The sequence below is a fragment of the Bradyrhizobium sp. MI1.3 genome, assembly GCF_055811695.1.
In genome coordinates this window covers 115,344-158,049 of sequence record NZ_JBVVPQ010000015.1, presented here as the reverse complement: position 1 = coordinate 158,049, position 42,706 = coordinate 115,344, and the positions used below count along the sequence as shown (strand labels likewise).

Below are 42,706 nucleotides of genomic sequence, written 5' to 3'. Positions count from 1 at the left end.
CGAGGGAAACCGAATGAGGCGAGTCTTGTCCGCCGTCGGCGTTCTCACATTCAACATCATTACTGCAACGGGGCGATCGCTGCTTGTATCTCATTCGCGAATGCTTGGTCAGTCTGGGCAGCCATACGAGCGACCTGCGCGAGTCCCGCCACGATCGCGCGCATCTGATCCTTGGTTGTCGCGGGGTCTTTCAGAAGCGAGATCAGGCCAGGCACTGTCGTGGGATCGGAGGCACCGAGATCGCGCACTCGCGAGATTAGCTGAGGACCGCCGCTCGGATATTGCAGCAAAAGACTGGGAGGAGAACCCTTGAAATCTGAAATAACTTGGGATGGTAACTGCCGCTGTGGGGGATAAACAGCTGCATTGGCGGACATGGAAATCGCCGTGGCTAGCGCCGCAGCGGCGACTGTATGAAGCGCAAACTTGACAAAGCTCATAAATATGCCTCCAAAACATTAACCACCCCACCGGGGCGAATAACTGTGCACTGCGGAATTTATCTCAATACAGTTCAGGTGTCCACTTAACCTAAAAACTTCGTAAACGCGGCAACTGCTTCAAAATTAGACACCTTTTGCGATATCCGTGGCGGAGAGATTATGACTTCTTTCGCGTACCGCCCTCGACTGACGGCGATTTGTTGGCCCATCGGATGGAAATCTGCCTATGCGAAATGATTGCGCTAAACCAGCACCAAAAAGCGCGAAGAATGGAATGCTGTAGCCTGCAATCTGCAACGTGAAGTCCAGACAAGAATGTAAGACCGATAGGATGGCTGTCGCACCGGCCGCCAGCGGAATGATAGCGTCGCGCCTCCGCCCAGAAGCGCCGCGCACTAAAACGGCGAATAAAACCGTCCAAGCGAGAGCTATCAGAAGTGTCATCGGGATCCCGACCTCCGATGCGAGTTCGAGGGGCGTCGAATGCGCGGTATCCCAGATGCCTCGTGCCGAGATTTTTGGGCTGCGATAGAGGGGGAATGCCCATTGGAATGTTCCGATACCCGTGCCGAACCACGGATTGTCAGCAATAATCCGAAGCGTGGATTTCCAGGCCTCGATGCGGCCCTCGTCGACCAGGCCCTGGCTGTCGAACCGGCTGGAGACCTGACCACCGAGGAGCTGGAGCAAGCCCAGCGCGACGACGACACCTGATCCGAGGGCGATCCAGATGCCGGTGCGCGGCGGCAAATCTCTTCTTAGAAAAACCGTCGTCGAGATGATCATCGCGAGCAGCGATAGGCCGACGCCGGCGCGAGAGGTCGTCATGAACATGGCCATCAGGCAGATCAGCAGGCTTGCGAGCTGCGGCACGATGTCTATCGGAGGAATCGCCCGCAAATCGAGCGGCAGACGCCGCCACTCGATATGCCGCTCGGGGAGACGGCGACGAATGTTCTCGAGGATCAAGAGCGTCCAGATCACCGCACACGAGCCGAAATACGCTGCCGCCGTGTTGCGGTTGATAAACGTGCCGGTGACGCTGCCGAGATAAAATTGCTTATCCCTCCATAAGATCATGGTGGGCTCGATCAGGAACGACAGCACACCGTACAGGGCGTAGAGCGCACCGGAAATCGCGATCACCCAAAGCAGTCTTCGGGCGCGAGCGCGATCGGCGCCGACGGTGATCCCGAGCAGGATCGCGAGAATATTGGCAAGCGGTGCGCCCAACGCAAAGAATGCCTCGTTCTTCACAATCGAGGCCGAGGGAGCGATCGGCACATCCAAGAGCTCGGAAGCTTTCTTCCAGATTGGATGAAACGGTGCGACCCACGGATGGTCGGAAAGCTGCTCGTGCAGCACGAAGGCATAGCCAGCAACGATGACGCCGATGCCTGCAATCAGCCAGACATGCTGTCGTCGCAAGTCACGCGTCGGAGTGAAAATCAGCGCAATCCCGAGACACAGGCACCAGAACGCAATCGAGAGGTCGTTGGTCGAGCCAAAAGGAAGAGGCGCGGTGGCTACAACGAAACATAGAACGAATGCGGCCGGAAGGCTCCACGACCAGGGTATATGAGGAAGCCGAACGCGCATCATCGTTAAGAGTAGCCTTCGTTCTAAAAGAAACAATCGATCGGATAGATCTTCAAATCCACGTTCAAACGGCTGTTACGGGTCTGCGCCCGAAAGGCATAGAATAGCCCAAGATCGTCACTCCCCGAATCGAGTTTTATTCCAGGTGTTAATTCGTCGGGCGGGACCAGAAGGCCGATGTGACGGTTGATGCCGGAAATCTCAACCCGCCCCTCTCCTTCGCCAAAGCGCCCCCGAAGTTGGGTGACCGTCACTTTCGGCAGGCCGCGCCGCTGATGGCAGACGTCCTCCTCCCACAATTTGGTCTGCTGGACCAGCGGCTTGTCAGTTTTGTCAGGGACAACAGCATCCGGGAAGGATGGATGCAGCATCCCGAAGAAGCGACTCTCTTTGGCGTTCGCCGACAATCGGACGGTGAATGAAACTTCGCCCTTAGCCCCCCGGAGGCGCTGAAAGATCGGCGCATCGGGCTCGGCTGAGACCACCACGTCGATCCGGTGGCGGACTCCGAACTCCGCAGCCGCGCCGGCAGCCTGTTCGAGCAGAACAGGGCCCGCGATGATGAGCGTTAGAGAACGCCAGAATGCTTGCCGTCGAAAGCGCATGAAGCCTCGCAACCGCGCGGGGTGACCGATCACCGGTGAGCCTTGCTCGGTGGTGCCTTGATCCAAACGCGAACAGCACCCGCCTCGATCGCTCAACGCAAATGGCACCGGGACAAAGCCCCGGTGCCATCGTTTTGGTCGATCAAGTTGGCCCCGCCTTACGGCGCCAGCTTGACGTTGTTGCGGAAGATCAGCGCGTCGTTCGAGAGGTTCACGGCATCGCTGCCGGTCGCCATGATCACCCGGAGGAAGGTCAGGAACTTCGTGACCTCGACGTTGCGCGAGTTCGAGACGTAGATGATGTCCTGGTTCTTCATCATGACCTTGGTGGCGAGGAAGAAGCCGCCCGGATCGCGGAAGTTCACGTTGAAGATGACCGGGATCGTCTCGGTTGTGTACTTGCTGACGTCGATGCCAAGCTGGGCGGCAACCTCGCGCGGCTCGCGGCGGTAGAGATAGACGGACGCCGGATCAGCCTGGCCATCCAGGAGACCTCCGGCCTTGCCGACAGCCTCGCCAAGGTTGATGCGCCACGCATCGAAGTTGAACTCGCCGCTCTGTCCGCTGGCACCGAACGCGAGGAACTTCTGCTGTTCGCGATAGACATAGACGCTGTCGTCCGGACGAACATAGATATTGTTCTCCGGGCTCATGACCAGATTCTCGAACGGCACGGTTGCCCGCTTGCCGGCACGCTCCAGCATGACCCAGGTCTCAAAGCCCTGGCCCTTGATGCCGCCAGCGCGCGTAATCGCATCGAGTACCTTATCCTTCGCGCCCGCGGCGCTCGCCGGATAGCGCGCCGGCGAGTTGACCTCACCGAGCACGCTGATCAGCTGGGTCCGCTGCGAGGACATCGCAACCACGACCTGCGGCTCAATGGCGCGGTTGGAGATCTTCTCAACGATCGCGCGCTGAATTTGGACCGCAGTGAGGCCTGCCGCCTTGATCTGACCGGCATACGGCACGGTGATGAAGCCGTCGTTGTCGACAGCCTGGTCCGGTATCGTCACGAAGTTACCGGGGCGGACACCGGCTTCGGCCGGGATGAACAGACCACCCGCGGCAGCTTCGAAGATGGTCACGCTGACGACGTCACCGATCCCGAACACGATGCTGGCCGGCGGCCGTTTGTCCGTGAACGCCCCCGCGAGACCCTTCGGTTCATGGGTGTGCAGAATGTTGACCGTCGCCGGATTAATCGGCACGAGCTCGTATGCCGGCGCGCTTGCCGTCTGAATGTGGTTGTTCACGTCATCCGTTAACGGTCCCGAGCCGGGATTGGTCGAGCAGGCGCCAAGCGCCAAGCCGACACTCAAAAGCGCCAGCTTCAAAACACGAGTCGTCACAAATGCATGCATGAAGGCGCCCGGTGGTTCCCCAATTGACTCAATTGGTACGGTGCGCGGCGAACTGCGACAAGCCTTCGCAGCTCAAATGGCCGTTTGACAGAGCGATCTGACGGGGAGTGTTGCGTTTGCGCAACTTGGAGGAACCGGCATTAACCCTTTGTGACGGTTTGTTATATTCGGTGTGCGCGCTAAGGAGGCAATCGCCTAGGGAACTGGCGCCTCCCCTGCCGGCCAAGCCTCTGCTAGGAGTTCAGCTTGATGCTCAAAAAACGAGGCTTCTGACGTGACGCTCTTCGCAATCGCAGCATTGTCTTTAACCTTAGGCTCGCAAGCCGCATGTACGGCTAAGTCGGCTTTCGAGATCGCTTGCTTAAGGCCGCCCCTGATCCGCGTCGCTGGCCAGGCCTCTGGGTCCGTCTGGAAGTTTAGCCGGACCCAAGGTCCCAAGGAGGGGGAGAGCTTCGCCGCCATTACCAAGACCGCGGAGACAATGCAGTCTGATCCCGATTTTGCCGGCTTGATCGTCCGCTGTGCGCCCCATGGCAAGATCGACGTGCTGGTGGCCCTGATCCGCCCCTTCCCGCCCAGAAGCCACCCCAAGGTCACGATCGCCTCCGCCACAGGAGGCGCCGTGACCGTCGAGGCCAGCATGGCAGCGGCCGGCGCTGCCGTCCTCCTGCCGGACGAAGTTTCCGCCTTCGCCGCTGGTAAGTGGCAGACGACGCCCTCGCTTTCTGTGGTAGTCAAGGAAGGCGACAGTGAAATCAAAGGCGTGGTGGCTTTGAACGGGCTTCGCGAAGCCTATAATTCTCTGGCGGCAAGTTGCGGCCAATAGACAAAATTTAGCCATACGACTTAAGGGTCTTTTTAGGGTGGGGAACCTAAGGTCAGGAGCACGGAGTGTTTCGGATGACCGAGGTTTTGATCTTCAGCTTTCTGGTAGGCGCAGTTCTGGGCCAACGCTTTCGCGTCCTGGTGCTCCTGCCGCTGACCTTCGTCATGCTCCTCGCCGCGATCCCGGTCGGCTGGATGGCCAATCTGAGCTTTCTCGATGGTCTGAAGGGCGTAGCGCTCGCGGCCATCGCGCTCCAGGCCGGTTATCTCTTTGGCTCGGCCGCCCGCTTTGCTCTCGCCGCGGGTCGTGCCGCCCGCGTGTTTGCCCGTCCGCTCAAGACCGCCCGCTGACCTCCTCTGTGGCGCATCAATCCGTCTGATCCCGCAGGCGACGCTTCGTTGATCTGGGGTTGGGCTGGGAGCTGCGTGGGCTGCAGAGCTCTGTTTGAAAACTTGCCTCCGGCTTGTATGGTGGCCTGACCCTTTCAGGATTCCTTCCAGGCGCACGTTTGTCCTTCGCTTATTTTGCCCTCATCGTTTGCGTTGTTTCTGCATCCGCTCTCGACATTGCCGGCGCCAAATTCGGCGTTCAGCTCGGGATGACGGCGACGGCCCTGGGGCTATTTGCAGCGGTCTTCAGCGCACGAAAGGCCGACTACGAGCACTATCTGCGGGCCACCGTCTGGGGCCGCTGGGTCCTGATCGCTATTCCCCTCTGCATCGCAGCCCAGCTGGCGCCGCTGTGGCTGAGTTGGGCGCATCCGATCTGGGCGAGCAGCCACGATGCTCTGGGTGGCCTGTCGCTTGGGCCAGTGACGGCGGATCTCGGCCTCACCCTGAATGCGCTGTTGCAAGCGCTTGCAGCGATCTCGTTGCTCAGCGTGACAATCGTCGTGGTCCGTGACCGCAGCCGTGCCGAACTGGTGCTGTTTGTGCTGAGCGGGGTAACGGCGGTCTCGGCTCTGCCCCTGGATTTGCGCCCGCTCTCGTCCGCCCTTGCAACCGCCGTCCCTTCCGACCTGGCGACAACGATGGCCGGTCTTGGCGTTATGCTTAATCTGGCCGTCATGCAGCTGGCCGCCGAGCGGGCCGAAACGCGCCACTCGCTCGTTCGGTCGGTCGCCATCGGCCTTTGCGGCCTCGTGGGCGCTCTAACCAGCGCAGTTGCGGTTTTTGGCTTGTCCGGGACGAACAGCGCGATCGCCGCGGGCTTTGGCCTCGTGCTGATCTTGCTGATCCTTGTCATTCGAAGGATCGACCTATCGCCGTTGGCCGCTGGCGCACTGTCCTTAGCCGCGCTGGTCGGAGCGATGATTGTCCTGAGCTTCCTGTTCGAAAAGAATGCAGGGCCGATTCTTTTGCGACTCGTCCCGGATGCGGGGGCCGAAACCAGAGCCGCGCTGGAGCGAATGTTGGCCGACACCAGATGGTTTGGTGCGGGCGCAGGCACCTTTTCGGCCGTTGGCAGGATCTACCAAAGCGATGCCGGCGCGGCTTTGACGGCGCCCTCGACGGCTTTTGCCATCTTCGCGGATACCGGATGGATCGGCTTTTCCGCCGCGCTGCTGGCGGGCATGTTGGCTTTGGGACGTTTGTTTTTGGGGGCTTTGCAGCGCGGCCGCGACTCGTTCTTCCCTGCGGCGGCCGCGGCCTGCCTTGTCTTCGCGCTGGTTGAGAGCTTCGCTGGTTCAGGACTGCTGCATCCTGCAGCAATCCTTTGCCTGTCAACAATCGTGGGACTCGGATTGTCCCAAAGCATCACCCAGTCCGCACGCGGCACCGGTCATTAGTCGCTCGTCGTTAGACGTCGCGATCAGCGAGTGACGCCCAGTAGGTCGGGTTCTTGGGCATTTGGATGCGAACCCACCGATAGGACTTTTTCGACCACGGCAGGATGTGCCCGGTGAGGTTATCCAGCACGAGATCGCCGGAGAACGTGCGCACCACGACCACGAGATGATGCTCACCCCAGGTCGTCACGACCTCGCTGAGCAACACCGATCGCGCCGGGAAGCCCTTGGCAATCAGATCGTGGCGTTTTGTCACGGCATAGTCGTTGCAGTCGCCGCTGGTGGGATGCAGCAGCCATTTCTCGCCGCGCAGCCCCTCCAAATTGGGCTCAGGTCGGATCGCGCTGTTGACCCGCCGATTGACCTCCTGAAGCTGGGCCATGCGCTCGGCTGTAAGCTTGAGACGTCCGCCCCTGAACACGATTTGCTGCGGTCGCGGCTTACACTCGCCCTCGTACTTCAGGCAAAAGATCGTGAATGCCATCGGCGCCAGGGTCGGCTGGTCGAACTTGATGTACTGGATGGCGCCGCGCAACGCCGACGGCGCGCCGACAAAGGCGGCCTCGGCCTTGTGTTGAGCCGCCCCAGCCAACAGAGCAGCGGCAATCGCCAGGAACTTTAAAGTGTTGCGCATGTCGCGCTCCCCATTTCTTGTTGGGGAAACGCTACGCGAGACGTCTTGAAATCCGGCTCAAAAGCCGAGCAATCCTTTAATCAAAACCGCCGCGACTCCGTTAGAAACAATTAAGAATACCGACGCGTAACTTGTTCTGCTATGAGCGATCATGCCCTGCATTTTTGACGCCAGACCCGATTCGATTAGCTGATGGGCCTTTCCAAGCGCTTTCGCAAGAACATCAAGCCTCGGCTTCCCGATGGCGTGAGGATCTATGCCATCGGCGATGTGCACGGACGCGCCGACCTGCTTCAGTCGCTCTTAACCGTCATCGACGCCGACCTTGCCCGCTCCGCTCCCGAACGAGCGATTCAGGTGTTTCTTGGCGACTATGTCGACCGAGGCCCGGACTCGCGCGCCGTGATTGATCTCCTGATCGAGCGCTCGAAGTCGCATGAGACAGTGTGCCTCAAAGGCAATCACGAGGTGTTCCTGCTCGAGGTCCTCAAGGACCCGGCACGCCTGGATGAATGGCGTCGCTACGGCGGCCTGCTGACTCTCGTTTCCTACGGCATCAACCCGACGATGAATCCCACGCCGGAGCAGCAGATTGAGCTGATCGAAGGGTTGAGGCAGGCGCTTCCGCCGGAGCATCTTTCGTTTCTTCAGCAGCTCCGCCCGTCCTTCGCGTGTGGCGACTTCTTCTTTGTGCACGCCGGCGTGAAGCCGGGCGTCGCCCTGGAACGTCAAAAGGAGGAGGACCTGCTCTGGATCCGCGAGGAATTCCTCGAGTCCGAAAGACGCTTCGGCAAATATGTCGTCCACGGCCATACCCCGGTCAGCGTCCCGGATATCCGCTCGAACCGGATCAACATCGACACCGGCGCTTACGCGACCGGCAACTTGACCTTGCTCACAATCCAGGGCGATAGTCTGCTCGCAATTTAGGGCTTTTGCAGAGTTGCTGGCCGACTCCCGCGCCTTCCACGCGGACATCGAAATTCATCATGAGCCGCATGATCTTGCTTCGCATCATTGGCGCCTGCATCGCAGTGATGTTGCTGCTTTACGCAGCATTGGGCTTTTACGGCGACCTCACGCGGTCGAACTTTCGGGCGAGCGATTTGTTCTTGGGCGAGTTTCCGCCCGAGAAGGTCAAGGTAGCCGCTTCGGGCGTTCTGGCGCCCCTTTCATTGGACGGCGACTTGCTGGCGAATTATGCGGCGGCCAAAGCCGCGGATTTTCTTCACCATCCTGCAGCCGATGCGACCAGCAGGGCCACCGAGAACAAGGCGGCCCAGGATGCGGTTGTTGCGGCCCTGAAAGTATCGCCCATTCGGCCCGCGCTCTGGCTCACGCTCGGCACGCTGAAGGCGCAGGCGGGCGAGCCGGTGACCCCTGCAGTGAAAATGTCTTACTTGACCGGCGCGGTGCCGATCGCCGTCGCCTTCGCACGGCTCCAAACCGTCACCTCGAGCGCGGCGGCCGCCGACGAAGAGATCAAGCTGCTGGCGCAATCGGACGTTCGCTCGGCGCTTGCCAACCGCTCGCGCTACGAGCAGCTCCTGATCGCTGCCTACCTGCAGGCCACGCCGCAGGGCAAGTCCCTGCTTCTGGAGACCACGCAGGGGACCGATCCGAAGTTCAATCAGATTTTGCGGCGGTACTGAGCCTTCGAGCGCGACTTAGCCCGCTGGTTCGTCGTCAATTTCAACGCGTCGCTTTTGGCGCGATCGGCACAAAATCCTGCTCGCGGCGCGGTTGATCCGGTCGCCCCTGGTAGACGAACATGCCCTTCTTGGTCGAGACGATGTCGCCACGCTGCAGGCTGTCATCGTTGAGGAGACGTTCGGTCGCGACAAGATCCGGATCCTCCGGGACCGGTTTATAGAGCTCGGGATGGTCCCGCCGCTCGCGCGAGAGCTCCTTGGATCTTCGCCGCGCATCTTCGATACGCTGACGCCATTCGTCACGGCTGACTTCCGGCTCGCTTGGCGGAAGATAGTCGTTGACCGAGGGCTCCGGGTCGGTCTGGGCAAAACACGAGGGGGGATTGGCGAGACCGAAGCCGATCGCACCGGCAACGGTCAGGACCGCTCCAGACAGCGGCCCAAGCCGCCTTGCATGAGCTAGTGAGGTGTGGGGTCGCGCGGTTCGCACGCTGTAACTCCAGGGCAGAGCAACAAGAACGAGCAAGAGCCGGAAACGTCTCGTCCACTCCATTCAATGTATACGTTTGCCGATTGCACGAAAGCCAAATCGCGGGCAAGCTTCGTGCTTTAGCGCGCGAGGGTATTGACCAGTGGTCCGCAACATTACTTGCCTGGTTCTGGTGATCTTTTTGGGGACTCACTTTGCAACGGCAGGCCAGATCGAATACCCGCAAGTGATCCATACGCAATACGAAGCCGTTGATCAGAAGGCCGGCGGTCACTTCGTGCTGTGGTCAGAGCGGGAAAAGATCTTCTATGGCCTCGACCAGAAGCTTTTCCCGGGAGCTCGGTTTGTCGACATCACCCAGGTAACCCCAAGCGTGGGGTCGATCACGCTGACCTATGTCGAGGTGCGGACCGTCAGCAGCACGACCTCGGACTATTTGTATCTGGCGGGAAATGTCCGCTTCCGCGTCAGTGGAATGGCGCTCAAAGCCAGCAACTTCCCCACCGGCGGCGGAATGACACCCAACGCACAGTAGCCAGACTAGCGCCTGCTCGACCCACTCCCCCGCGTTCTGCTTCCATAATAGGGGCGTGCGCGCCCCCCGCTCACCAGAGGCGGCTGAATCTGGCTCGGGATATTCTGCGTAGCCGTGCTCGGCGCAGGCTGCGAGGGATTGACGATGATGACATTTCGGTTGGGCGTCGACGGATCATTGACCCCCTGGGCCAAAGCGCTTGGACCCCACGTGCTTGCGGTCACAAAAAGCGCAACTGCGGTCAGGACTAATCGTTTCATGAGATGCCTCCCAAGCGAGAACATCGGAGAGGCGATCACCGTTCCTTCACGCTTGCTTGGGCGTCATTGCCGAGGCACGGCGATCAGCTTGCCGTCTCTCCAGACCCCCTGAGCCGCCATCCCGCTCGGCAGCTTGCCCGGCGCCAGGTTCCGGATGGCTGTGGGTCGGGAGGCGCTCTGGGCCGTTTGGGTTTTCTTCGTAGGGGTGGTCACGATGCTGGTGCTCGTCAAATTGGCCTTGTCCTTGGTCCCTTGTGCAAAAGAAGGTTGCACCAGGAGAGCCACAAACGTGAGTGCTATGAAACCGTCGCGCATGATCAAAATACCGGAAAGAGGAGCTCGTCGAACTGTCACAGCTTTCTGCCCAAAAGCAAGCCCCGGAAGCTGTTCGACAAGGGGCTCTTGCAAGGTTGGCGATCAGAGCGGCTTTCGCAGAGATGGGATTTGACGGGGAAATGACTAGCGAAATAGCCTGTTCCGGGTTACTTGATCGGCTTGATGACCGACCCCAGCGACACCGCCGCCGGCGCGCCAAATACGCACGCGATCAAGGCCGGGTTTGTGCGCCTCCTCTCCGGGCGGATTCGCGACATATCCGGCGACCCCCGGCAGATCCGCGAGATCGTATACGAGCTTGCCCGGATCAAGCTTCTGGAACAACTCACCCATGGCGACGCACGGGAATCACGCGAGCTGCAGCAAGTGCTCGAACGCGCCATTCGGGACGTTGAGCTATCATTTGAACGCAGCGAGCGCGACGCGCTGTCAACAGAGCCGAAGTCGGCGCTAGACGCCGCTTCGCATCAGTCGCCACTCGATCCCCCGGGTCCTCAGCCCGTTCTGCATCTGGCGCCCGTTCCGCCTTCGCCGCCCGTGCCGACGGCGGCGGAAACCAGGCGTGGTTCTGTCGCGCGGCCCAGACCGCTCGACCAATCTCAGCGAAGCCGCATCCTCAACTCCCTCATGCGATTAGCCGCCATCCTGGTCATCATTGCCAGCGCCAGCGCCGCGGTTACTTATTGGCCGCGGCTGAGGACGCAATCCCTCGCATTGTGGCAGTCCACGACGCTGTCCAAGCGCACCTCGGCCCCCGAGCCTCAACCCACCGTGGCTGTGACTCCATCGAGCGGTGAGAGCGTCGAACGGACACCGAAGGAGCCGACGCCGGCTGCGCAACCCTCGATGCCGTTGCCGACAGCGTTTGGCGTCTACGCCCTGAGCGAGGGCCAGCTCCAGGAGCTCAAGCCGGTCGCCGGGAAGATTCCGGACCGTCGTGTCGCGATCTCAGCGGCAATCAACACGCCGAGCGCAACGACCCTGACAAGCGGAGATGTCAGCTTCATTGTGTTCAGGCCCGACGGTGGTGTCGATGCAACCGGGACCGAGGTTCGGGTGGTCGCAAAAGTCTCCCGAGCGATGGGCGTCGATGCATCCGGGAAAGCGGCCATGGTCACTGCCGGCGACACCTGGGTCATCCGCAGCATGTCCTACCCTTACAAAGTAGGTCCGGTCGAGGATCAGCCGCGAATGCTATCGCTGCAGCCGGAGCAGGACGGCTTTACGCTTTCGCCGGGTCGCTACGTCGTGGTCGTCAAAGGTATGGGCTATGACTTCACGGTGGCCGGGACGCCGACTGATCCCAACCAATGCGTCGAACGCATCAATGCAACGAACGGCGCTTTCTACTCCCCCTGCCCGCCGCGACGCTAAAGTGGCGCGACGCGTTTCGTTTATTTCTTGGCCTTGGCGTCTTTAGGCGCATCCGCCGGAGCATCATCGACCTTGCCGTTGTTCGCGACGCATTTGCTCAAATAATCGCGCCGCTCCTTGACAGTCCCGGCGCTGCCCGCAGCGGGATTGCCGATTTGCTTTGGGGGAAAGGCCTTGGCCAAAGCTGCGTCGCATGCGCGCGCTACTTCTACCGTGACGGCCGAAGCCGTGACTGGTGCGCCAATAGCCAAAATTAATGCCAATCCCATCGACCTTTGCAAATTTCTGGAGATCACCTGGCTCGCTCCTTCAATCCGTCCGAGAACAGGACGGGACCATATCAAAAAGGACAGAAGAGCCAAACGGCAAAGCGGCGCCGAAATGTCTGGTGGCAGAAGCTGCTCTGCGAGAGATGATGCTTCTCGGGCCGAGATATCCATCGCGCCCGGACCTGCTGCTTTTCACCAGACGGCAGATGCCGAGCCAAAGCCTCGATCCTAGCTATTGAGCTGCGGCGGCTTCAGGTTCGGAAAGCGCGTGAGCATCGCGGTCCTGATAAACCTCAAGTGAGTGATGGTATTTGCCAATTCCTTGAGCCGCCGCTGGCCGTTGGAGATATCGGCGGCAAAGAGATCTTGATGATGGCTGTCGATCGGCTCCCGTTCGAGATATTCATCGGTGCCGTTTCCGAAGGTGACGGATGCACGCGCAAGTGCGTCATCAACGCGTCGTCCGAGGCCGACCTGCTCCCTCTCCGCATCGCGCAATGCCGCATCGATCGCGACCATGACGGCATCGATTCGAACGCGGTCCGTCTCCGCATCGCGCTCGACGGTACGGGCCTTGAAGCCCTTGTCCTCACGGCGGGAGCTGAGAAAGTTGTGTGCGCGCGCTCTCAGGAACAGCTGAAACATTTGGGCCATCCCACGTTCGAGATTTGGACCGCTAACATCGGTCAGACATAGTTAACAAAGCTTGAACCTTGTGGCCGCTCCGCCTGGCTTTGTACGATCCACGCCCGCCAGGCTCCTTCGTGTTTGGAATAGAGCTCACGCCATCGAGCTTCGTCCGCCGCGGCGGCTCCATCGCTCAGACCGATTTCGGCCGCGATTTCAACCGTCTCTCCCGATGTCACATCCAGCGCTTCGAACTCGGCCGTTTCCGGAAGCGACAGCCCTATCAGCACCCGTTTCCCTTGCGCATCAACGAAATACCTGCGGGGCGCGTTGTGCCTTTCAGTCATTCGAATGAGCCTCGTCCATGATCCAAGGACCTGGAAGATCTTTCAGGTGTCGATCATAGTCGCGAACGAAAACCGTCAAAACAAGGATACAAATTATCGCGCTCAACAACGCAATCAGATACGCCATTTACGCCTACCCTAACGCGGGCCCCGGAAAAATCGGGGCGACTAAACTTTCGCTGTCAATCGATATGTTCTAGGTGACGTCGGCTAGGCTCTCAAGAGTTGCGACAAGTTAACCTAACCGTACATGGTTATTTCGATCATGCTACTGAGATCGTCCGGCAAACAGGCCACGCGCGAGATTCCACCATTACGACGGCGACCGACTTCGTCCCGCCCCTGTTGCCGCGGGAGTATAGGGCGCATAGAGACGATATCTTGCCGATCGCTTTCGCGAGCGCCACGCCCTCGCACCATAGCCGCAAGCAAAACCGCCGGCGAAGATCGAACCCAAGACCACGATTGCCAACATTTGAACGTCCCATTTTTCCGGCGCGTTCCTCCCATTGCATTTCATCTTGTCGTTGTGACGACTTCAAGATCGGCGCCGCTGAAAGTTTTGTCAGGCGACGATGAAGCTTGTGCAAGAGTTGATCGAAGTTTGGTCGTCGCCCCGACGGCCGGGGGCCCGGAAAGACCAAAACGTCTCACTGTTGAAGTTAAATCCGGCCGGATGTTAATCCGGGTTCACGTCGACGGCCCCGGTCCATGCAGCCTTCAGAATCGCCGGTCGATAAGTTCGGCTTCGAACCACTCAAAACGCGGCGACGGCCGCTGCTGATCAGCATTGAAATCTCCGTGATAATACGGAGCCACGAAGTCCGGATTAGACGCGTTAAGGTTGAGCGGTTAGCTTAATCCGCGTTGTTTGTTGCGAAGTCTCACCGATCGCTTATCCCATCGCCTCACCGGGCTTCCCCAAGCTCGGCCCCACCCAAGCAAAGCCGTCGAGCGACATGGGTCCGCTTGGCGGCTTTGTCTTTGTCTCGACGAGAGGATGATTTCGGTTATGGCGCGCAAGCCCTGGTCGTTCAAGGAAGACCGCCGGCTGATGGAGTTGGCCAAGTCTTCGGCTTCATTGGAGGAGGCGGCGAAACAGCTCGGACGATCGCCCGATGCGATCAAGCGCATGGCCTTGCGCCTTGGTCTTTCGTTGAAAACGAAGGCGAGGAAAAAGGCCTAGGCGTGCGGCGGTGTTTCGCCAACGACGTCATGGATGACCGCGGGCGCGCGATCTCCGATTCTGACGAAGAACGAATGCGACGTGTTGCTCATCGGACTGGAGCCAGGACTCAAGCCAAGGTGAGACCACCGTCCGCTCGAAAGCCTCGAATTCAGCTGCATGAAATAAACGCGCTCTAACCCTGTTCGCCAGGGAACCGAACCAGCGCGCTCGCGTTGACTCCAACTTCATCGCGAGGTCTGGCCGTGGCACATCTTGCCATTTGCGTCATCATGGTCTGGTTGGCTATCAATATCGCCTTCGTGGTCTTGCGCTTGCGAGCCACCCGGCCCCAGCATGGTGGCAGCACCCGGCAGACTTCCATCGCGCCCTACAATCCCGCACCCGCTTCCCTCCGCCATCGAATGGGCCGCCAGAACTTGGGAGCGGAAGGTTAAGAGGCATTTTCGATAGGGCCCCGGCCCCGGGGGCAGACGGGTCACTCGCCTGCCCAACCCCCAAAGGCCGGTTCCACATGCCCCGTCCGGGCATTAAACCCTATTTTAGCGCGTCCTGACTAAGATCGGCCGACGTCTGTTCCGCCGGGCCGAATGAGATTGCAGCGACCGACTTTCGCATTTGCGGCGCTTGTGCTCGCGAGCACGGCCGTGTTCGGCGCGGCCGGCCACTTTGCGGCAACTTCGTTCATTCGGTACCAGCAGACCCATCAGCTCGACGAATTGACCGAAGTCGTTCTGCGTCGCGCCGAATTTGCGGTCGATTTTGCCGGCGCGAGCCTGGGCGAACTCGCGCGGCGCGACCTTGCCGATTGCGGGCCCGCGACGCTGCAGGCGATCCGGCTCCACGTCTACCAGCGCTCCGCGATCAAGGACGTGCGCCTCGTCAACCCTGATGGCTCGGTGATCTGTTCGGCCTATTCCGAAACGCTGGAATTCGACAAGGGATGGATCGACCGCCGCGATATGCTTCCCTCGCACGACAAGAGCCTTTCGCTCTTCCGTGTCGAGCAATTCGGCGGCGATGCTCTGGGCGTGCTCAAAGACATCAATGGCAATGCCGCGTTGGTCGCCATTCTTGGCGTCAACGCCAGCCTGTTCGACATCATGCCCGCCGAGTTGCGCGCCCATAGCGAAGTGATCCTCGCCTTGAGCAACGGCGAGAAACTTGGCGAATTCCTGCTCGATCCCGACAAAGCCTTGCAGGCCCCGATCGATCTCAACAAAAATTCCGCTCGATTCCCTCTCCATGCGACCATCCGCCTCGAACGCGGCATCCTCTCGACGTGGAACAGCGAGGCCTACTGGCCGGCGTTGGCCGTAGCGTTTGCAATCGGCGCGCTTTTCGGCGAGCTTTTGGCGCGGAGCCGCCGCATGGAAGGGCCCGTCGCCGATCTCGATCGCGGGCTGGCCGCGAACGAATTCAAGCCGTACTACCAGCCAATCTTCGAGCTCAAGACCGGTCGGATCAAGGGCTGCGAGGTGTTGGCTCGGTGGCTGCTCAAAGACGGATCGGTCGTGCCTCCGATGAACTTCATCCCGCTCGCGGAATCCAGCGGCCGCATCGAGGTCATGACCTGGCAGATCCTGCGATCAGCGCTGTCGGATCTGCAACCGTTGTTGAAAGCGAACAAGGATTTCAAGCTCTCCCTCAACGTCGTGCCAAAGCATCTCTTGAGTGCAGGCTTCATTGAAACGCTTCGCCGCACAGTCATGGCGGCGCACGTCTCCGCGCGCCAGATCGTCATCGAGGTGACCGAGCGCGACGAACTCGACGACCTCGCACGCGCCGCAGCCGTGGTCAGCGAACTCAGGGACTACGGGTTTCGCGTCGCCATCGACGACGTCGGCGTCGGTCACAGCGGGCTATCTCGGCTCAAGGGCCTGGGCGCCAATACAATCAAGATCGACAAATTTTTCGTCGACACGATCACCGTGGACGCATCGACTGCCACGATCGTGGAGATGCTGGTCGCACTTGCGAAGGACCTCCAAATGACGGTGGTCGCGGAAGGCATCGAGACGGAAGAGCAGGTCCAGGCGCTTATTTCATCCGGCGTAGAGGAGGGGCAGGGCTATCTCGTCTCCGCCCCACTGCCCTTCCCGCGATTCAACGAGTTGGTCGAGTCACGCTGCTTGGCGCAGAGCGCTAAATTGCCGACCGACGCGGTGTTGGTGGCCTGACTGGATTGAGCCGTTAACCCGAGACGGCAAAACGCGCCGCACCGGGCGCCCTGCTCAATCAGCCTTAACGATACTCTCATCTTTCAACGCGGCCTGGCTCCGGTCCGGCTATGATCGTCCAATGCGCCGAAACCACCTTATCGCAGCCGCAGGAATCTGCTTCGCGCTCATCGTCTATGCCACGCTTGCGAGACTGGCGGGGAGACCCGTGCTTATCGGTCATCACGAGGCTTATTGGGTCGTCGTGATCGAGCGCTTCAGCGCCTACGGGTTGCTGGGATTTCTTTTGTCCTTCCTGTTGCCCGGTCGGCTCGCTCTCGCATGCGCGCTTGTCGTGGCGGTCGCAATGGGACTCGAAATCCTGCAAGCAATGACGCCCGATCGTGACCCGGGTTTCCTGGACGTGCTGCAAAAAGCAGCAGGCGGGACCGTCGGGGTCCTCCTCGCTCAAACAATCCTGGCCTTCTTACCGAGACCGCCCTCCTGAGCAGATGCCGGGCCTGCACGTCTGCATCGGGAAGTTACCGTCCTTATTTTATCATTTGTCCGCGTAGTTCACCGCCCGGGTTCGCGGCCGTATGAATGTTCGCGTACCATTTCCCGGCCAGCAGATCCGCAGCCTGAGCTTCCGTGAGCGTTGCGCTCCCCTGAATCGGACTTTGCACCGTCTTGAACGGCAGCACGATGCCGGCGTTCTTGCCGGGCTCCACGGGGCCATGGAAATGTGCCCCCATGACTGGCCCGGTCAAGCCGGAAAAGCTGACCGTATAGGTGAGGGTCTTCGCCTCGGTATCGTAGGTCGCCTCGGCCTTGCCTGTTCCAGGCGAGTTGTTCGGAGGCACTTCATTGCTGCCTTTTAAATCGGCCTGCAACTTCACAAGCTCTGCGTTTGCCGTTGCGGTTGTCATGATGATCAGCCCGCCCAGCATCGCCGCTCCCAACAGTGTCGCGTAGCCTCGATCGCTGTCGTTCCTCATGGCATCCTCCTGCAGGCTCTGCGGCCCGCTGCGGTTAACCCGGCCCGCAATGGAAAATCCGGATGGAGATTTATGCCTGATTCGGAACAAGCACCGCGAGAATCTCGGCTCCTCGTGCCCGGAGCGTGATCGATTGCATGCGGGGGCTAAGCCGACCGGCGCCGGCCCTGGAACTGGTTCGGCGACAGGAGTTCTGCCATCTGCCGATGGGTGGCTTGGAGCGCCTCGATGGCGCCGTCCAGATCAAAACCGGCGTCCCGGACAGATGCGAAAAATTTAGCCGTCAGCGCCAGATCGAGCTTAACGCGGGTTGCGCCATCGCGGCTTTTGCGGCGGTCAAGTGACAAATGGATGGCCCGCATTCTGGCCTCGGCAGGCGTGCAGCCACTAAGCCCGGCGAGTTCGTCATAAGTCATCCAGATCTGTGCCATGTTTCAGTCACTCCTTTACTCGGCATCAGCTTATTTTTCGTGCTTAAAGCTTCGGTTGCCGCGATGCGCGCGCCGACCGTTTCGCAATGATAGGGTCAATGCGAGCTAAACGAAGAAGGACAATCGTGGCGAGCCCCCGGTGGGTTGCATACGGCGAAGATCAATCTATGCTCACCCGATCGATCAACTGTCGAACTGAGGCAATCACATTGGGACAGATCACTTCGGAAGCCCTCTCCTCGAGTGATGTCGTGTCCCGTGGTGCCACGCGGCGTGTCCCCGCCTTCGGCAAGCGTTTCGAATGGTTGACGCTTGCGGTGCTCGTGCTGTGTGCCGATTTGGTGCTGGCCGCGGACGCATGGATGATCGTTGATTTCACCTCGAGGTAAGCAGACATGACCGACCGACCGACTGTCCTCGTTACGGGAGGCGCGGGCTATATCGGCTCGCATGCCTGTCGCGCCCTGACCGCCGCCGGTTATCAGCCCGTCGTTTATGACAATCTGTCGACAGGTCATCGCGGGTTCGTCGCCGGCCCGCTGGTAACAGGCGATCTGCTCGACGGCGCCACGCTGGCGCGCGCCTTCGCCGAGCACAAAATCACGGCGGTCATGCATTTCGCGGCGGCGAGCCTCGTCGGCGAGTCCATGACCGACCCGCAAAAGTACTACATCAACAATGTGCAGGGCACGCTGTCGCTATTGCAGGCGATGCGCAATGCGGGCTGCCATCGTATCGTGTTCTCCTCGACCGGCGCCGTCTACGGCAATGCCGATTCCAAGGAACTGCCGGAAGACTTCCCCTGCGCGCCGATCAACCCCTATGGCGCATCGAAATGGATGATCGAGCGCATGCTCGCCGATTACCGCGCCGCTTACGGCTTCGGCGCGTTCTGCCTGCGCTATTTCAACGCCAGCGGCGCCGATCCTGCCGGCGGCATCGGCGAATTGCGTGACAATGAAACCCATCTCATTCCGCGCGCCATGATGGCATTACAGGGCCATGTCGATTTTGCCGTGTTCGGCGAGGACTACGACACGCCCGATGGCACCGCCATCCGCGATTACATCCATGTCACCGACCTCGCCGCGGCGCATGTCGCGGCGCTGAAGCTGCTGGAACAAGGGCATGCCGGCGGGAGCTTCAATCTGGGCACCGGCTCCGGCTTTTCGGTGCGGGAAATTCTGACTGCCATCAGGCAGGAGACCGGGCGCGAGGTGCCCCACACCGTCAAACCACGCCGCGCCGGCGATCCCACCTATCTGGTCGCCGATCCCTCCGCAGCGCGAAAAGTGCTGAATTTCGTGCCGCGACATTCGGATCTGCCGACTGTGATCCGCACCGCCTGGGCCTGGCACCAGAGGGCTCATCCGCTTAAGCAGCCCTGACGACATCGTCGAAGTCGATCAGGCGGGATAAGACGTGGCCTATGGTCTATTCCGTTCTGAGCCGAGCGATCCCGGCGCAAACGGATGGCGCGATCGCGAGCGGCCGTCGAGACCCTTGGGCAGCTTGTCGGCGTTGAGCTTCACGACCGCACCTCTGGCCTCAACGGCGGGCACCTCGTCCTGGCTGTAAATCAGCGTCGCCTCGAAGGTCACATCGGGCGCCTGCTCGGCCGTTCCGGAACAAGTCGCCATCGCGCCGCTGCACACGCCCGAGAGCTTGACCTCGACTTCGTCGAGCCCGAACACAGTCGGCGGCCCCTCGGCATGTCGCCGCGTGGTCAGAACCGCCGTGAAGCGCTGCTCGTCGATTCGGTAAGAGCCGCCATACGTGAAGAAGCTGTCGCTGCCGGAGATTCGTCCCTCCGCCAGATGCACGACGCCCGTGCCCTGACCGCGCGGGGTCCTGAACCAGGCCGCATATTTGCCGTCTCTCAGCATGAAAACATCCACCGTAAAACCCAAACGTATTTGCAACCAACTCTGGGGCGCGACAATGACCCGCGCGGGGAGCATTCCGCCACGGTTAACGTCCTGCAAAGCGAGCCAGTCAAATTGCTGCCGACGCGCAGCGACGCGGGCGGGCGCACGTTCCCCCGTGCAGCGGGCAAGAAAGCTGGACTTCGTTGGATACCGCGCTAAAAACGATCGGCGTGCCGACTTCGTTTGGCAGCTTGCATATGACCGCTATCAACTCCAACCAGTTCGTGACAGCCAGCCTTCCTGTCGCGATGGGACAAAGTCGTGGAGATCGCGGCCGGTCAACAGACGACGCCGCACCAGAAGACCGAGCCACGCTGGCTCCCATTATCACGCTCGCGCCCATTATAGAGAGTGCAGCGGAGGGCCACCCGGTCGAGGCCGTCCCAGCCGAATGAAATTATCCATCCGGCCAACAGCTTGCCGGCGCACTGTTTTCTCCGGTCGCCGGTTTGAACCTCTTCCTGATAGAGTGCACCAATATCTGAGAGTGATTCCGGTCACACTTGCCTGGGCGTTTCGCTGCTAAGCATCGGGCCTGGACGGGGACCGGGCAAGTATCGGTCGAATTGGATGAGAATTCCCATGAAAAGCCTGATCGGCGCTGTTGTCGGCGCGTGCTGTCTTGCTGCCCCCGCTTTGGCGGAGACCCCGGCCGCCATCGTCGAGGAGGTGCAAGGCAAGGTCGACGGTGTCGCGTTCATGGATTACGTGGCGCCGGGCAAGATCATCAAGCTGGGGCCCAAGGCAACCATTACGCTCAGCTATCTCAAATCGTGCCAGCGCGAGACCATCAGCGAAGGCGTCATCATGGTCGGCACCGAGCAGAGCACCGTGCAACTCGGTGAGGTCAAGCGGGAAAAGGTGCCCTGCGATACCAACGCGGCAAAACTGTCGGAGCGCGAGGCGAACCAGAGTGCCGCGACGACCTTCCGCACCATGCGGTCGGACGCCAAGGGCAGCGCTCCGGCCAAGCTGCCGACGCTCTACGGCGTCGCGCCGTTAGTGCAGGCCAAGAGCGGCAGCACCCTGGTGATCGAACGCACCGATGGCAAGGAGCCCACGATCAGCGTGCCGCTCAAGAGCGAGACGATGGTCGGCGGCAAGTTCTATGATTTCGCCAAGGCCGGGAAGTCGCTGACGCCGGGCGGCAGCTATCTCGCCATCCTCGGCACCAAGCGTTATGCCTTCCAGGTCGATCCCAGCGCCACGTCGTCGCCGACGCCGATCGTGGGACGCCTGCTGCGGCTCGAATAGGCAGCTAGCGACGGGGCGATGCGGCGGATCGGCAGACGGGACATCGTTGCAGCGATCCTGATTGCGCTTCTTGCAGGCGCCGTCGTCACGTCTCCGCCGTTCCAGACGCTGCAGGGCCTGTCGCTCGACATCCTCACGGCACTGCGCGGCAAGCTCGTCGGCGACCACCGCGATCCCGCGACATCACCGGTCGTCGTCGTGGCCATCGACGGCGAGACCTACGACACTCCGCCGTTCAAGGGATCGCCAACGCAGACCTGGACGCGCGAGATCGGCCGGGTGCTCGGGAGTATCAGCGACGGCGGTGCCAAGGTCATCGGCTTCGACGTCATCTTTCCGAGTTCGATCGAGCAGTCGGAGATTCCCTTCGGCGACGCGCCGCTCGGCGACCGTATGAAGGGTTTTGACCGGGACTATCTCATAGCCTTGCGGAAGCTTTCCGACAACGGCAAACTGGTCCTCGGCGAGATCCTGAGCAACGACCATCCGGACGCGCCTTACTCCGCACAGCGATTTGCGGTGAAGAATGCTGTCCGTTCCCTCAACGTCCATACCGACACTGATGACGTGATCCGGCGAATGCCGCTCAGCTTCTCGATCGACGGTAAGCCGGTCCCCACGATGGCGGTCGAGCTCGCCGCGCGCGCGCTCGGTGGAAAGCCCGAGATCGCACCTTCCGGCGCAACCGAATTGTTCGGTTATGCAATTCCGAGCGCCGTGCCGAACACACTGACGCTCAATTTTCGACGACTGGGCCGCGACATTCCGACCTTCTCCTTCGCCGACCTGCGTGCCTGCGTGGAGAAAGGTGACCGCGACTTCTTCCGTCGCGCCTTCGACGGCAAGGTCGTGCTGCTCGGGACCGTCCTCAATTTCGCGGACCGCAAGCTCACCTCGATGCGGCTGTCCGGCGGGTATGACGGAACGCCGGGGCCACGATGCGCCCTGCCCGTCCCGGCGAACACCGCACAGAAGGCTCGCAGCGACATTGCCGGTGTCTTCGTGCATGCCAACGCGGTGCGAAATCTGATCGAACGCGATGCGGTGACCGAGCTCGGCTTTCCACTGCGGAGCATTCTCACCATCGTGTTCGCAGCGATCGTGGCCTGCGCGGCCTGCGTGCTCGCACCGGGTGGCGCACTGATCGCATGGCTCGGCCTCACCGCCGTATACGCCGCTGTGGCCGTCGGTGCATTCGTCCATGCCTTGGCGCTGCCGTTGACCGAGCCGGCACTCGCAAGCCTTGCCGGGCTCGCGATGATGATCGGCTACCGTTTCGTGCTGGCCGATCGTGACGAGCGTTTCCTGCGCAGGAGCTTTGCGTTCTATCTCGCGCCCGAGGTGATCGAGACGATGGTGGCCTCCGGCAAGATGCCGGCGCTCGGCGGCGAAATGCGCAACGTCACGATGTTCTTCTCCGACCTGAGCGGCTTCTCCTCCATCGCCGAGACGATGACGCCGGGCGAGCTGGTGACGCTGATGAACGAATATCTCTCCGCCATGACCGACATCATCGAGAGCCATGGCGGTTATGTCGACAAATATATCGGCGATTCCATCGTCGCCATGTTCGGTGCCCCCGCCGACGATCCGGCCCACGCGCGCAACGCCGTTCACGCGGCGCTGAAATGTCACGCAAAGCTGGCGGAGCTCAACGCCGGCAGCGCCGCCTTCGCCGGCCACGGCCTGTCGCACCGCATCGGGCTCAACAGCGGCGAGGCCGTGGTCGGCAATATCGGCTCCCGCCGCCGCTTCAACTACACCGTGATGAGCGACACCGTGAACGTCGCCTCGCGGCTCGAAGGCGCCAACAAATATTATGGCACCGCCATCATGGCGTCAGAAACGACTGTCGCGCAGACAGGCGATACTTTCGCCTGGCGCGAGCTCGACGCCATCAAATTGATAGGACGCGGCGAGGCGATCAAGGTGTTCGAGCCCCTCGCGGACAAGGGCACGGAGAGTGCCGGGCAGACGAAGGTTGCCGCCGCGTATGCGGAAGGGTTGGCGTGCTGGCGGGCAAGGGAGTTTGCGAAGGCGGCTGATGCGTTCGGGCGAACGGCGGAAATGGATCCGGCGTCAGCGCTTTTTGGCAAGCGCGCGACTGCGCTCGCTATAAATCCACCGGGGTCGGATTGGACGCCGGTGAATATTCTGGAAGGAAAGTAGCGCAGCGTCGCACCGCTTTTCGGGTCCACTCCACGCTAGAACGGCAGTCCCACATAATTCTCCGCGAGCAGGCGCTGTGCCGTCTCAGACGAGAGGAGATATTCCAGCTCCGTCTGCTGGAGCCGGTCCTCGTATTCGAGCCGGTCGGGGAAGCGATGCAGCAGCATCGTCATCCACCACGAGAAGCGTTGCGCCTTCCAGATCCGCGCCAGCGCCTTGGCGGAATAGCCCTGGAGCCCGGAATCATCGTCGTTCTGATAGTGCGCGAGCATGGCGTGGTAGAGATAATAGATGTCGGAGGCGGCGCTGTTCAGCCCGCGCGCGCCGGTCGGCGGCACGATGTGGGCGGCATCGCCGGCGAGAAACAGGCGGCCGTAGCTCATCGGCTCGGCGACGAAGCTGCGCAACGGCGCGATGCTCTTTTCGATGGACGGTCCCGTGATCAGGCGGCCGCCGACCTCGTCCGGCAGACGACGCTTCAGCTCGGCCCAGAACGCATCGTCGCTCCAGTCCTCCACCTTGTCGGTGAGCGGCACCTGGACGTAGTAGCGGCTCAGCACTTGCGACCGCAAGGAACACAACGCGAAGCCGCGCTCATGTTTCACATAGATCAGCTCCGGCGACACCGGTTTCGTACGCGACAGCACGCCGAGCCAGCCGAACGGATAGATCTTCTCGTATTCCCGCAGCACGTCCTTCGGAATCGACTTGCGACTGACGCCATGAAAGCCGTCGGCGCCAACGATATAATCGCAATCGACTCGGACGGTCTCGCCATTCGAACGATAGGTCACGTAAGGCCGATCGGAGGTCAGGTCATGCGGCGTCACGTCCTCGGCATTGTGCACTACGTTGCCGCCGAGGCGGTCGCGCGCCTCGTAGAGGTCGCGCGTCAGCTCGGTCTGGCCGTAGACCAGCACCGAATTGCCGCCGGAATGCTTGTGGAGGTCGATCTGGGAGAGCACCCCATCATGGGCGATCTCGAATCCCTTGTGGATCTCACCCTCGCGGTCCATCCGCTCGCCGCACTGAGCCTCGCGCATCAGCCTGGCGAAGCCGTGTTCGAGCACGCCGGCACGGATCCGGGCAAGCACGTGGTCGCGGCTGGATTTTTCCAGCACGACCGTGTCGATGCCCTTGAGGTGCAGGAGCTGGGACAACAGCAGCCCGGAGGGCCCGCCGCCGATGATACAGACCTGAACTTTCATTTTTGCGTCCTCCTCGGCACTTTCTTGCAGATTCAGCGCCGCTGACCGATGGAGGCTTTCGTCTTTGTCTTGTACTATTCGAACATGAGACGCGCAGCCCCCGCCCCGGCGATCCGGGTCTACAATTTGTTCGGCGAGTCCGGCGATCTGCCCGATGTCGTGCATTGCGAGACGATTGCCTCGCGCTCGGTGCTGCACGACTGGACGCTGGCCGTGCACCGCCATGCCCGGCTGCACCAGGTGCTGCTGATCGAGCGCGGCGGCGGCGAAGCCACGCTCGACGGGCGCGTGGTGCAGCTGAAGCCGATGCAAATCGTGAACGTGCCTGTCGGCCACGTCCACGGCTTCCGTTTCGTGCCTGATACCCAGGGCTGGGTGCTGACCATCGCCGCGGAAATATTGGACGAAGCGCTGCTCGCCTCTGAAGGCCTGCGAAGTGCCTTGTCGCGCTCGGCCGTGATACGCGGCACGCCGCAGATCCGGACCACCATGAAGCAGATCTTTGCCGAACACGCCGCGCGCGATTTCGGCCGAGCGCATGTGCTGCGTGCACTCTCGGCAGCCATGATCGGGCTGGTGGCCCGCGCACTCACTGGCGAGAGCGGAGGCAACGGCACGGCTGAAAGCGGACTATTCCGCCGCTTCGAGGCGCTGCTGGAACAGCATCATCTGGAACGCTGGAGCGTTGCGGACTATGCGGGCGCGCTGTCGATCACGACGACCCATCTCAACCGGGTAACGCGGACGGCAACCGGCGACACCGCCTCGCACCTGATCCTCAACCGGCTGATCCGCGAGGCGCGGCGCAACCTCGTCTACACCAATTTGCCGGTCTCGACGATCGCCTATGCGCTGGGTTTCGAGGACCCCGCCTATTTCAGCCGGGTCTATGCCGCCGCCACGGGCGTGTCGCCGCGCGCCTTTCGCGCGCAGCTCCACGGCGAGGAAGGCTGACAAATCGGCCGATCGATCAGGCGCGCCTGTGGTCGAAGGCCACGCTGGGAACCGCAATGGCCTTTGTTGCCAGCGCTGCCACTTAACCTTCGTATATGGGGCCCTATCCTTTGGATAGGCGCCCTTTACCTCAGTACAATTGAGTAGGGAATGCGCGCGCCTTAGCCTGGCTGCATTCGGCGCCCTGGCGCCGGTGGGCATTGTATCCTCCCTAACCTGGGCGCAAGACGGCCGCCCCTGTCCGGTCGTCTGCGCTGCTTTTTCGGCAAGCCATCGGTGGCTTCAATGTTTTTCCGGCCGACACACCGCCCCCGGCGGTTGGACCGGCCACCTTTCGCGTACAACTGGAGATTTGTGCATAATGTCTTCGATTGAGAAGATCGCACTCTTTATCGATGGCTCCAACCTCCATGCCACCTCCAAGGCGCTCGGCTTCGACATCGACTACAGGCGACTGCTCGGCGAATTCCAAAGCCGAGGTGCGCTGTTGCGGGCCTTCTACTACACGACCGTCGTCGAGGATCAGGAGTATTCGTCAATCCGTCCGTTGATCGATTGGCTCGACTATAACGGATACACCGTCGTCACGAAACTCACGAAGGAATTCGTCGACGCCATCACCGGCCGCCGCAAGGTGAAGGGCAGCATGGATGTCGTCCTCGCCGTAAATGCGATGGAACTCGCCGAGCACGTCGATCAGATCGTGTTGTTCTCGGGCGATGGGAATTTTCGTTCGCTGGTGGAAGCCCTGCAACGCCTCGGTGTCCGCGTGACGGTCGTCTCCACACTCTCCACTCAGCCAGCCATGGTCGCCGACGAGCTGCGCCGACAGGCGGACATATTCATCGATTTGGCAGAACTGCAACCAAAAGTGGGGCGCGATCCGGCCAATCGGCCGGGATCGCGCGAGATGCGTCAGTCACCGCAATTCCGCGCGCGCGTAGCGATCGATCGCGGCGACCAGGTGGAGTGAACCTTCGGGCGGCGGCTCTCACACGTCGAAGAACACCGTCTCTTCCGGCCCCTGCAAATTGATCGTGAAGGAATACACGATCTTGCCAGCGCGTTCGCTGCGCTTTGCGATCAGCGTCGAGCGCCGGACCGGATGCTCGATCAGGTTGAGCACGGGGTCGGCGGCGTTGGCGGCCTCTTCGTCCGAAAAATAGAGGCGCGTGTTGAGACCGATGTTGATACCGCGCGCGACAATCCAGACATTGATATGCGGCGCGCCTTTGCGGCCCGTCTTGTCGATGATCGCGCCCGGCTTGATGGTCTCGAAGGTGACGAGACCGCTCTCGAAGTCGGAGCCGCCGCGGCCCCAGCCACGAAATTCCTCGTCCAGCGAGCCGATTGACCGATCAGCCGGATGGTTGTAGCGGCCCGTCGCGTTCGCCTGCCAGATCTCCAGCAGCACGTCACGCAGCGGCGTGCCGCTGCCGTCGATCACCTTGCCCTCCAGCGTGATGCGTTCGCCTTGCGTGTTCGGCGTCACCAGCACGTTTGAAAAATTCTTCTCGAAAATGTCGAAGCCGGCCATGGCCGGGATCAACCCGATATGCACGTAGGGCCCGGCCGTCTGCGAGGCGGTTTCCTTGAGGTAGTTGAGCGGCTGAGGCATGGACCTAGTTCCCTGCGGTGCGATTTTCAAAGTAAGTGGAGCGCTGGCCGCGCAAGACGATGTCGAAGCGATAGGCGAGCGAATCGAACGGAGTCGATGCATTGAGGTCGAGCGGCGCGACGAGGCGCTCCAGCGCATCCTTGTCCGGGATCGTCGTCAGGATCGGGCAGACCGGGATCAGGGGATCGCCCTCAAAGTACATCTGGGTGATCAGACGTTGTGCGAAGCCCGAGCCGAACACCGAGAAGTGGATGTGAGCGGGACGCCAGCTGTTGACGTAGTTGCGCCAGGGATAGGGTCCCGGCTTCACGGTACGGAAATAATAGTAGCCGGTGTCGTCGGTCAGTGCGCGACCGCAACCGCCGAAATTCGGATCGATCGGCGCCAGATACGTGTCTTTCTTGTGCCGGTAGCGGCCGCCGGCATTGGCCTGCCAGAACTCGACCAGCGTGTTCGGCACGCCGCGGCCGGTCTCGTCCAGCACGCGGCCGTGGACGATGATGCGCTCGCCGACGGGATCGCCGTCCTTGGCGTAGTTGCGGATCAAATCATTGTCGAGCGCGCCGAGGTCGTTGTGACCGAACACCGGCCCCGTAATCTCCGAAACCGAGGTCTCAAGCGACAGCAGCGCCTGGCGCGGCGAGCGCAGCACCGACGATTTGTAGCCCGGCGCGTGCGCCGGCGGATGCATGGAACGGTCGCGCTGGAAGAAGCCGCCGTCACCGAGCGGCGGCGTGAACGGCTCGGGGCGGTTGAGGCGGGGATCCCGCAAGGCTGGCGCCTGGGCATTCATCGGCGTTGTCTCTCCCTGTAGCGCTCCCGTTGGGGCGCACGATTTATCGGGACATGATGGCGCCGGCTATTCTCAAGATAAATAGATCGATTATAATGAATTCCATGAAGAAAATCGATCATTTGGCGCTCGATGGCCATGCGCTGGAGCTGTTCCTGGCCGTGCTGGAAGAAGGCTCGGTGACGGCGGCCGCAACGCGGCTCGGCCTGACGCAATCCGCGGTCAGCCACGCCCTGAACAAGCTGCGGCGGATCGTCGGCGATCCGCTGTTTGCCAAATCCGGCCGCGGCATTGTCGCCACGGCGCACGCCCAGGCGCTCGCGGCAAAGGCGCGGGCGCTGATCGACGAGATGCGGAGCTTTGCCGGCGGCGTTACGTTCGAGCCGGCGGGCGCGCAGCTTTCGCTGACAATCGCCGCGAACGACTTCCAGCGCGACCTGCTGCTTCCGCGGTTCTTCGATCATGTCGCAGCGCAGGTGACGAGCCTGAACCTGCGCGTGATCCCCTCGCAGTCGCCCTCGCCGGCGATGCTGCGGGAAAACCGCTGCGACCTGCTGATCACGCCGCTGCCGCCATCCGGCGTGGACATCGTGCAGAAGCGCCTGCTGCAGGACCATTACGTTTGTTACTACGACCCCAAAGCCCGTGCTGCGCCGGCTACGCGCGGTGCCTATCTCGCGGCGCACCACATCACGGTGGTCTACACTGACAATGAGCGGCTCGACTTCGATCGCCGGCTTGCAGCCAACGGCTTCCACCGCGACATCGCGATCTCGGTGCCGAGCTTCTCCGGCGTGCCATCCTTTCTGCGTGGCTCGCAAATGCTGGCGAGCATGCCGAGCCTGTTGGCGCCCGGCGTCATGCACGGCTTCGCGCAGGTGCGGATTCCGCTGGCCTCGCGCACGCGAACCCTAGCCGAGCTGCCGATGTTCATGGTCTGGCACCAGCGCTATCAGAAAGATCCGGCCCACCGCTGGCTCAGGAATCAGCTCGAGATCATCGCGGCGACGGCCGCGGGCCGCTGAACACCCCGGCTGCGGCGCATGAACCACACCCAAGTCCTGTGTGATTCCGCAAGGAAAACGCCGCCTTGCGCGCGAACCAGCAGGTGCACGAAGAAAATACGGGCTGAAATCGTAAAATTGAAGCACAGTGCAACCTACGGGTCCTCCTGGCGAAAGCCAGGGCCCATACCGCGTGACCTTTCGATAAGAATCCCTCCGCGGTGACAGACTGGATTCCTTCGCTGCGCTCGCAATGACGGAGCAAGGGCGAGCATCCCCTTCTCCAACTCGCATTTCAAATCGCAGACACGCCTTCGCGTCCTCGCGGCGCAATATTGTGAAATGGGATTGACGGCGTGGCGGGGTGTTTTACGCGACGGGACGATGGGCCGATTGACAACACACTCACATCTCCGGACGCGCTGCAGCGTAAAACGCTGCTACGCAGGGCCGGGACCCAGGGGCGACACGGCGTAACGCCAAGATATGCGCCCCGGCTCTGCAGCGCACCGCTGCACCGGATGATGCTTCGCATCGCCGGGGAAGCGCTGCGCTGCGTCCGGGGCACGAGACCTTGCTACGCCACCGCAGCATCCGGCACGCGGGCGGCTTCCATCGGCTGCTTGCCGCGGATGAGGTCCGAGGCGCGGTCAGCGATCATCATGGTCGACGCATTCAAATTCGCCGAGATCATGCGTGGCATCACGGAGGCATCGATGACGCGGAGGCCTTCCAACCCGTGAACGCGGAGCTGGTCGTCGACCACCGCCCAGGTCGAATCCGCCGGGCCCATGCGGCAGGTGCAGCCGGGGTGGAAGGTGGTGGTGCCACGTTCGGTGGCGGCGGCCAAAAACTCGTCGTCGGTATTGATGTTGGGTCCCGGGAAATCCTCGTAGGCGTAATAGGGCGACAGCGGCGCGCTCTTCAAAAGCCTGCGCGCGAGCTTCATGCCGCCGACGATGACGCGACGGTCGAGCTCGGCGTCGAGATAGTTGGTCTGGATGATCGGCGGCGCGAACGGATCAGACGAGCGGATGCGGACATAGCCGCGGCTCTCGGGGCGCTGCTGCCAGGAGGCCACGGTCATGCCGGGCTCGTCCTCGAGCTGGCCCTGCACGCCTTCCTTGTAGCTCGCCGGTGTGAAGGTGAGCTGGAGATCGGACGAATCCGCACTCTCGCCGGAGTGCCAGAAGCAATAGACCATGGTCGGCGACAGCGAGAGCAGGCCGCCGCGCGTGGTGGCCCATTTCAGCGCTTCGACCCAGAGCGACAGACCACGGCGGAGCTCGTTGATGGTCCTGATGTCTTTGACGCGCGCAACCGTGCGCGGGGCGTAATGGTCCTGCAAGCCTTCGCCGACCGGAAGCGCGTGACGCACGGCGATGCCGTGGGCCTGCAACAGATCCGGTGAGCCGATGCCGGACAACTGCAACAGCTGCGGCGAATTATAGGTGCCGCCGGACAGGATCACTTCCTTGTTGGCGCGGACCTCGACCGGCGTGCCGCCAGAGCCGCCCTTCATGTAGCGCACGCCGACGGCGCGCTTGCCTTCGAAGATGATCTCGGTGGCGTGCGCGTGGGTATGGACATGCACGTTCGGCCGCTTCATCGCCGGCTTGAGGAAGGCGGTGGCGCCGGAGACGCGCAAGCCCTTATCGATGGTGCGCTGGCAATAGGAGACGCCTTCCTGCTTCGCGCCGTTGTAATCGGGGTTGCGGGGGATACCGAGCGAGACCGCTCCTTCCATGAACGCTTCGCAGAGCGGATCGCGCCAGTTCATGGTGGTAACGGTGAGATTGCCGTCGCGGCCGCGGTAAACGTCCTCGCCCTCGCCGATGCGCTTCTCCAGCCGCCGGAAGTAGGGCAGCACGTCGGCATAGCCCCAGCCGCGATTGCCCATCTGCGCCCAGGTGTCGAAATCCATGCGCTGGCCGCGATTGTAGATATGGCCGTTGATCGAGGACGAACCGCCGAGCGTCTTGCCGCGCGGCGCGTAGATGCTGCGCCCGCCGGTCCAGGGCCCGACCTCCTGCTGGTAGGCCCAGTTGATGCTCTTCATGTGGAAGGTCTTGATGAAGCCAGCCGGCAGATGGATGTAGGGATGCCAGTCGCTCGGGCCCGCCTCGAGCACGCAGACGCTGGTAGCGGGGTCTTCACTCAACCGGCTGGTGAGCACGCAACCGGCGGAGCCCGCGCCGACGATCACATAATCAAATCTGTCCATGGTGCCTCGGCCGCCTCTAGCGCGGCTTGTCGTTGAGTTGATAATTCAAATGCGTTCGCACCGTCGGCCATTCGGCCGCGGTGATGCTGTAGACCACAGTATCGCGCAGCGTGCCGTTCGGCGCGACCTGGTGGCTGCGCAGGATGCCGTCCTGCTTGGCGCCCAAACGCTCGATGGCGCGGCGGCTCTGGTGATTGAAGAAGTGGGTGCGGAATTCCACCGCGATGCAGTCCAGGGTTTCGAAGGCGTGGGTGAGCAGCAGCAGCTTGCACTGCGTGTTGAGTGGGCCGCGCTGCGCGCTCTTGCCATACCAGGTCGAACCGATCTCCACGCGGCGGTTGGCGGCATCGATGTTCATGTAGGTCGTCATGCCCACGATCTTACCGTTGCTATCGAACACGGTGAAGGGGAGCATCGAGCCCGCGGCCTGAAGACCGAGCCGCCGGTCGATTTCCTTGCCCATGTTGTCCGGCGTCGGAATCGCGGTGTACCAGATGGTGGAGAGCTCGCCGTCCTTCACGGCCTCGATCAGCCCCTCGCGGTGCTGATGCGACAGCGGCTCCAGACCGGCATGCTGTCCGCGCAGGGTGATAGGATCAGGCCAGGGCATTGCAGGTCTCTCTCTGTTGTCATTGCGAGCGAAGCGAACCAATCCAGGCTGTCAGCTCCTCATCCTGAGGAGCGCGGCACGCGCGTCTCGAAGGATGAAGGCCCTGCTGGTGGCCTCGCCCTTCGAGACGCGCGCGAAGGGCGCGCTCCTCAGGGTGAGGGTCTGCCGGATTGCTTCGCTCCTCGCAATGACGGCTTGGCTCACTTGTTCAGGAAATTCAACGGCAAACCGCTGCGCGGCCAGTCCATGGCGATCAGCTCGCCCTTGCCTGAGAGCGTGATGTAGGCGGTCTTCAGCTCGGGGCCGCCGAAGGCGATGTTGGTGGTGACGCGGTCGCCGGTCGGGACCTGCTCGACCAGGGTACCATCAGGCGCGATCACCGAGATGCAGCCGGAGACGAGGGTGGCGACGCAGACATTGCCGTTCGCTTCGACCGCCAGCGAGTCGAACATCTGGTAGCCGCCGAGGCCGCAGATCGGTTTGCCCCGCTCGCCGCGATAGATCACGTCGCGTGGCTTCAGCGTGCCGGGCGCGGAGAGCTCGTAGGCCCAGAGCCGGCCCGTCGGCGTCTCCGCGATGTAGACGGTGGCCTCGTCCGGCGACAGGCCGATGCCGTTCGCCGGCAACACGCCGTGGATAACCTCGACGATCTCCTTCATGCCGGGCTTGAGATAATACATGCCGCCGACGTCCATCTCGCGCGCGCGGCGCTTGCCGAGATCGGAGAACCAGAGGCCGCCCTGCTGGTCGAACACCAGATCGTTCGGCCCGCGCAGATCGTGCTCGCCGCAACGCGTCACGACGGATTCGATCTTGCCGGATTGCAGATCGACGCGCTGGATCGAGCCGCCGAGATAATCGTCGGGCTGCGGACCCGGCATGATCATGTTGCGGGTCGGGATCCAGGAGAAGCCGCCATTGTTGCAGATGTAGATCTTGCCGTCGGGGCCGAGAGCTGCACCGTTCGGGCCGCCCGGAATCTTCGCAACGATCTCCTTGCGCCCGTCGGGATGGATGCGGGTCAGGCGCTGGCCGCGGATTTCCACCAGCACGACCGAGCCGTCCGGCATCACGACCGGCCCTTCGGGAAATTCGAGGTCGGTGGCGAGAACGCGGACGTTGGACATGTGGGACCCTCCCGGCTGCTTGTTATGACTTGCACGGGATGTCCGGCACGGGCCCCACACGCAAGATTGCCTGCGGTTATGACAAAGTCGCCGGGGCTTGCCAAGCAAGCGGGATGGTATGCCAGCGTTGCGCGCTAATCTCGCACGGGTATCCAAATCTCCAGGCCGCCATTGCCGGTGGCGGGATCGAAGTTCTCGTCGTAGCGCTCGAAATTCGGTGCATCGGCAGCCTTCAGGCCGGAGGCCGGCAGCCACTGATTCCAGATCGCGTTGACGGTACGCCTGATCGAGGCGACGTGGTCGGCATGGGTGAACACCGCATAGCGCTGCTCGGGGATACGGATACGGCCGAAACGGCGCGGCAGCTCGGAGAAATCGGCGACCTCGACGCCGGCGATGTAGTCGAAATTGCCGGCATCGTCGCCGTTGCAGCAGACGCCATAGGCGACGGGCCCAACGCGCGCGGGAATGTCGGCGACCTCCTGGTGGAAGCGCTGCCACAGTCCAGGAATGGCCGCGCCGTTGTCGCAGGAGATGCGCTCGTTGATGCCTGCGACGAGGAAGGCCCTTGTGGTTTCGAAGCGCGGGGTGGCGAGTTTGTCTGCGATGGTTGAGTCCATGAGGATCGGCTCCTGAAGCTTGAGATGGCCGGTGCATTGCGCGGCCCGCACCGCTTCGGGCGTGGTGCCGAACTGGTCGCGGAACGCGCGGGTGAATGCTTCGTGCGAGCCGTAATCCGCCTCCAGCGCCAGCGACAGGATGTCCGGCGCGCCGTTCGCAAGACTGCGCGCCGCTTCGCTCAGCCGCCGCGCGCGCACGTACCGCATCACCGGCAGGCCGGTGGCTGCGGCAAACGCGCGCACGATGTGGAACCGCGACACGCCCGATATCGCAGCGATCTCGTCGAGCGTCATCGGCTCGGCCAGATGGCTCTCGACATACCAGAGCGCGCGCTGGGCTGGGTTCATGGCGTTTCTCTCGTTCGAAGCGCGACCATGATGCACGGAAGTCCGCGGGTTTCGCTTGATCGGCGTTGCGGTCCCGCAAGAGGATAACGCCGGACCGGCCTCTGGCAACGTCCGGGCGTTCATGGCTACACTCGGGTTGTTCTTGAAACCGCTCATAAGAAAGCAGGAGGAACCGTGTCATGAAGATCACCGATGTGCGGCCGCACCATATCCGCATCCCCTATGACGCCGGTGTCGCGAGCTTCCGTCAGGGCGCCTCCGCCATCACCGCCCTCGACATGGTGATCGTCGAGGTCACCACCGACGCCGGGCTGACGGGCTGGGGCGATGCCTTTGCTTATGTCTGCCCCCGCACCACGCGCAGTGCCGTCGAGGAAATGATCGCACCGCAGGCCCGCGGGCTGGAGGTTCCCGATGCCGCCGGCATTCCCGCGGTCATGGAGCAGATCCAGCGTAACCTGCATCTGTTCGGGCGTTACGGCATCACCATGTTCGCGATCTCCGGGCTCGACATCGCGCTGTGGGACCTCGCCGCCAAGATCAAGGACGTGCCGCTGCACCGCCTGCTCGGCGGCACCAGGCGCCCGGCCATTCCGGCCTATGCGAGCCTGTTGCGGATCGGCTCGCCCGACAATATCGCCGCCGAATGCAAGAAGGCGCTCGCGCTCGGCTGCGGCGCCATCAAGCTGCACGAGACCACGGCGCCGGCGGTGTTTGCCGCCCGCGCGGCGATCGGGCCCGGCATTCCGCTGATGGTGGACATGAACTGCCCGCTATCAGGCGAAGAGGCGATCGCGTTCGCCAGCACATGCCGGGACGCGCAGCCGATGTTCCTGGAGGAGCCGGTCTGGCCGCCGGAGGATTTTGCGGCGCTCGCCGAAGTCCGCAGCAAGGGCGGGCTCGGCGTCGCCGCCGGCGAGAACGCCTGCACGGAATATCAATTTCGCCAGATGATGGATGCGGGCGCGGTCAGCCACGCCCAGCCGTCCGTGATCAAGGTCGGCGGCATCACGGAATTTCTCAAGGTTGCAGCGCTCGCAGATCGGGTCGGCGTCAAGGTCGTTCCGCACTCCCCGTATTTCGGCCCCGGCCTGCTGGCGACCTTGCATCTCCTGGCGGGGCGCGACGACGGGTTCGTCGAGATGTTTTACCTGAAGTGCGAGGCCTGCCTCTGGGGCGGCCGCGCCGATGTCGATGCCACCGGCCATGTCGCGGTGCCGACCGGACCAGGGCTCGGCTATGAGCCCGACCGCAGCGTGATGGAGCGATATCGCGTCGCCTGAGCGCGGCGGCTATTTCGCCGCATCCTTTGGCGGCGGCGCATCCTGTTTCTTCTTCACATCCTCGGCGGTCTTCGCCTGCGCGGCCTGGAGATCGCCGAGCGTCTTCTGCAAACCGGCCACGGTCGTCTTCAACGCATCGATCTGGCGAGCCGCGGCGTCCAGCTTCTGCTGGTGATCGAGGTTCAGCTTGGTGATCGTCTTCTGGAGGAAGTCGACATTGCTCTGGAGGCAGCTGGTGCGGCGCTCCATGGTCTTCTCGACGGTGCAGATCTCGATGCCGGGCACGTCCTGCGCGCGGACCGACACAATCGCCAGCGTGGCGAGTACCATCGCGAAACAAGCGCCGGTGCTTCGAAGCAGCATGCAGGTTCCTCGTCAAATCAATCACGGCAATGTGCGCTTTTTGCACGCAGCCTGTCGAGGCTACCACACTCGCACCGCATTCTCGCGTTGAGCTTGCGGCTGTTCCCTCGGACGGGGAGCGATGATCTGCACGCGGAGGAAATGGGCGCTCCTTTCGCGGCTTTGTTTAGGGGAGTTTTTGATGGCAACGCGCGACAGACGACTGGCGGAATTCGACGGCGCCGGAGAACCGCCGCCTGGCCTTGCAGTCGAAGTGCTGTGCGAGGACCACAGCGGGACTTATCAGCTGCCGTTCGCCTGCCGCTATGTCGAGGGACGCTGGCAGAACCACACGGCTGGTGTCGCAGTCGAAGCTACCGTTATCGGCTGGCGCGTCCCGCGCATGAAGCATTCGGGCGTGGCCTGAGCACTGATTTCTGTCTCAAAATGCAACGGGGCCGCGTCCCGTCTTAACCTTCGGAACGCGGCCCGAACGAATCACGTCCGAATCAGCCGCAGGGCCCCGTACGCGCCTGTTCATGGCTAGATGTCGCAACTGGCCACCAGGCGCACACAATATCTGCGCAGCGCCTGAGCAGGGCCAGCCGGCCACCGGCGTCAAAAGTTAACGGCTTCAATGACATGACGGCTGGGTGCGGCGGTTGGATGCTCGCTCCCAAAACAGGCAGATGGCAGCCGGCCTGCCTAATATTCGACCTCGAGCTCCTCGATCTCGGCCGGCTCATCCCTTGCCGCCGCGATCCATTCCTTCATCTCCGGCATGGCCATGATGGTATCGGCATAGGCCTGCAGTTGCGGCTCGAGCTTGACGTTATAGGTCACGAAGCGCGTCACTACCGGTGCGTACATCGCGTCAGCCATGGTGCGGGTCTCGCCAAACAAGAAGGGCCCGCCCGATTTGTCCAGGCAGTCGCGCCAGATCGCCCAGACGCGATCGATGTCGGCCTGCGCGCGCGACCAGATCTTGAAGCCGGGGAAGTGCCCCTTCAAATTGACCGGCAGCGAGGCGCGCAAGGTGGTGAAGCCGGAATGGATTTCGCCGCAGATCGAGCGGCAATGCGCGCGCTGGACGCGATCCGCGGGCAACAGCCCTGCATTCGGCATCGCCTCGTTGAGATATTCGCCGATCGCCAGCGTATCCCAGACGACCGCGCCGTCGTGCCGCAGGCACGGCACCAGGATCGATGACGACAACAGCAGGATTTCGGCGCGCGCCGACGCGTCGTCCGGCGCGGTGACGATCTCCTCGAAATCGAGCCCGGAAAATTTCGTCAGCAGCCAGCCACGCAGCGACCAGGACGAATAGTTCTTGCTGCTGATGGTCAGTGTCGCCTTCGCCATGTGGCCTTCCCTCACGCCTGTGACTCACGCCTAAGACATGCACCCCGCCCGGACTGCGGGAGTGCGCAGCGCCTGTGCTTCCCGCAAAAAGAGCAGCAAGCGACGTGCCAATCTTGAGGGCGGCCCATCCCGGGTTTGGCTCCGATATTGCATAGCAGCACGGGACAGGTGGGCGTTTCAGTATGATGTCGATGTATTATCAGGCCTTTCAGAACCAAATGGACCTGACGGCGCCGTGGCGGTCGGGCGCTTCGTCCGCACTCAAATTCCTCAATCTGGTGCCGCAGGGCTTGTCGGATCAGGTCGTCGGCCGGCTGTCGGCCGCACTGGAGCTGATCTCCCGCTCCACCCTCACCTATCACCGGCCCGCCTACGGCATCGACGGCGTCATGGTCGGCAATCGCGAGGTCGCCGTGACCGAGGAGATCGCTTACGCGACCCCGTTCGGCTCGCTGCTGCGTTTCAAGAAGGAGGGCGTGGGCGAGCAGCCGCGCATGCTGCTGGTGGCGCCGATGTCCGGCCATTTCGCGACGCTGCTGCGCGGCACCGTGAAGACGCTGCTGCAGGACCACGACGTCTACATCACCGACTGGCACAATCCGCGCGACATTCCCCGCAGCGAGGGCCGTTTCGGGCTCGACGACTACACCGAGCATCTCATCGACTTCCTCGGCCAATTGGGCCCGCGCCCGCATATGGTCGCGATCTGCCAGCCCTCGGTCTCGGCGCTCGCGGCCGCCGCGATCATGTGCGAGGGCAACCATCCTTCGCGGCCGGCGACGCTGACGCTGATGGCCGGCCCGATCGACACGCGCATCCAGCCGACCAGGGTCAACGAATTCGCCAAGAGCAGGCCAATCGACTGGTTCGAGCAGAACCTGATCAACTACGTGCCGATGCAGTGCCGCGGTGCCTTGCGGAAAGTCTATCCCGGCTTCGTGCAGCTCACCGCCTTCGTCTCGATGAATCTCGAGCGCCACATCAAGCAGCATATCGATCTCGCCGATCACATCGCCAAGGGCGAGAAGGAGAAGGCGGCCAGCATCAAGACCTTCTACGACGAATATTTCGCCGTGATGGACCTGCCTGCCGAGTTCTACATCGAGACCGTGCGCGACGTGTTCCAGGAGCATCTTCTGCCCCAGGGCAAGCTGATGCATCGGGGACGTCCGGTGGACACCAAGGCCGTCAGCCGCATGGGGCTGATGACGGTCGAGGGCGAGAAGGACGACATCTGCTCGATCGGCCAGACGCTGGCCGCGCAAGACCTCTGCACCGGCGTGCGCGCCTACCGCCGCGTTCACCACATGCAGGCCGGCGTCGGCCATTATGGCGTGTTCTCGGGCAAGCGCTGGAACAACGAGATCTACCCGCTGCTGCGGGATTTTGTGCACGTGAATTCGTAACCCGTCAGCCCCTGGCCCGTACGTCACGAGCGAACTTCAAGGCGCATTGCAGTGAGGCGACCGGAGATGCTGGGGCAGGATCTCGACGCCTCTCCTGACCAAACGGCCAGCTAGAGAAACCGCACGTGCCTAATGCACTTGCTTGAGCAGCTCTCTGGCTTCAACGACTTCGGGAAGATTGCGCTCCGCATCGAATTCAGCGAGCACGGGAGCAAGCACCTCGGATACCGCGCCCGCTCGGCCATTTGTCTTGTGCAGGCGTGCAAGTCCAAGGGCGCTGCGCAGCTCGAAAGTCTTCACCTGTTGGTGCCGTGCGATTTCCAGCGCTCGGTTTAGCGCATTTTCGGCACTGGCTAGGTCCGAAGGATCATGACGCAACAAAAGCTCCCCGTAGACGCGATGCAGCTCGGCATCAAGCCAATGCTGACCGGATTGCCCCGCCCATGCGATCAATCCGCTCAAGATTTCGAGCCCGTTTTCGAGTCGGCCCGACTCTGCATCCGCCATCGCGACATGCATCCCCCAAAACGGCTCACAGAGGTAGCAGTCATTCTCGTGCAGCAAGGTCCAGCCGCGACGCATTTCCGTTAGCCCGGCCATTCCGTCGCCGGCACGCCACTTGGCCAGGCCATTCAGGTAGGTGCCGGCGGCCACATACAGCGGCATCGTGTGGTCGCGAGCGAGACCGAGCGCCAGGATCGTCTCTGTTTGCTGCAACATGCCCCCGCATAGTCCGTCGAACACAGCTCGATGAACAAGCGCATTGGCCTGAGAAAGCGCCCGTTTTTCTCCGGAAGCACTTATCGCTTCCACGGCGAGGCGACGTGCGCGAGCGATCCTGCCAAGCGGCCAAAGCACCAGGGCAAGAAACCTCATGATCACGAATGGGAGATCCAGTGCCGAGCCCCTAAACGTCGCGGGATCCGGCTCGTCACCATAGATCTCTAGTGCCTTCTCAAGATGTACTCTCGCGTTCAAGTAGTCGCCCCCGAACCAGCAGGTAACCCCGCCCGTCCAATGTGCAACGACGGCGGCCACCGGTGAGTCCGGTCGCCGTTCAGCGGCGTTCACGATGGCATCCACCAGCGCCCGCATCGGCGCGAGTTCGCCGTGTGTCAGGCAGGCATTGAAGAGACCCGAATGGACTGGCGCAAGTTCAACCGGATCATTGATGTCGGCTGCGAACTGTCGGGCGCGCGTCCATGCGGCTACCGTTTCGGGAGCGCTGTGCCCGAGGCTGCCCCGTAATGCACGGCCATATGCGATTTGAAGATGTAGCCTACTCATCATCCGGTCGTGCTCATCGGGCAGCTCATCGGCGACGGCAATCGCCTTGCCGAGATGTGCAATCGCCTCGGAATAGGCGGAGCGTTTCAGCGCCTGCAGGCCCGCCTTGCGCCACCATTCGAGGGCGAACTCGTTCAGCCCCGCCTCAGTGAAGTGGTGTGCCAGAACTTCCGGCTCAGTCTCGGCGACGACTGGAAACTTCTCGCGCAGGACATCGCCGATGCGCTTGTGAAGCACCTGCCGTTTGCTCTTGAGCAGGCTCTCGTAGGCCGCTTCCTGAACGAGAGCGTGCTTGAAACTATAGTTTGCTTCGGGCGGAGCCCCGCGACGCACCAGCAGTTCGGCCTCTTCGAGTTGCGCTAGCGCAGCGCTCAGCGTCAGATCATCGCGTCCCGCCACATATCTCAGCAGCGCGTATGAAAAGTCGCGACCGATGGCGGCGCCTATCTGCGCCAACTCCTTGACCGGGGCCAGCCGGTCAAGCCGCGCCATCAGCGAATCCTGCAGCGTCGCGGGAATAGCGAGCGGCGGGAGCGGATTATCGAGGCGATAGCGCCCGGCATCTTCGACGAGTAGCCCGGACTCCAGCACCATCTTGGTCAATTCCTCGACGAATAGTGGGATGCCATCCGTCCTATCGATGATCTGCTTCATCATCTCGCGTGGCAGCTGGCGACCAACGGCCACCTGTTCGACCAGCGCGCGCGAGTCCTGCCGATCGAGTCGGTCGAGCCGCAACAGACTAACGTTGGCAAGGCCCGACCAGGAGGGCTCGAACTCTGGCCGGGATGTCATGAGCACGAGTATCGGCAGGCCTCTGATCCGATCGACCGCGAGATCGAACAGTTCAAGTGTCGTGGCATCGGCCCAATGCATATCCTCGCAGATAATCAGCAGGGGTTGCTCTCGCGCCAACCCCTCAAGTTGATCCAGAAGGGCGGCAAATGTCTGTCGCCGCTGCTGCGCCGGGCTCAAACTCAGCGGCGGACAATGGTCGTCGGTGGGAATCGAAAGGAGAGCCGCAATGAGCGGTGTCGCTTGGGCGACCTGCTGTGTTCCAAGCGCCAGCATTGCCTCGAGCTTGTCGAGCTTTTGCCCAGGCGTGTCGTGCGACCGGATGCCGGCGGCGCGCTCGAGTTGCGCGACAAAGGGATGGAGCGCACTGTTGATATGGTAGGGCGAACACTGATATCGCACCCGGCGGTGCGGCCCCAACGAGGGGCATTCGGACAACGTTGCGACAATGCGCGACTTGCCGATGCCCGCTTCGCCAGAAATCAATACCATCTGCCCCTGCCCCTGCCATGCCAGCCGCTGGCGCGAGAGAGTGAACTCGATCTCGTCCCTGCGGCCGACAAAGCCGATCGAGCGTACCGCGCGGACCGCCTCGAAGCGACTCTCGGATGCGATCGCTCCCTCCACCGCCCAGACTGCGATGGGTTCGGCTATGCCCTTGACCTCACGGCGGCCGAGATTGCGAAACGTGAAGAGATCACCAAGCAGCCGGCGCGTCGACGAAGCAACGACGACCGCGCCCGGTTCCGCCAGGCTCTGGAGCCGAGCGGCAAGGTTTGGTGTGTCGCCGACGGTTGCCTGTTCCTCTGACGCATCTCCGCTGATGAGGTCACCGACCACCACAAGCCCTGTCGCAATTGCGATGCGCAGTTCAACCCGTTCGTCGGCGCCTGTTTTGAGCTGCCCAATTGCGGAGATAGTGTCGAGACCCGCTCGCACTGCGCGCTCCGCATCATCCTCGTGGGCGCGAGGATAGCCGAAATAGACGAGTATTCCGTCGCCGACGAACCTGGCTATCCTGCCGTCATAAGCCGCAACGACGCTCGCGCAGGCGGCGCGGTAGGCCCGGATCACTTCCCACATATCCTCGGGATCGAGACGCGCCGAGAGCGCGGTCGAGCCGACCAGATCGCAAAACATAACGGTGAGGTGGCGCCGCTCGGCGTCCTGAGGAGGCATCGGCGATGCGATCAACGCGGCTGGATCGAGGTCGGCAATAGCACGCAGCATTTTGCGGCGATGGCCTAGCAGGACTCCGAGCTTATCAAAGTCCTCGTCCATCAGTTCGGGGAGGATGCCCACGTCGATTGCATTCTGGGCAAAACGCTCTGCGTATTGCCCAAGCCCCAGTTTGTCGAGCCACTCCGCAATCTGCATTGGCTCCACCGATCGTGTGGTTGGCGGTTAGCAGGATTTTGGACCACGGCGCGGGGACGATATCCCAACATCGCCATGATGGCACGTCTTGTTTGTTGTGCGATAATTTAGGTTACTCAGTACCGACACGACTTCCAAGCCGGGTCGCCGCCCGATGCGAACGACTGCGCTACCAAACATCGTCTTCACGCAGCGTTGCACGACAGAGGTTGCGATGAGTGATCACGACTCACTCGGGACCTGAAGCCGAATCCAACGCTGCGGCTTGTGCTCTCGTCATGACGCCAAGCAGACGTTATTGGGTGAGCACAATTCCTTCATTGCTTGTCCATGCGTGCTTCGTAGTTGCGAGCCATCGTGCCCGCCGCGACTTGGAGCGAAGAACCAACCACCCAACAGCCGGCAACAAAGGCTATCAGCCCATTGGCTGGGTTATGATCAAGGACAAGGATGCTGACGGACAGAGTTGCGGCAATCGCGGCGCCGAACGTTCCGGCCGCACTCATGATCTCAGCCGGCTCGGAACCATTCCACTCTTCCGAGGTGCTCGAAATCGACTTCCGCGCGACACTGCGAGACAAATCAATTCCGACGTAATAGCTAAGAGCTCCGTAGAGCATCGTTATCAGCACGATCCAGCCGCTTTCAAACAGTCCGCCTTTCTCACGCAACAGGGCCGCACCCACATAGAGGCCGCAAGAGGCCCCAACGGCTGCGAGCCCAATTCTTTCAAGAAGATGGGCCGACCTGATCAGACCGGAACGAGCGATCCGAAGATTGCCGGAGCCCCTCGTTAGGGAAAATGCGCTGGAAATTGCATCACTAATTTTCATTGGGGGTCTCCTTCTTAGGTAAGTAGCGGCCTACCGGCCGACCCCGAATAGAGGCAGCCTCGTGGACGCGTTTTGCGATTGCCTTGATTCCAACTTCTGAAAAATCTGTGCTGAGTGATGGGGCTGGCTTGCTCGTGAGCAAGACGAGAGCCAATCCAAAGCTGCGAGCACGCGGCTACGCAGGCATTGCATCTCACCCGTGCCTGTCAGTTAAATCCGGGTGCGGCAATTTCTTGCGGGAGT

The 42,706-nt window shown here is 61.9% G+C and carries 44 protein-coding genes; 20 read left to right on the top strand and 24 right to left on the bottom strand.

Going from position 1 to position 42,706, the window contains the following annotated elements; all coding sequences use genetic code 11:
* Positions 1 to 59: 59 nt before the first annotated feature.
* From AC0L3A_RS14040 to AC0L3A_RS14025, 4 genes are all read right to left on the bottom strand, one after another.
* Positions 60 to 440, bottom strand: a complete 381-nt coding sequence (locus AC0L3A_RS14040; RefSeq protein ID WP_473254594.1) for a hypothetical protein — start codon at positions 438 to 440, stop codon at positions 60 to 62.
* A gap of 126 nt (positions 441 to 566) precedes the next feature.
* The gene (locus AC0L3A_RS14035) at positions 567 to 2,045 is read right to left on the bottom strand and encodes an O-antigen ligase family protein (RefSeq protein WP_473254593.1); all 1,479 of its coding nucleotides are present in this window, start codon (positions 2,043 to 2,045) and stop codon (positions 567 to 569) included.
* Positions 2,046 to 2,065: 20 nt separating this feature from the next.
* On the bottom strand, positions 2,066 to 2,713 hold the full coding sequence (locus AC0L3A_RS14030; protein ID WP_473254592.1) for a hypothetical protein: 648 nt from the start codon (positions 2,711 to 2,713) through the stop codon (positions 2,066 to 2,068).
* Between the two features lie 92 nt (positions 2,714 to 2,805).
* On the bottom strand, positions 2,806 to 4,008 hold the full coding sequence (locus AC0L3A_RS14025) for a polysaccharide biosynthesis/export family protein (protein ID WP_473254591.1): 1,203 nt from the start codon (positions 4,006 to 4,008) through the stop codon (positions 2,806 to 2,808).
* Between the two features lie 481 nt (positions 4,009 to 4,489).
* On the opposite strand from AC0L3A_RS14025, the gene AC0L3A_RS14020 reads away from it, so the two are divergent.
* From AC0L3A_RS14020 to AC0L3A_RS14010, 3 genes are all read left to right on the top strand, one after another.
* The gene (locus AC0L3A_RS14020) at positions 4,490 to 4,834 is read left to right on the top strand and encodes a hypothetical protein (RefSeq protein WP_473254590.1); all 345 of its coding nucleotides are present in this window, start codon (positions 4,490 to 4,492) and stop codon (positions 4,832 to 4,834) included.
* Positions 4,835 to 4,908: 74 nt separating this feature from the next.
* Positions 4,909 to 5,184 (top strand): hypothetical protein, encoded by a 276-nt coding sequence (locus AC0L3A_RS14015; RefSeq protein ID WP_473254589.1) that lies wholly within the window; start codon positions 4,909 to 4,911, stop codon positions 5,182 to 5,184.
* A gap of 158 nt (positions 5,185 to 5,342) precedes the next feature.
* Entirely contained in the window at positions 5,343 to 6,623 is a 1,281-nt protein-coding gene (locus AC0L3A_RS14010; protein ID WP_473254587.1) for a hypothetical protein, read from the top strand.
* 10 nt (positions 6,624 to 6,633) lie between these two features.
* Here AC0L3A_RS14010 and AC0L3A_RS14005 read toward each other — a convergent pair whose 3' ends face one another.
* The gene (locus tag AC0L3A_RS14005) at positions 6,634 to 7,257 is read right to left on the bottom strand and encodes a transglutaminase-like cysteine peptidase (RefSeq protein ID WP_247402753.1); all 624 of its coding nucleotides are present in this window, start codon (positions 7,255 to 7,257) and stop codon (positions 6,634 to 6,636) included.
* A 192-nt stretch (positions 7,258 to 7,449) separates the two neighbouring features.
* On the opposite strand from AC0L3A_RS14005, the gene AC0L3A_RS14000 reads away from it, so the two are divergent.
* Positions 7,450 to 8,187, top strand: a complete 738-nt coding sequence (locus tag AC0L3A_RS14000) for a metallophosphoesterase family protein (protein WP_247402757.1) — start codon at positions 7,450 to 7,452, stop codon at positions 8,185 to 8,187.
* Positions 8,188 to 8,294: 107 nt separating this feature from the next.
* Complete coding sequence (locus AC0L3A_RS13995; protein WP_473254595.1) at positions 8,295 to 8,909, top strand: hypothetical protein; 615 nt, start codon at positions 8,295 to 8,297, stop codon at positions 8,907 to 8,909.
* Positions 8,910 to 8,949: 40 nt separating this feature from the next.
* Here the strand turns inward: AC0L3A_RS13995 and AC0L3A_RS13990 are convergent, their stop codons facing one another.
* Positions 8,950 to 9,399: a hypothetical protein gene (locus AC0L3A_RS13990; protein WP_473254585.1), complete on the bottom strand. Its 450-nt coding sequence runs from the start codon at positions 9,397 to 9,399 to the stop codon at positions 8,950 to 8,952.
* A 142-nt stretch (positions 9,400 to 9,541) separates the two neighbouring features.
* On the opposite strand from AC0L3A_RS13990, the gene AC0L3A_RS13985 reads away from it, so the two are divergent.
* Complete coding sequence (locus AC0L3A_RS13985) at positions 9,542 to 9,934, top strand: hypothetical protein (protein ID WP_473254584.1); 393 nt, start codon at positions 9,542 to 9,544, stop codon at positions 9,932 to 9,934.
* A gap of 323 nt (positions 9,935 to 10,257) precedes the next feature.
* Here the strand turns inward: AC0L3A_RS13985 and AC0L3A_RS13980 are convergent, their stop codons facing one another.
* A complete protein-coding gene (locus tag AC0L3A_RS13980) occupies positions 10,258 to 10,602 on the bottom strand; it encodes a hypothetical protein (RefSeq protein ID WP_473254583.1) in 345 nt (114 codons plus the stop codon).
* A gap of 90 nt (positions 10,603 to 10,692) precedes the next feature.
* Here AC0L3A_RS13980 and AC0L3A_RS13975 point away from each other — a divergent pair, with 90 nt between their 5' ends.
* Positions 10,693 to 11,904 (top strand): hypothetical protein, encoded by a 1,212-nt coding sequence (locus AC0L3A_RS13975; protein ID WP_473254582.1) that lies wholly within the window; start codon positions 10,693 to 10,695, stop codon positions 11,902 to 11,904.
* A 20-nt stretch (positions 11,905 to 11,924) separates the two neighbouring features.
* On the opposite strand, the gene AC0L3A_RS13970 is transcribed toward AC0L3A_RS13975, so the two are convergent.
* From AC0L3A_RS13970 to AC0L3A_RS13960, 3 genes are read right to left on the bottom strand one after another with little or no spacing between them, the layout of a single operon-like run.
* Complete coding sequence (locus AC0L3A_RS13970; RefSeq protein WP_473254581.1) at positions 11,925 to 12,344, bottom strand: hypothetical protein; 420 nt, start codon at positions 12,342 to 12,344, stop codon at positions 11,925 to 11,927.
* 57 nt (positions 12,345 to 12,401) lie between these two features.
* Positions 12,402 to 12,818: a hypothetical protein gene (locus tag AC0L3A_RS13965; RefSeq protein ID WP_007595535.1), complete on the bottom strand. Its 417-nt coding sequence runs from the start codon at positions 12,816 to 12,818 to the stop codon at positions 12,402 to 12,404.
* A gap of 41 nt (positions 12,819 to 12,859) precedes the next feature.
* The gene (locus AC0L3A_RS13960) at positions 12,860 to 13,147 is read right to left on the bottom strand and encodes a hypothetical protein (RefSeq protein ID WP_473254580.1); all 288 of its coding nucleotides are present in this window, start codon (positions 13,145 to 13,147) and stop codon (positions 12,860 to 12,862) included.
* A gap of 1,012 nt (positions 13,148 to 14,159) precedes the next feature.
* Here AC0L3A_RS13960 and AC0L3A_RS13955 point away from each other — a divergent pair.
* From AC0L3A_RS13955 to AC0L3A_RS13945, 3 genes are all read left to right on the top strand, one after another.
* Positions 14,160 to 14,333 carry a hypothetical protein gene (locus AC0L3A_RS13955; RefSeq protein WP_162847250.1) on the top strand — a complete coding sequence of 58 codons (174 nt, stop codon included), beginning with the start codon at positions 14,160 to 14,162 and terminating at the stop codon, positions 14,331 to 14,333.
* A gap of 590 nt (positions 14,334 to 14,923) precedes the next feature.
* Positions 14,924 to 16,513 carry an EAL domain-containing protein gene (locus AC0L3A_RS13950; protein ID WP_473254579.1) on the top strand — a complete coding sequence of 530 codons (1,590 nt, stop codon included), beginning with the start codon at positions 14,924 to 14,926 and terminating at the stop codon, positions 16,511 to 16,513.
* Between the two features lie 121 nt (positions 16,514 to 16,634).
* Positions 16,635 to 17,000, top strand: coding sequence for a VanZ family protein (locus AC0L3A_RS13945; RefSeq protein ID WP_473254578.1), 366 nt, complete (start codon positions 16,635 to 16,637; stop codon positions 16,998 to 17,000).
* Positions 17,001 to 17,043: 43 nt separating this feature from the next.
* On the opposite strand, the gene AC0L3A_RS13940 is transcribed toward AC0L3A_RS13945, so the two are convergent.
* The gene (locus AC0L3A_RS13940; protein WP_376707519.1) at positions 17,044 to 17,490 is read right to left on the bottom strand and encodes a CHRD domain-containing protein; all 447 of its coding nucleotides are present in this window, start codon (positions 17,488 to 17,490) and stop codon (positions 17,044 to 17,046) included.
* 146 nt (positions 17,491 to 17,636) lie between these two features.
* Complete coding sequence (locus AC0L3A_RS13935; protein WP_007595543.1) at positions 17,637 to 17,921, bottom strand: hypothetical protein; 285 nt, start codon at positions 17,919 to 17,921, stop codon at positions 17,637 to 17,639.
* A 209-nt stretch (positions 17,922 to 18,130) separates the two neighbouring features.
* Here AC0L3A_RS13935 and AC0L3A_RS13930 point away from each other — a divergent pair, with 209 nt between their 5' ends.
* Positions 18,131 to 18,310 (top strand): hypothetical protein, encoded by a 180-nt coding sequence (locus AC0L3A_RS13930; protein WP_473254577.1) that lies wholly within the window; start codon positions 18,131 to 18,133, stop codon positions 18,308 to 18,310.
* A gap of 6 nt (positions 18,311 to 18,316) precedes the next feature.
* Positions 18,317 to 19,309 carry a UDP-glucose 4-epimerase GalE gene (gene galE, locus AC0L3A_RS13925; protein WP_007595546.1) on the top strand — a complete coding sequence of 331 codons (993 nt, stop codon included), beginning with the start codon at positions 18,317 to 18,319 and terminating at the stop codon, positions 19,307 to 19,309.
* Positions 19,310 to 19,348: 39 nt separating this feature from the next.
* Here the strand turns inward: galE and AC0L3A_RS13920 are convergent, their stop codons facing one another.
* Positions 19,349 to 19,807, bottom strand: a complete 459-nt coding sequence (locus tag AC0L3A_RS13920; RefSeq protein WP_007595548.1) for a hypothetical protein — start codon at positions 19,805 to 19,807, stop codon at positions 19,349 to 19,351.
* A gap of 624 nt (positions 19,808 to 20,431) precedes the next feature.
* Between AC0L3A_RS13920 and AC0L3A_RS13915 the strand changes: the two genes are divergently transcribed.
* Together AC0L3A_RS13915 and AC0L3A_RS13910 are read left to right on the top strand one after the other, a co-directional pair.
* A complete protein-coding gene (locus tag AC0L3A_RS13915) occupies positions 20,432 to 21,103 on the top strand; it encodes a hypothetical protein (RefSeq protein WP_473254576.1) in 672 nt (223 codons plus the stop codon).
* An 18-nt stretch (positions 21,104 to 21,121) separates the two neighbouring features.
* On the top strand, positions 21,122 to 23,272 hold the full coding sequence (locus AC0L3A_RS13910) for a CHASE2 domain-containing protein (protein ID WP_473254575.1): 2,151 nt from the start codon (positions 21,122 to 21,124) through the stop codon (positions 23,270 to 23,272).
* Between the two features lie 35 nt (positions 23,273 to 23,307).
* Here AC0L3A_RS13910 and pobA read toward each other — a convergent pair whose 3' ends face one another.
* A complete protein-coding gene (gene pobA, locus AC0L3A_RS13905) occupies positions 23,308 to 24,480 on the bottom strand; it encodes a 4-hydroxybenzoate 3-monooxygenase (protein ID WP_473254574.1) in 1,173 nt (390 codons plus the stop codon).
* A gap of 48 nt (positions 24,481 to 24,528) precedes the next feature.
* Here pobA and AC0L3A_RS13900 point away from each other — a divergent pair, with 48 nt between their 5' ends.
* Both AC0L3A_RS13900 and AC0L3A_RS13895 read left to right on the top strand, forming a co-directional pair.
* The gene (locus AC0L3A_RS13900) at positions 24,529 to 25,434 is read left to right on the top strand and encodes a helix-turn-helix domain-containing protein (RefSeq protein ID WP_473254573.1); all 906 of its coding nucleotides are present in this window, start codon (positions 24,529 to 24,531) and stop codon (positions 25,432 to 25,434) included.
* Positions 25,435 to 25,795: 361 nt separating this feature from the next.
* Complete coding sequence (locus tag AC0L3A_RS13895) at positions 25,796 to 26,407, top strand: LabA-like NYN domain-containing protein (protein ID WP_473254572.1); 612 nt, start codon at positions 25,796 to 25,798, stop codon at positions 26,405 to 26,407.
* 18 nt (positions 26,408 to 26,425) lie between these two features.
* Here AC0L3A_RS13895 and pcaG read toward each other — a convergent pair whose 3' ends face one another.
* Positions 26,426 to 27,052, bottom strand: a complete 627-nt coding sequence (pcaG, locus tag AC0L3A_RS13890; protein ID WP_473254571.1) for a protocatechuate 3,4-dioxygenase subunit alpha — start codon at positions 27,050 to 27,052, stop codon at positions 26,426 to 26,428.
* A gap of 4 nt (positions 27,053 to 27,056) precedes the next feature.
* Entirely contained in the window at positions 27,057 to 27,845 is a 789-nt protein-coding gene (pcaH, locus tag AC0L3A_RS13885; RefSeq protein WP_473254570.1) for a protocatechuate 3,4-dioxygenase subunit beta, read from the bottom strand.
* Between the two features lie 95 nt (positions 27,846 to 27,940).
* Here pcaH and AC0L3A_RS13880 point away from each other — a divergent pair, with 95 nt between their 5' ends.
* Positions 27,941 to 28,870, top strand: coding sequence for a LysR family transcriptional regulator (locus AC0L3A_RS13880; protein WP_473254569.1), 930 nt, complete (start codon positions 27,941 to 27,943; stop codon positions 28,868 to 28,870).
* A 556-nt stretch (positions 28,871 to 29,426) separates the two neighbouring features.
* Here AC0L3A_RS13880 and AC0L3A_RS13875 read toward each other — a convergent pair.
* The 4 genes from AC0L3A_RS13875 to AC0L3A_RS13860 form a co-directional block, all read right to left on the bottom strand.
* A complete protein-coding gene (locus AC0L3A_RS13875) occupies positions 29,427 to 31,073 on the bottom strand; it encodes a GMC family oxidoreductase (RefSeq protein ID WP_473254568.1) in 1,647 nt (548 codons plus the stop codon).
* 16 nt (positions 31,074 to 31,089) lie between these two features.
* Entirely contained in the window at positions 31,090 to 31,683 is a 594-nt protein-coding gene (locus AC0L3A_RS13870) for a GNAT family N-acetyltransferase (RefSeq protein WP_219684248.1), read from the bottom strand.
* 200 nt (positions 31,684 to 31,883) lie between these two features.
* Entirely contained in the window at positions 31,884 to 32,810 is a 927-nt protein-coding gene (locus tag AC0L3A_RS13865) for an SMP-30/gluconolactonase/LRE family protein (RefSeq protein ID WP_473254567.1), read from the bottom strand.
* 134 nt (positions 32,811 to 32,944) lie between these two features.
* Positions 32,945 to 33,778 (bottom strand): AraC family transcriptional regulator, encoded by an 834-nt coding sequence (locus AC0L3A_RS13860; protein ID WP_007595588.1) that lies wholly within the window; start codon positions 33,776 to 33,778, stop codon positions 32,945 to 32,947.
* Positions 33,779 to 33,957: 179 nt separating this feature from the next.
* On the opposite strand from AC0L3A_RS13860, the gene AC0L3A_RS13855 reads away from it, so the two are divergent.
* Complete coding sequence (locus tag AC0L3A_RS13855; protein WP_473254566.1) at positions 33,958 to 35,061, top strand: mandelate racemase/muconate lactonizing enzyme family protein; 1,104 nt, start codon at positions 33,958 to 33,960, stop codon at positions 35,059 to 35,061.
* Positions 35,062 to 35,070: 9 nt separating this feature from the next.
* Here AC0L3A_RS13855 and AC0L3A_RS13850 read toward each other — a convergent pair whose 3' ends face one another.
* Positions 35,071 to 35,424: a hypothetical protein gene (locus AC0L3A_RS13850; protein WP_007595592.1), complete on the bottom strand. Its 354-nt coding sequence runs from the start codon at positions 35,422 to 35,424 to the stop codon at positions 35,071 to 35,073.
* Positions 35,425 to 35,605: 181 nt separating this feature from the next.
* On the opposite strand from AC0L3A_RS13850, the gene AC0L3A_RS13845 reads away from it, so the two are divergent.
* Complete coding sequence (locus AC0L3A_RS13845; RefSeq protein ID WP_007595594.1) at positions 35,606 to 35,830, top strand: hypothetical protein; 225 nt, start codon at positions 35,606 to 35,608, stop codon at positions 35,828 to 35,830.
* Positions 35,831 to 36,108: 278 nt separating this feature from the next.
* On the opposite strand, the gene AC0L3A_RS13840 is transcribed toward AC0L3A_RS13845, so the two are convergent.
* The gene (locus AC0L3A_RS13840; RefSeq protein WP_007595595.1) at positions 36,109 to 36,765 is read right to left on the bottom strand and encodes a glutathione S-transferase family protein; all 657 of its coding nucleotides are present in this window, start codon (positions 36,763 to 36,765) and stop codon (positions 36,109 to 36,111) included.
* 182 nt (positions 36,766 to 36,947) lie between these two features.
* On the opposite strand from AC0L3A_RS13840, the gene AC0L3A_RS13835 reads away from it, so the two are divergent.
* Entirely contained in the window at positions 36,948 to 38,171 is a 1,224-nt protein-coding gene (locus AC0L3A_RS13835) for a polyhydroxyalkanoate depolymerase (protein WP_473254565.1), read from the top strand.
* A gap of 129 nt (positions 38,172 to 38,300) precedes the next feature.
* On the opposite strand, the gene AC0L3A_RS13830 is transcribed toward AC0L3A_RS13835, so the two are convergent.
* Together AC0L3A_RS13830 and AC0L3A_RS13825 are read right to left on the bottom strand one after the other, a co-directional pair.
* Complete coding sequence (locus tag AC0L3A_RS13830) at positions 38,301 to 41,630, bottom strand: adenylate/guanylate cyclase domain-containing protein (RefSeq protein WP_473254564.1); 3,330 nt, start codon at positions 41,628 to 41,630, stop codon at positions 38,301 to 38,303.
* A 317-nt stretch (positions 41,631 to 41,947) separates the two neighbouring features.
* Positions 41,948 to 42,463: a hypothetical protein gene (locus tag AC0L3A_RS13825; RefSeq protein ID WP_007595598.1), complete on the bottom strand. Its 516-nt coding sequence runs from the start codon at positions 42,461 to 42,463 to the stop codon at positions 41,948 to 41,950.
* Between the last annotated feature and the right edge of the window lie 243 nt (positions 42,464 to 42,706).

Coding starts and splice junctions, on each gene's coding strand:
- AC0L3A_RS14015 (WP_473254589.1), top strand. CDS start 4,909: ATGACCGAGGTTTTGATCTTCAGCTTTCTGGTAGGCGCAGTTCTGGGC.
- AC0L3A_RS14035 (WP_473254593.1), bottom strand. CDS start 2,045: ATGATGCGCGTTCGGCTTCCTCATATACCCTGGTCGTGGAGCCTTCCG.
- AC0L3A_RS13840 (WP_007595595.1), bottom strand. CDS start 36,765: ATGGCGAAGGCGACACTGACCATCAGCAGCAAGAACTATTCGTCCTGG.
- pcaH (WP_473254570.1), bottom strand. CDS start 27,845: ATGAATGCCCAGGCGCCAGCCTTGCGGGATCCCCGCCTCAACCGCCCC.
- AC0L3A_RS13950 (WP_473254579.1), top strand. CDS start 14,924: ATGAGATTGCAGCGACCGACTTTCGCATTTGCGGCGCTTGTGCTCGCG.
- AC0L3A_RS13845 (WP_007595594.1), top strand. CDS start 35,606: ATGGCAACGCGCGACAGACGACTGGCGGAATTCGACGGCGCCGGAGAA.
- AC0L3A_RS13880 (WP_473254569.1), top strand. CDS start 27,941: ATGAATTCCATGAAGAAAATCGATCATTTGGCGCTCGATGGCCATGCG.
- AC0L3A_RS13875 (WP_473254568.1), bottom strand. CDS start 31,073: ATGGACAGATTTGATTATGTGATCGTCGGCGCGGGCTCCGCCGGTTGC.
- AC0L3A_RS13935 (WP_007595543.1), bottom strand. CDS start 17,921: ATGGCACAGATCTGGATGACTTATGACGAACTCGCCGGGCTTAGTGGC.
- AC0L3A_RS13860 (WP_007595588.1), bottom strand. CDS start 33,778: ATGAACCCAGCCCAGCGCGCGCTCTGGTATGTCGAGAGCCATCTGGCC.
- AC0L3A_RS13915 (WP_473254576.1), top strand. CDS start 20,432: ATGAAAAGCCTGATCGGCGCTGTTGTCGGCGCGTGCTGTCTTGCTGCC.
- AC0L3A_RS13830 (WP_473254564.1), bottom strand. CDS start 41,630: ATGCAGATTGCGGAGTGGCTCGACAAACTGGGGCTTGGGCAATACGCA.
- AC0L3A_RS13855 (WP_473254566.1), top strand. CDS start 33,958: ATGAAGATCACCGATGTGCGGCCGCACCATATCCGCATCCCCTATGAC.
- AC0L3A_RS14005 (WP_247402753.1), bottom strand. CDS start 7,257: ATGCGCAACACTTTAAAGTTCCTGGCGATTGCCGCTGCTCTGTTGGCT.
- AC0L3A_RS14020 (WP_473254590.1), top strand. CDS start 4,490: ATGCAGTCTGATCCCGATTTTGCCGGCTTGATCGTCCGCTGTGCGCCC.
- AC0L3A_RS14000 (WP_247402757.1), top strand. CDS start 7,450: ATGGGCCTTTCCAAGCGCTTTCGCAAGAACATCAAGCCTCGGCTTCCC.
- AC0L3A_RS13825 (WP_007595598.1), bottom strand. CDS start 42,463: ATGAAAATTAGTGATGCAATTTCCAGCGCATTTTCCCTAACGAGGGGC.
- AC0L3A_RS13895 (WP_473254572.1), top strand. CDS start 25,796: ATGTCTTCGATTGAGAAGATCGCACTCTTTATCGATGGCTCCAACCTC.
- AC0L3A_RS13835 (WP_473254565.1), top strand. CDS start 36,948: ATGATGTCGATGTATTATCAGGCCTTTCAGAACCAAATGGACCTGACG.
- AC0L3A_RS13870 (WP_219684248.1), bottom strand. CDS start 31,683: ATGCCCTGGCCTGATCCTATCACCCTGCGCGGACAGCATGCCGGTCTG.
- AC0L3A_RS13940 (WP_376707519.1), bottom strand. CDS start 17,490: ATGAGGAACGACAGCGATCGAGGCTACGCGACACTGTTGGGAGCGGCG.
- pobA (WP_473254574.1), bottom strand. CDS start 24,480: ATGAAAGTTCAGGTCTGTATCATCGGCGGCGGGCCCTCCGGGCTGCTG.
- AC0L3A_RS13960 (WP_473254580.1), bottom strand. CDS start 13,147: ATGACTGAAAGGCACAACGCGCCCCGCAGGTATTTCGTTGATGCGCAA.
- AC0L3A_RS13910 (WP_473254575.1), top strand. CDS start 21,122: ATGCGGCGGATCGGCAGACGGGACATCGTTGCAGCGATCCTGATTGCG.
- AC0L3A_RS13955 (WP_162847250.1), top strand. CDS start 14,160: ATGGCGCGCAAGCCCTGGTCGTTCAAGGAAGACCGCCGGCTGATGGAG.
- AC0L3A_RS13995 (WP_473254595.1), top strand. CDS start 8,295: ATGTTGCTGCTTTACGCAGCATTGGGCTTTTACGGCGACCTCACGCGG.
- AC0L3A_RS14040 (WP_473254594.1), bottom strand. CDS start 440: ATGAGCTTTGTCAAGTTTGCGCTTCATACAGTCGCCGCTGCGGCGCTA.
- AC0L3A_RS13945 (WP_473254578.1), top strand. CDS start 16,635: ATGCGCCGAAACCACCTTATCGCAGCCGCAGGAATCTGCTTCGCGCTC.
- pcaG (WP_473254571.1), bottom strand. CDS start 27,052: ATGCCTCAGCCGCTCAACTACCTCAAGGAAACCGCCTCGCAGACGGCC.
- AC0L3A_RS13965 (WP_007595535.1), bottom strand. CDS start 12,818: ATGTTTCAGCTGTTCCTGAGAGCGCGCGCACACAACTTTCTCAGCTCC.
- AC0L3A_RS13850 (WP_007595592.1), bottom strand. CDS start 35,424: ATGCTGCTTCGAAGCACCGGCGCTTGTTTCGCGATGGTACTCGCCACG.
- AC0L3A_RS13975 (WP_473254582.1), top strand. CDS start 10,693: ATGACCGACCCCAGCGACACCGCCGCCGGCGCGCCAAATACGCACGCG.
- AC0L3A_RS14025 (WP_473254591.1), bottom strand. CDS start 4,008: ATGCATGCATTTGTGACGACTCGTGTTTTGAAGCTGGCGCTTTTGAGT.
- AC0L3A_RS13865 (WP_473254567.1), bottom strand. CDS start 32,810: ATGTCCAACGTCCGCGTTCTCGCCACCGACCTCGAATTTCCCGAAGGG.
- galE (WP_007595546.1), top strand. CDS start 18,317: ATGACCGACCGACCGACTGTCCTCGTTACGGGAGGCGCGGGCTATATC.
- AC0L3A_RS13920 (WP_007595548.1), bottom strand. CDS start 19,807: ATGCTGAGAGACGGCAAATATGCGGCCTGGTTCAGGACCCCGCGCGGT.
- AC0L3A_RS13900 (WP_473254573.1), top strand. CDS start 24,529: ATGGAGGCTTTCGTCTTTGTCTTGTACTATTCGAACATGAGACGCGCA.
- AC0L3A_RS13970 (WP_473254581.1), bottom strand. CDS start 12,344: ATGGATATCTCGGCCCGAGAAGCATCATCTCTCGCAGAGCAGCTTCTG.